The organism is Thiothrix fructosivorans (genome assembly GCF_017349355.1).
Taxonomy (GTDB): Bacteria; Pseudomonadota; Gammaproteobacteria; order Thiotrichales; family Thiotrichaceae; genus Thiothrix; species Thiothrix fructosivorans.
Genome location: NZ_JAFMPM010000006.1, coordinates 1,141,388 through 1,199,058 on the forward strand (window position 1 = coordinate 1,141,388; position 57,671 = coordinate 1,199,058).

At 50.4% G+C, this 57,671-nt stretch carries 51 protein-coding genes, 1 tRNA gene and 1 pseudogene (2 of these 53 running past the window's edge); 31 read left to right on the forward strand and 22 right to left on the reverse strand.

The features are described from left to right. Positions 1–1,883, forward strand: the 3' portion of a protein-coding gene (ileS, locus tag J1836_RS09010; protein WP_207251508.1) for an isoleucine--tRNA ligase. It extends 937 nt beyond the left edge of the window; 1,883 of the gene's 2,820 nt are visible here — the last part of the coding sequence; its start codon lies beyond the left edge, outside the window; it ends in the stop codon at positions 1,881–1,883. After that, positions 1,876–2,400: a signal peptidase II gene (gene lspA, locus J1836_RS09015; protein WP_207250796.1), complete on the forward strand. Its 525-nt coding sequence runs from the start codon at positions 1,876–1,878 to the stop codon at positions 2,398–2,400. Before ileS ends, lspA begins: the two co-directional genes overlap by 8 nt. A 41-nt stretch (positions 2,401–2,441) precedes the next feature. Here the strand turns inward: lspA and argH are convergent, their stop codons facing one another. Beyond that, positions 2,442–3,842, reverse strand: a complete 1,401-nt coding sequence (gene argH / locus J1836_RS09020) for an argininosuccinate lyase (RefSeq protein ID WP_207250797.1) — start codon at positions 3,840–3,842, stop codon at positions 2,442–2,444. A gap of 308 nt (positions 3,843–4,150) precedes the next feature. On the opposite strand from argH, the gene J1836_RS09025 reads away from it, so the two are divergent. Next, positions 4,151–5,134, forward strand: coding sequence for a sensor histidine kinase (locus J1836_RS09025; RefSeq protein WP_242632784.1), 984 nt, complete (start codon positions 4,151–4,153; stop codon positions 5,132–5,134). 7 nt (positions 5,135–5,141) lie between these two features. Beyond that, positions 5,142–5,888: a LytR/AlgR family response regulator transcription factor gene (locus tag J1836_RS09030; RefSeq protein ID WP_207250799.1), complete on the forward strand. Its 747-nt coding sequence runs from the start codon at positions 5,142–5,144 to the stop codon at positions 5,886–5,888. Between the two features lie 45 nt (positions 5,889–5,933). On the opposite strand, the gene J1836_RS09035 is transcribed toward J1836_RS09030, so the two are convergent. Then, positions 5,934–6,365: a thioredoxin family protein gene (locus J1836_RS09035; protein ID WP_207250800.1), complete on the reverse strand. Its 432-nt coding sequence runs from the start codon at positions 6,363–6,365 to the stop codon at positions 5,934–5,936. A 278-nt stretch (positions 6,366–6,643) separates the two neighbouring features. Here J1836_RS09035 and J1836_RS09040 point away from each other — a divergent pair, with 278 nt between their 5' ends. From J1836_RS09040 to J1836_RS09100, 13 genes and pseudogenes are all read left to right on the forward strand, one after another. Continuing rightward, on the forward strand, positions 6,644–6,994 hold the full coding sequence (locus tag J1836_RS09040) for an ATP synthase subunit I (RefSeq protein WP_207250801.1): 351 nt from the start codon (positions 6,644–6,646) through the stop codon (positions 6,992–6,994). 41 nt (positions 6,995–7,035) lie between these two features. After that, positions 7,036–7,890 carry a F0F1 ATP synthase subunit A gene (atpB, locus tag J1836_RS09045; protein ID WP_207250802.1) on the forward strand — a complete coding sequence of 285 codons (855 nt, stop codon included), beginning with the start codon at positions 7,036–7,038 and terminating at the stop codon, positions 7,888–7,890. Between the two features lie 50 nt (positions 7,891–7,940). Further along, a complete protein-coding gene (gene atpE, locus J1836_RS09050) occupies positions 7,941–8,228 on the forward strand; it encodes a F0F1 ATP synthase subunit C (RefSeq protein WP_202716014.1) in 288 nt (95 codons plus the stop codon). Between the two features lie 43 nt (positions 8,229–8,271). Continuing rightward, positions 8,272–8,742, forward strand: a complete 471-nt coding sequence (locus J1836_RS09055; protein WP_207250803.1) for a F0F1 ATP synthase subunit B — start codon at positions 8,272–8,274, stop codon at positions 8,740–8,742. Between the two features lie 11 nt (positions 8,743–8,753). Beyond that, a complete protein-coding gene (locus J1836_RS09060; protein ID WP_207250804.1) occupies positions 8,754–9,290 on the forward strand; it encodes a F0F1 ATP synthase subunit delta in 537 nt (178 codons plus the stop codon). Between the two features lie 27 nt (positions 9,291–9,317). Then, positions 9,318–10,859, forward strand: coding sequence for a F0F1 ATP synthase subunit alpha (atpA, locus tag J1836_RS09065; protein ID WP_207250805.1), 1,542 nt, complete (start codon positions 9,318–9,320; stop codon positions 10,857–10,859). 15 nt (positions 10,860–10,874) lie between these two features. After that, the gene (atpG, locus tag J1836_RS09070) at positions 10,875–11,732 is read left to right on the forward strand and encodes a F0F1 ATP synthase subunit gamma (protein WP_207250806.1); all 858 of its coding nucleotides are present in this window, start codon (positions 10,875–10,877) and stop codon (positions 11,730–11,732) included. 39 nt (positions 11,733–11,771) lie between these two features. Continuing rightward, the gene (atpD, locus tag J1836_RS09075) at positions 11,772–13,148 is read left to right on the forward strand and encodes a F0F1 ATP synthase subunit beta (RefSeq protein WP_207250807.1); all 1,377 of its coding nucleotides are present in this window, start codon (positions 11,772–11,774) and stop codon (positions 13,146–13,148) included. Between the two features lie 9 nt (positions 13,149–13,157). Further along, the gene (locus tag J1836_RS09080; RefSeq protein ID WP_207250808.1) at positions 13,158–13,583 is read left to right on the forward strand and encodes a F0F1 ATP synthase subunit epsilon; all 426 of its coding nucleotides are present in this window, start codon (positions 13,158–13,160) and stop codon (positions 13,581–13,583) included. A 168-nt stretch (positions 13,584–13,751) separates the two neighbouring features. After that, positions 13,752–17,879, forward strand: coding sequence for an RHS repeat-associated core domain-containing protein (locus J1836_RS09085; protein WP_207250809.1), 4,128 nt, complete (start codon positions 13,752–13,754; stop codon positions 17,877–17,879). 23 nt (positions 17,880–17,902) lie between these two features. Beyond that, positions 17,903–18,292, forward strand: coding sequence for a hypothetical protein (locus tag J1836_RS09090; protein ID WP_207250810.1), 390 nt, complete (start codon positions 17,903–17,905; stop codon positions 18,290–18,292). Between the two features lie 195 nt (positions 18,293–18,487). Continuing rightward, a pseudogene (locus J1836_RS09095) lies at positions 18,488–19,151 on the forward strand (ATP synthase beta subunit C-terminal domain-containing protein); the annotation flags it as partial. Positions 19,152–19,160: 9 nt separating this feature from the next. Further along, complete coding sequence (locus J1836_RS09100) at positions 19,161–19,322, forward strand: hypothetical protein (protein ID WP_207251538.1); 162 nt, start codon at positions 19,161–19,163, stop codon at positions 19,320–19,322. A 256-nt stretch (positions 19,323–19,578) separates the two neighbouring features. Here the strand turns inward: J1836_RS09100 and J1836_RS09105 are convergent, their stop codons facing one another. Together J1836_RS09105 and J1836_RS09110 are read right to left on the reverse strand one after the other, a co-directional pair. Next, a complete protein-coding gene (locus J1836_RS09105) occupies positions 19,579–21,414 on the reverse strand; it encodes a C39 family peptidase (protein WP_207250811.1) in 1,836 nt (611 codons plus the stop codon). A gap of 876 nt (positions 21,415–22,290) precedes the next feature. Further along, positions 22,291–23,235: a hypothetical protein gene (locus J1836_RS09110; RefSeq protein ID WP_207250812.1), complete on the reverse strand. Its 945-nt coding sequence runs from the start codon at positions 23,233–23,235 to the stop codon at positions 22,291–22,293. Between the two features lie 253 nt (positions 23,236–23,488). Between J1836_RS09110 and J1836_RS09115 the strand changes: the two genes are divergently transcribed. After that, positions 23,489–27,343 (forward strand): DUF3683 domain-containing protein, encoded by a 3,855-nt coding sequence (locus J1836_RS09115; RefSeq protein WP_207250813.1) that lies wholly within the window; start codon positions 23,489–23,491, stop codon positions 27,341–27,343. Between the two features lie 24 nt (positions 27,344–27,367). Here J1836_RS09115 and J1836_RS21525 read toward each other — a convergent pair whose 3' ends face one another. The 4 genes from J1836_RS21525 to J1836_RS09130 form a co-directional block, all read right to left on the reverse strand. Beyond that, positions 27,368–27,505: a winged helix-turn-helix domain-containing protein gene (locus J1836_RS21525; RefSeq protein WP_242632785.1), complete on the reverse strand. Its 138-nt coding sequence runs from the start codon at positions 27,503–27,505 to the stop codon at positions 27,368–27,370. Then, the gene (locus J1836_RS21530; RefSeq protein ID WP_242632786.1) at positions 27,492–27,719 is read right to left on the reverse strand and encodes a response regulator transcription factor; all 228 of its coding nucleotides are present in this window, start codon (positions 27,717–27,719) and stop codon (positions 27,492–27,494) included. Before J1836_RS21530 ends, J1836_RS21525 begins: the two co-directional genes overlap by 14 nt. Before the next feature lie 29 nt (positions 27,720–27,748). Then, positions 27,749–28,114, reverse strand: coding sequence for a PGPGW domain-containing protein (locus J1836_RS09125; protein WP_242632787.1), 366 nt, complete (start codon positions 28,112–28,114; stop codon positions 27,749–27,751). Positions 28,115–28,189: 75 nt separating this feature from the next. Next, entirely contained in the window at positions 28,190–29,395 is a 1,206-nt protein-coding gene (locus J1836_RS09130) for an ammonium transporter (protein WP_207250815.1), read from the reverse strand. A 301-nt stretch (positions 29,396–29,696) separates the two neighbouring features. On the opposite strand from J1836_RS09130, the gene J1836_RS09135 reads away from it, so the two are divergent. Continuing rightward, entirely contained in the window at positions 29,697–30,146 is a 450-nt protein-coding gene (locus tag J1836_RS09135; RefSeq protein WP_207250816.1) for a hypothetical protein, read from the forward strand. Positions 30,147–30,148: 2 nt separating this feature from the next. On the opposite strand, the gene J1836_RS09140 is transcribed toward J1836_RS09135, so the two are convergent. The 5 genes from J1836_RS09140 to J1836_RS09160 form a co-directional block, all read right to left on the reverse strand. After that, positions 30,149–30,772, reverse strand: a complete 624-nt coding sequence (locus J1836_RS09140) for a DUF302 domain-containing protein (RefSeq protein ID WP_207250817.1) — start codon at positions 30,770–30,772, stop codon at positions 30,149–30,151. A gap of 82 nt (positions 30,773–30,854) precedes the next feature. Next, positions 30,855–31,259, reverse strand: a complete 405-nt coding sequence (locus J1836_RS09145) for an SCP2 sterol-binding domain-containing protein (RefSeq protein ID WP_207250818.1) — start codon at positions 31,257–31,259, stop codon at positions 30,855–30,857. Positions 31,260–31,351: 92 nt separating this feature from the next. Then, the gene (locus J1836_RS09150) at positions 31,352–31,834 is read right to left on the reverse strand and encodes a hypothetical protein (RefSeq protein ID WP_207250819.1); all 483 of its coding nucleotides are present in this window, start codon (positions 31,832–31,834) and stop codon (positions 31,352–31,354) included. 73 nt (positions 31,835–31,907) lie between these two features. After that, positions 31,908–32,402 carry a thiol peroxidase gene (gene tpx, locus J1836_RS09155; RefSeq protein WP_207250820.1) on the reverse strand — a complete coding sequence of 165 codons (495 nt, stop codon included), beginning with the start codon at positions 32,400–32,402 and terminating at the stop codon, positions 31,908–31,910. 9 nt (positions 32,403–32,411) lie between these two features. Then, positions 32,412–33,686 carry an O-acetylhomoserine aminocarboxypropyltransferase/cysteine synthase family protein gene (locus tag J1836_RS09160; protein WP_207250821.1) on the reverse strand — a complete coding sequence of 425 codons (1,275 nt, stop codon included), beginning with the start codon at positions 33,684–33,686 and terminating at the stop codon, positions 32,412–32,414. Between the two features lie 72 nt (positions 33,687–33,758). Between J1836_RS09160 and mutM the strand changes: the two genes are divergently transcribed. Next, positions 33,759–34,571 carry a bifunctional DNA-formamidopyrimidine glycosylase/DNA-(apurinic or apyrimidinic site) lyase gene (mutM, locus tag J1836_RS09165; protein ID WP_207250822.1) on the forward strand — a complete coding sequence of 271 codons (813 nt, stop codon included), beginning with the start codon at positions 33,759–33,761 and terminating at the stop codon, positions 34,569–34,571. Between the two features lie 63 nt (positions 34,572–34,634). On the opposite strand, the gene J1836_RS09170 is transcribed toward mutM, so the two are convergent. Further along, a complete protein-coding gene (locus J1836_RS09170) occupies positions 34,635–34,829 on the reverse strand; it encodes a hypothetical protein (protein WP_207250823.1) in 195 nt (64 codons plus the stop codon). A gap of 85 nt (positions 34,830–34,914) precedes the next feature. On the opposite strand from J1836_RS09170, the gene dusA reads away from it, so the two are divergent. The 4 genes from dusA to J1836_RS09190 all read left to right on the forward strand — a co-directional run bounded on the left by dusA (position 34,915) and on the right by J1836_RS09190 (position 37,574). Next, complete coding sequence (gene dusA, locus J1836_RS09175; protein ID WP_207250824.1) at positions 34,915–35,883, forward strand: tRNA dihydrouridine(20/20a) synthase DusA; 969 nt, start codon at positions 34,915–34,917, stop codon at positions 35,881–35,883. A 44-nt stretch (positions 35,884–35,927) separates the two neighbouring features. After that, a tRNA-Asn gene (locus J1836_RS09180) sits at positions 35,928–36,003 on the forward strand. A 73-nt stretch (positions 36,004–36,076) separates the two neighbouring features. Next, positions 36,077–37,105 carry a chorismate transformation FkbO/Hyg5 family protein gene (locus J1836_RS09185; RefSeq protein ID WP_207250825.1) on the forward strand — a complete coding sequence of 343 codons (1,029 nt, stop codon included), beginning with the start codon at positions 36,077–36,079 and terminating at the stop codon, positions 37,103–37,105. Between the two features lie 76 nt (positions 37,106–37,181). Continuing rightward, positions 37,182–37,574 (forward strand): DUF302 domain-containing protein, encoded by a 393-nt coding sequence (locus J1836_RS09190; RefSeq protein ID WP_207250826.1) that lies wholly within the window; start codon positions 37,182–37,184, stop codon positions 37,572–37,574. Here J1836_RS09190 and J1836_RS09195 read toward each other — a convergent pair. The 5 genes from J1836_RS09195 to J1836_RS09215 form a co-directional block, all read right to left on the reverse strand. After that, positions 37,571–37,921: a hypothetical protein gene (locus tag J1836_RS09195; RefSeq protein ID WP_207250827.1), complete on the reverse strand. Its 351-nt coding sequence runs from the start codon at positions 37,919–37,921 to the stop codon at positions 37,571–37,573. The two genes, J1836_RS09190 and J1836_RS09195, sit on opposite strands and share 4 nt — an antisense overlap. Positions 37,922–37,938: 17 nt before the next feature. Further along, a complete protein-coding gene (locus tag J1836_RS09200) occupies positions 37,939–38,313 on the reverse strand; it encodes a P-II family nitrogen regulator (protein WP_207250828.1) in 375 nt (124 codons plus the stop codon). Next, positions 38,310–40,088 (reverse strand): DUF1538 domain-containing protein, encoded by a 1,779-nt coding sequence (locus J1836_RS09205; protein WP_207250829.1) that lies wholly within the window; start codon positions 40,086–40,088, stop codon positions 38,310–38,312. Before J1836_RS09205 ends, J1836_RS09200 begins: the two co-directional genes overlap by 4 nt. A gap of 112 nt (positions 40,089–40,200) precedes the next feature. After that, on the reverse strand, positions 40,201–40,821 hold the full coding sequence (locus tag J1836_RS09210; RefSeq protein ID WP_207250830.1) for a hypothetical protein: 621 nt from the start codon (positions 40,819–40,821) through the stop codon (positions 40,201–40,203). 372 nt (positions 40,822–41,193) lie between these two features. Continuing rightward, the gene (locus tag J1836_RS09215) at positions 41,194–41,982 is read right to left on the reverse strand and encodes a M48 family metallopeptidase (RefSeq protein ID WP_207250831.1); all 789 of its coding nucleotides are present in this window, start codon (positions 41,980–41,982) and stop codon (positions 41,194–41,196) included. A gap of 158 nt (positions 41,983–42,140) precedes the next feature. Here J1836_RS09215 and J1836_RS09220 point away from each other — a divergent pair, with 158 nt between their 5' ends. The 5 genes from J1836_RS09220 to argS all read left to right on the forward strand — a co-directional run bounded on the left by J1836_RS09220 (position 42,141) and on the right by argS (position 47,535). Then, positions 42,141–43,289, forward strand: a complete 1,149-nt coding sequence (locus tag J1836_RS09220; RefSeq protein WP_242632788.1) for an RNA-guided endonuclease InsQ/TnpB family protein — start codon at positions 42,141–42,143, stop codon at positions 43,287–43,289. 577 nt (positions 43,290–43,866) lie between these two features. Beyond that, entirely contained in the window at positions 43,867–44,442 is a 576-nt protein-coding gene (locus J1836_RS22095; protein WP_504970738.1) for a reverse transcriptase N-terminal domain-containing protein, read from the forward strand. Between the two features lie 60 nt (positions 44,443–44,502). Then, a complete protein-coding gene (locus tag J1836_RS22100; RefSeq protein ID WP_504970739.1) occupies positions 44,503–44,898 on the forward strand; it encodes a reverse transcriptase/maturase family protein in 396 nt (131 codons plus the stop codon). Beyond that, positions 44,867–45,556, forward strand: coding sequence for a group II intron maturase-specific domain-containing protein (locus tag J1836_RS21540; protein ID WP_242632789.1), 690 nt, complete (start codon positions 44,867–44,869; stop codon positions 45,554–45,556). The genes J1836_RS22100 and J1836_RS21540 overlap by 32 nt, the downstream gene beginning before the upstream one ends. A 254-nt stretch (positions 45,557–45,810) precedes the next feature. Further along, a complete protein-coding gene (gene argS / locus J1836_RS09230; RefSeq protein WP_207250832.1) occupies positions 45,811–47,535 on the forward strand; it encodes an arginine--tRNA ligase in 1,725 nt (574 codons plus the stop codon). Here argS and J1836_RS09235 read toward each other — a convergent pair whose 3' ends face one another. Both J1836_RS09235 and J1836_RS09240 read right to left on the reverse strand, forming a co-directional pair. After that, positions 47,536–48,714, reverse strand: coding sequence for a PilT/PilU family type 4a pilus ATPase (locus J1836_RS09235; RefSeq protein WP_207250833.1), 1,179 nt, complete (start codon positions 48,712–48,714; stop codon positions 47,536–47,538). It abuts the gene before it with no gap. A gap of 118 nt (positions 48,715–48,832) precedes the next feature. After that, positions 48,833–52,999 carry a hypothetical protein gene (locus tag J1836_RS09240; RefSeq protein WP_207250834.1) on the reverse strand — a complete coding sequence of 1,389 codons (4,167 nt, stop codon included), beginning with the start codon at positions 52,997–52,999 and terminating at the stop codon, positions 48,833–48,835. A 137-nt stretch (positions 53,000–53,136) separates the two neighbouring features. Between J1836_RS09240 and J1836_RS09245 the strand changes: the two genes are divergently transcribed. Next, positions 53,137–53,820, forward strand: coding sequence for a pseudouridine synthase (locus J1836_RS09245; protein ID WP_207250835.1), 684 nt, complete (start codon positions 53,137–53,139; stop codon positions 53,818–53,820). Positions 53,821–53,966: 146 nt separating this feature from the next. Next, a complete protein-coding gene (locus tag J1836_RS09250; protein ID WP_207250836.1) occupies positions 53,967–56,357 on the forward strand; it encodes a M10 family metallopeptidase C-terminal domain-containing protein in 2,391 nt (796 codons plus the stop codon). 52 nt (positions 56,358–56,409) lie between these two features. Here the strand turns inward: J1836_RS09250 and ilvA are convergent, their stop codons facing one another. Continuing rightward, on the reverse strand, positions 56,410–57,671 hold the 3' portion of the coding sequence (gene ilvA, locus J1836_RS09255; RefSeq protein ID WP_207250837.1) for a threonine ammonia-lyase, biosynthetic. The gene runs 250 nt beyond the window's last position; only the last 1,262 of its 1,512 coding nucleotides appear in the window; the start codon falls outside the window, past its right edge; its stop codon occupies positions 56,410–56,412.

Here is a 57,671-nt window from a genome sequence, read left to right on the forward strand (position 1 = left end):
GGCAAGTCCCCGTGATTCTGGGTGATCACGTCACTACCGAAGCAGGTACAGGTGCGGTGCATACCGCGCCCGGTCACGGTCAGGAAGACTTTGTGGTGGGTTTGAAATACGGCTTGCCGGTGGATAACCCTGTGGGTAACGACGGCTGTTTCTTGCCGAATACCGAATTGTTTGCGGGTGAATCGGTTCACAAAGCCAATCCGCACGTATTGGAAGTGTTGACCGAGCGCGGCACGTTGTTGAAAGCGGATAAATTGCGCCATAGCTATCCGCATTGCTGGCGGCACAAAACCCCGCTGATTTTCCGTGCAACCCCGCAATGGTTTATCAGCCTTGAGCAAAATGGGTTGCGCACCCAAGCAATGGCGGCGATTCAGAGTGTGAAGTGGATTCCCGATTGGGGCAAGGCGCGGATTGAGGGCATGGTGCAAAACCGCCCCGATTGGTGTATTTCACGCCAGCGTACTTGGGGCGTGCCGATTGCGCTGTTTATCCACAAGGAAACTGGCGCATTGCACCCGCAAACGCCTGCCTTAATTGAAGCGGTGGCACAGCGGATTGAGCAACACGGTATTGATGCGTGGTTCAGCCTGACGGCAGAAGAATTGTTGGGTTCGGATGCGCCGCATTACGATAAAGTTGGCGATACGTTGGATGTGTGGTTCGATTCTGGTGTTACCCATGCGTCGGTGCTGGAACGCCGTGCCGATCTGCAATTCCCAGCGGATGTGTATTTGGAAGGCTCTGATCAGCATCGTGGTTGGTTTCAGTCATCCTTGCTGACGGCAATCGGAACACGCGGCACTGCACCTTACCGCACCGTATTGACCCACGGTTTCGTGGTGGATGGTAAGGGCGAGAAAATGTCCAAATCCAAGGGCAATATCGTCGTGCCGCAAAAGGTAACGGATTCTTTGGGCGCGGACATTCTGCGTTTGTGGGTCGCCTCGACCGATTACAGCCGCGAAATGTCGGTTTCCGATGAAATCCTCAAACGCACGGCGGATGCGTATCGGCGTATCCGTAATACCGCGCGTTTCTTGCTGGCAAACTTGAACGACTTTAATCCGGCAACCGATCTTGTGCCCGCAGCCGAGATGCTGCCGTTGGATCGTTGGGCGGTGGATCAAGCGGCGCAAGTACAAGAAAAAGTGCTGGCGGCTTACGACAATTTCCACTTCCACTTGATTGCGCAGGAAGTGTTGAATTTCTGCACCGTCGAGCTGGGCAGTTTGTTCCTTGATATTACCAAAGACCGCCAGTACACCATGCAGGCGGGTAGCCTTGGGCGGCGTTCGGCGCAAACAGCGGCGTGGCATATTTTGAATGCGTTGGTGCGTTGGTTGTATCCGGTGTTGAGTTTTACCGCTGAGGAAATCTGGCAGAGTATGCCGGGTGAAAAAGCCGAAGATTTCGTGCTGTTTACGCAATGGTATGACGGTCTGTTCCGCTTGGATGACACGGATAAGCTGTCCGCGAATGAGTGGAGCTATGTGTTTGTGTTGCGCGAACTCATTAGCAAGCAGTTGGAAGCCGTGCGGGTTGCCGGAAAAATTGGTGCAAGTTTGGATGCGGAAGTCAGTATTTATTACCGTAAATTGGCTAGCGAAGCAGGCACGGATTCGCTGCTGAAACTGGGCGAAGAATTGCGCTTTGTGCTGATTACGTCAGGCGTTCACCTGTACGATCTCGCGGTTGCCCCAGCGGATGCGGTGGAGGTCTTAGAGCATGTCCGCGTGCGCGTCAGCCGTTCGGAACACGCAAAATGTACGCGCTGCTGGCATCACCGCGCCGACGTGGGTAGCCATGCGGAACACCCTGAATTGTGTGGGCGTTGTATCGACAATATCGACGGTGCAGGCGAGGTGCGCAACTATGCGTAGTTTTCGTTCGCTTTCGGCGGATACTGGGATGCTGGGTTGGTTGTGGGTGTCAGCAGTGGTGATTTTCCTTGATCAGTTGACCAAGTGGATGGCGGAATCCAGTTTGGTCGATCCCGGTAATACCTTTCGGGTGCTTCCCCATTTGGATTTTACCTTGAGCTATAATCCCGGCGCGGCGTTTAGCTTTTTGGGAAGTCAAGATGGGTGGCAACGTTGGTTTTTTGCGACGTTGGCTGTGATTGTGTGCGTGTTTATTGTGAATTGGCTGCGTCGCTTAAAGAAGCGTCAAGTCTGGGCGGCAGTTGGCTTGGCATTGGTGCTGGGCGGGGCGATTGGTAATCTGATTGATCGCTTGCTGTACGGCAAAGTCATCGATTTTATTGCGGTCTATTTCGATATTCCGTTTGTGATGGAAAACTACCATTTTGCCATTTTTAATGTCGCAGATATGGCGATTACGGGCGGGGCAATCTTGCTGGTATTTTTGAGCCTGTTTGCGGCGGATGAGATTGAGTAAGAATATTAAGAGGGCGCACACATAGATGCGCCCCTGCGGTGTCAGGCGATGAGTTCGCGGGCAATAATGACTTGCTGTTTCACTTGGGCGGGGGCTGTGCCACCTAGGTGGTTACGCGCAGCCACCGAACCTTCCAACGTCAACACGGCAAACACGTCGTCGGTGATGGTGTTGGAAAATGCTTGCAGTTCTTCCAGACGCATTTCGCTTAAATCACGCTCCGTTTCGACACCCAACGCGACGGCTTTGCCGACGACTTCGTGGGCATCGCGGAACGGTAAGCCTTTGCGCACCAGATAATCCGCTAAATCGGTGGCGGTGGAGAAGCCTTGCATCGCTGCTTTGCGCATTTTTTCTGGCTTGGGTTGGACGTGCGGCATCATGTCAGCAAAAGCACGTAAGCTACCGAACAAGGTATCCACGGTGTCAAACAGCGGTTCTTTGTCTTCCTGATTGTCTTTGTTGTACGCCAATGGTTGACCTTTCATTAGGGTCAACAGGGCAAACAAATGTCCGAAGACGCGTCCACTTTTGCCACGCACTAATTCTGGTACGTCAGGATTTTTCTTCTGCGGCATGATGGAAGAGCCGGTGCAAAAGCGATCCGGTAGGCGGATAAAGTCAAATTGCGCAGATGTCCACAGCACCAATTCTTCGGAGAAGCGTGATAAGTGCATCATGATCAGGGCAGCGGTAGAGGTGAATTCAATCGCGAAATCACGGTCGCTGACAGCATCCAAGGAATTACGGGCAGGGTAGTCAAAGCCGAGTAATTCGGCGGTGTAAATACGGTCGATGGGGTAGGTTGTGCCTGCTAACGCGGCCGCACCTAATGGCATGACATTGATGCGTTTACGGCAATCTTGTAGGCGTTCGAAGTCACGTTGCAGCATTTCAAACCATGCCAGCATATGATGCCCGAACGTGATGGGTTGAGCGACTTGCAGGTGGGTGAAACCGGGGAGGATGGTGTCCGCTTCGCGTTCCGCCACTTCAACTAAGGCGCGTTGCAGGCGGCGCAATTCGTGGCTGATGCCGTCTACTTGATCACGTAACCACAGGCGCACGTCGGTTGCTACTTGGTCATTACGGGAACGTCCGGTGTGAAGTTTTTTGCCAGCAATGCCAATGCGGTCAGTGAGGCGGGCTTCGATGTTCATGTGAACGTCTTCCAGCGAAATTTTCCATTCCAATTCGCCTTTTTCGATGGACAGCTCGATTTCGTCGAGTCCACTCAGGATTTGTTCAACTTCAGTAGTGTTTAATAAGCCCGTCTTACCCAACATGCGAGCATGGGCACGCGAGCCTTGGATGTCGTGCCGATACAGGCGCTTATCGAAGGTGATGGATGCGGTGAATTCTTCAACGAAGGCGTCGGTGGACTCGCTGAAACGTCCGCCCCAAGGTTTATCCTTGGCGCTATCTGGTTGCTGTTGGCTCATGGGTTAATGTTGAATTTTCATCAGGTTGCTAAAAAAAGTTGCCAAACATTATCACATTGTGGAAGAATGAAAAACGCAATTCTTAATGTGGTATTTGTGCAACGTTGGTTGCCAGTAGTATACAAGGAAATGCTCAACCTGCTACGGTGGGTCAAGGAATTATAAAAAATATAAACAATATAACTGGATCAGAATACAACGTTGCAACAGCCTAGTTGTGCGTCATATCGCTGGTTTGAGAGCAAAAAATGCCGTCATTCAATGGAAAAACCTTAAGTTATTTGCCCAATCTCTGTGTGCTGCAGGCGTTGTTACGTGCTGTGTTGGCGGCTGAATTGTTGGCAATGGTCTTGGCGTTGGTTGTGGCAACGGATTTGCGGGATTTTGTGGTGAACCTTGGGTTGCATTCACTGTTTGTGCTGTGGGTGACACTTGCTTCTATGTTTACCCTGTGTTTTGTTGGTCGATTTTTAACCAATCCTTCGGTGTTGCAAGCCTCCAGCATTGTTTTTGCGACGACTGCGACGTTTACGTTGATTGCCTCGGTGCTGGGGTTATTGATGTCGGGCGGTAGTGATGCTGCCAATGATCTCGTCGCTAGTGCCTTGTTCGTGTTCAAGAATTTGGTGATTAGTCTGGTCATTACATTGGTATTGCTGCGCTATTTCTACATTCACGGTCAGTGGGAGGAAACGGTTGAAGCCGATTCCGCTGCTAAATACGATGCTTTGCAAGCGCGGATGCGCCCACACTTCTTGTTCAACAGCCTGAATACCATTGCGCACTTAGTACACATTGATCCGAACAAGGCAGAGGCGGCATTGTTGGACTTAGCCGATATTATGCGCCTTACACTCGATAAGCGGTCGCGAATTGCACTCAAAGAAGAGTTAGAGTTGACACTGGCGTATTTGCGTATGGAAAGTTTGCGCTTGGGTGAGAAACGTTTGCACATTAAGCTCGATATGGATCAAAACAGCTTGCCTTTGGATATGGATATTCCGCCGTTTTTGTTACAGCCATTGGTGGAAAATGCGGTCTATCACGGTGTGCAGCCGCGTCAAGACGGCGGTTTGGTGACGGTCAGTTTGTACGATGCGGGTGATCGGCTGGATGTTTGCGTGACGAATCCCTTGCCCCCATCCGGCATGAGCACTCATACCAAAGGTAACCATATTGCCCAAGAAAACATGGTCAAGCGGTTGCATTTGGCGTATGGCGACCGCGCTAATCTGAAAATCCAAAAGAACGTACAACAATACCGGGTTTCATTTTCCATCCCCAAGGAGTAGAAGAATTATGACATTGAAAATTTTAATCGTTGATGACGAGGAATATGCGCGTGCCCGCATTAAGGGGTTGTTGGCGAGCCAAGTCGATTACGGAGTTTGTGCAGAAGCCGAAAACGGGGTGGATGCAGTGATTATGACCGAACGTTATCAGCCTGACATCGTGCTTATGGATATTTCCATGCCCGGCATGGATGGGTTGGAAGCCGCTCGGCATATTTCGGGCATGGATAGCCCGCCAGCCGTCATATTCACCACAGCGTATGGTGAATATGCTTTAGAAGCCTTTTCAACAAAAGCAACAGGGTATCTTATGAAGCCTATTAGACAAGAACAATTATTACAAAGTCTGGAACAAGCCCGTTCACTGAACCGTGCGCAACGTATGGAAGCGCTGGAAAACCGCGAGGGTCGCAGCATGTTGTCGCGCAAGCATATTTGTGCGCGGATGCGTGGCAATCTCGAACTGATTCCCATCGAAGATGTGGTGTATTTCCAAGCTGACCAAAAATACGTGACTGTGCGTCACAAAAAGGGTGAGGTCATCATTGAAGAGTCACTGAAGTCGCTGGAAACCGATTTGGCGGATCGTTTTATCCGCATTCACCGCAATGCGCTGGTGTCTAAAACCGCGATTGCGGGGTTGTCTAAGTCATCGGTTGGGCGTACTCAAATTGTGTTGGATAACGTCAAAGACCAACTGGAAGTCAGCCGCCGTCATTTGGCGGAAGTACGCCGGTTTGTACGTAACCGTTAATTTCTCCTGTTTAGGGGCGTGAGTGTACACGCCCCTTTTTTTAGCTTACTGCACGGCTTTTTGCGCGGTAGCAATAGCTTCTTCCAAATAAGCACCGTAAAAATCAGGGCTGTTATAGCCTAATAAGCGTTCTGCTACTTCTTTGCCTTCGGCATTCAAAAACACGACGGTTGGTGTTAGCGCCGCATCGTGACGTGCTGCAAATGCTTCAGCATCTATTTTGTTGCCGTTGAAATCAACAATGCTTTCTTCATTATCCAGCGTGAAACGGCGGATCAGAATACGTGTGTCGTATTTGCCACTCGTTAGCATCGGTTGGAGGTATTCAGCTTCGAGTTGTTTGCAGAATCCGCAGTAGTCGGCACGAAATGCTAATAACAACGGCAATCCTTTCGCTTGCATTTCTTGTTGCAGTGCATGAAAATCATGGGCTTCCGCGATATTTCCATCCGCCTGCGCGGGTTGAGCTAGCGCCATTAGTATCAGTATTGCTGTGAGCACGGTGTGAGTAGGTCGTCGATTTACGTACATAATATTCTCCTCCTGAAGTGTAAGCCTTTATCATTCTTCAGTTTATAGACAAAATATAGGGCATTTAGTTGTGGCGGGATATTCCGAAAGGGATATATAATACGCGCCTGTTGCCTTAAGGGTGAGGATAAGCCCGAGTGGTTGACCGTATATTAGTATGTATTTATACTCCACTTGAACTTACGCACGAGAAGGCTATGCTTAGGCCTTCTCCAGAGGAGCAGATGCGAAGCATACTTATAATTCAATTCATCCTGATGCTGGCTGGTGTAGCAGTGTCGTCACATTATCAGGGTGAAGCAGCATTGTTGCCTGCTTTATATGGTGGTGCAATTGCACTCGCGAACACTCTGCTATTGTCCCGTCGCGTTGCGCAAGCGGGGGAGATAGCAAAAACCAGTCCACAGCAAAGCGTGAATGCTTTGTATTTCGGTGTGGTACAACGATTTGTATTTGTGTTGGTTGCGTTAGGGTTAGGGCTGGGCTACTTGAAGTTATCCCCTGTACCTTTGTTAGGCACGTTTATGGTGTCGCAACTGGCCTACATGCTGATGGGAACTCGCCAAGTCGAGTGATGCCAGCACGAGATTTTTTAACTTTGTGTACGGAGTGAATTGTGAGCGAATCAAATGCGCCAGCAATATCAAATCCTGTTGAGTACATCCAGCACCATCTAACCAACTGGAGTGTTGGCGTTGAACACGGTGAGCAAGTCAAGATTGTTGACTTCAGTGTCGTTCACGTCGATGTTCTGTTGTTTAGTGTGTTACTCGCAGGTTTGCTTGCTTTCTTTGCTTGGAAAATCGGCAAAAATCTCAATCCTGATAAGCCTACCGGGGCGCAAAACGTCGCGGAAACCATTGTTGAGTTCGTCAACCAACAAGTAAAAGACATTTTCCCCAATGCTGATGGTCTGATCGGGCCTTTGGCGATCACTATTTTTATGTGGGTTCTGTTCATGAACTCAATGGACTTCTTACCAGCCGATTTACTGCCAGCATTGGCGGGCGGTATTGCAGGTTTGTTTGGTGCTGACCCGCACCATGTCTACTTGAAAGTTGTCCCTACCACCAACTTGGACACCACCTTTGCATTGGCATTGTCCGTGTTTGCGCTGATCATCTTCTACAACATCAAGCACAAAGGTTTGGTGGGTTATATCAAGCAATTCTTGTTCCACCCCTTTGGTCCGTACCTGATGCCAGTCAATATCATCATGACAGCGATTGAGGAAGTGGCAAAGCCTGTCAGTCTCGGCCTTCGTTTGTTCGGAAACATGTTCGCAGGCGAATTGCTGTTCCTGTTGATTGCACTGTTGGCGTTCTCGGTTTGGGCAATGCCTGCACAGATTGCGCTGGGTTCACTCTGGGCGATTTTCCACATGCTGGTCGTACCGTTGCAAGCATTCATCTTTATGCTGCTGACTATCGTGTACTTAGGATTGGCTAGCCAGAGCGGCGAAGACCATTAACGATTTCTAGTTTTATTTTTTGATTTTTAACTTTTCTTGGAGACTTCACAATGGATGCAACTTCAATTGCAATGATCTATTCCTACACTGCGGTAGGCGTTGGCATTATCTTGGCGGCTGCTGGTTTGGGTTCAGCACTGGGCTGGGGTATGATCTGTTCTAAATTTATCGAAGGCATCGCTCGTCAACCTGAAATGCGTGCGCAATTGACCGGTCAAATGCTGTTCACTGGCGGTCTGATGGAAGCATTCCCAATGATCGTTCTGGGTATCTCCATGTGGTTCATCTTTGCTAACCCGTTCATCGGCGCAGCTAAAGCAGCACTGGGCGCTGGTTAATTCCCCGATTGTTAAACGTTGTTACTAACATTCGGAGGTTAACATGAACGTAACTGCAACCCTGATTGGTCAGATGATCGTTTTTTCGATCTTGGTCTGGTTCGTCAAGAGCGTACTGTGGGAACCGATGCTGAAAGTGCTGGAAGATCGTAAGGCGCGTATCGCCGATGGTCTCGCCGCTGCCGAAAAAGGCAAGCACGAAGAAGAATTGGCTCGCAAGCACGCATTGGATGAGCTGAAAAAAGCCAAAGCCGAAGCGGCCGAAATCGTTGCACAAGGCCAAAAGCGTGCAGCGGAAATCGTTGACGAAGCCAAGAATGCTGCTGTCGAAGAAGCAGGTCGCGTGAAAGTCGCAGCCCAAGCAGACATCGAGCAGGAAGTTTCCCGTGCGCGTGAAACGCTACGTACTCAAGTCTCTGCATTAGCAGTGGCAGGTGCGGAGAAAATTCTTGGTAAGGAAATTGATGCCAAAGCTCACGCGAAAGCATTGGATGAACTGGCTGCGCAAATTTAAGGTGGTGAACCATGTCTGATTTGACAACCGCTGCTCGTCCTTACGCCCGTGCGGTGTTTGAGATGGCGCAGGAAGCCGGGAAGCTGCCCCAGTGGTCAGCGCAACTGGCAGCCATGTCTGCGGTGGTCGCGGCTGAAGGTTCATCTGCCTTGTTGGCTCATCCTCGCATGACCAAAGAACAGAAAGCGACAGTATTCGGCGAGATTGCAGGTGATGCACTCGACGACCAAGGTCGCAATCTGCTCAAGGCACTGGCAGAGAATGACCGTTTTTCATTGTTACCTGAAATTTCCACCCTCTTTGAACAAATGAAGGCGGAAGCGGAAGGCGCGATTGAAGCGGAAATTATTTCTGCACAGGAAATGAGCGATGACCAGCAGCAGACCATTGCTGCGGCACTCCAAAAACGCTTGGGACGTGAGATTAAGCTCGTCACTAAAGTTGATCCAGCCCTGATGGGTGGCGCAATTATTCGCGCAGGTGACTTGGTGATTGACGGCTCAATCCAAAGCAGGCTGAAAGATATGAAGGCGGCGTTGGCGCGTTAAGCCCAGCCGATAATTGAGGAATAGCATATGCAACTTAACCCAACTGAAATCAGTGACCTGATCAAAAAGCGCATTAGCAGCTTTGAGTCTGGTGCTGAAGCTCGCACTGAGGGTACGGTTGTCTCCGTTACGGATGGTATCGTCCGCCTTCACGGGCTTGGCGATGTAATGTCCGGCGAGATGATCGAATTCTCCAACGGTTCTTACGGTCTGGCTTTGAACCTAGAACGTGACTCTGTCGGTGCGGTTGTCCTTGGTGATTACAAAAGTATCACCGAAGGCGACACTGTAAAATGTACTGGTCGTATCTTAGAAGTACCACACGGTCGTGGTTTGCTGGGTCGCGTTGTTGACGCACTGGGCAACCCGATTGATGGTAAAGGCCCGGTTGAAAACGACAGTTTCGCGCCAATTGAGCGTGTAGCACCGGGCGTTATCGAACGTAAATCGGTTGACCAACCGCTGCAAACTGGTGTGAAAGCACTCGACGCAATGGTACCCATCGGTCGCGGTCAACGCGAACTGATCATCGGCGACCGCCAAACCGGTAAAACAGCGGTAGCTGTTGATGCAATCATCAACCAAAAAGGCAAAAACGTAAAATGCGTTTACGTCGCGATTGGTCAGAAAGCGTCATCAGTAGCTAACGTAGTACGCAAACTCGAAGAGTACGGCGCACTGGAATACACGGTTGTGGTTGCGGCAACAGCGGCTGATCCAGCGTCCATGCAATACCTTGCGCCTTACGCGGGTTGCACCATGGGTGAATACTTCCGTGACCGTGGCGAAGACGCACTGATCGTATACGACGACTTGACCAAGCAAGCATGGGCTTACCGTCAAGTTTCCCTGTTGCTGCGCCGCCCACCGGGTCGTGAAGCGTATCCAGGGGACGTTTTCTATCTGCATTCCCGTTTGCTGGAACGTGCTTCCCGCGTTAACAAAGAATACGTTGAAGAGTTCACCAAAGGTGAAGTGAAAGGCCAAACCGGTTCATTGACCGCGCTGCCAATCATCGAAACCCAAGGTGGTGACGTTTCTGCCTTCGTTCCGACCAACGTTATCTCGATCACTGATGGTCAGATCTTCTTGGAAAGCGACCTGTTCAACGCGGGCATCCGTCCTGCGATCAACGCAGGTCTGTCAGTATCCCGCGTAGGTGGTGCTGCACAAACCAAGATCATCAAGAAACTCGGTGGTGGTGTGCGTTTGGCGCTTGCTCAGTACCGTGAATTGGCAGCGTTCTCGCAGTTCGCATCGGACCTCGACGAAGGCACTCGTAAGTCTTTGGCACGTGGTCAACGTGTAACTGAACTGATGAAACAGCCGCAATTCTCTCCGCTGTCCGTAGCAGAAATGGCTTTCTCCCTGTACGCCGCCAACGAGGGTTTCCTCGATGACGTGGACGCGAAGAAAATCGTGGATTTTGAAGCAGCAATGCTCAGTTACCTGCGTTCTTCTGAGAAGGCTCTGTTGGATAAGATCAACGAAAAAGGTGATTTCAACGGCGAGATTGAAAGTGCAATGAAAAAAGCACTGGAAACTTTCAAGTCGAAAAACACTTGGTAATGGGAGGTTATTCCTATGGCAGGTGGTAAAGAAATACTAAGCCAGATCAAGAGCATTAGTAATACCAAGAAGATCACGAAAGCAATGGAGATGGTTGCTGCATCCAAAATGCGCCGTGCGCAAGACCGGATGAAAGCTAGCCGCCCCTATGCTGAAAAAATGCGTCAAGTGGTGGGTCACTTGGCACATGGTCATCTTGAATACCAACACCCTTATACCCAGACACGCGAAACCGTGAAACGGGTTGGCTACATCATTATGTCCTCTGATCGGGGCTTGTGTGGTGGTTTGAACGTCAACTTGTTCAAGCAAGCGTTGCGTAGCATTGCCGAGTGGAAAAAGCAGGATGTCGAAGTCGACATCTGCGTCTTCGGTGCTAAGGCTGCTGCGGCGTTTCGGCGTTACGGGATTGTCGCCCAGAAAACCCACATGGGCGATGCCCCAAAAGTGGCGGATATGGTCGGCACGGTCAAGGTGATGCTGGATGCTTACGAGGAAGGCCGGATTGATCGCCTTTTCTTGGTCGAGAATGAATTCGTCAACAGCATGACCCAAAAACCGCAGGTGACTCAGCTCATCCCGCTGGTGGCATCTGCGACGGATTCAATCAAGCACCATTGGGACTACATCTACGAACCTGAGTCGAAAGAAGTCATTGATGCGTTGATGCAGCGTTACATTGAATCACTCATTTACCAAGGCGCGGTTGAAAACGTGGCTTGTGAAATGGCAGCGCGGATGGTCGCAATGAAGAGCGCCTCCGACAATGCTGGCACCATGATTGATGATTTGAAGCTGATCTACAACAAGGCGCGTCAAGCGGCAATCACTCAGGAAATTTCCGAGATTGTTGCGGGTGCTTCAGCGGTCTAAGGCTGTTACGGATTTTAAATTTTAGTGAGGTACTGAATAATGAGTACTGGAAACATCGTTCAAGTCATCGGCGCGGTTGTTGACGTGGAATTCCCACGTTCTGCTGTGCCAGCGGTCTACGATGCGTTAACAGTAGCCGACCAAGGTCTGACCTTGGAAGTCCAGCAGCAGTTGGGCGACGGCATTGTACGCACTATCGCGATGGGTACGTCTGACGGCGTAAAGCGCGGTATGCAAGTGGTGAATACAGGTGCACCGATTTCTGTTCCAGTCGGAACAGGGACATTGGGGCGCGTGATGAACGTATTGGGCGAAGCGATTGATAACGCTGGCGACATCGTTCACGACAAGAAAATGCCAATCCACCGTGCGCCTCCCGCGTATGATGAATTGTCATCCGGTATCGACATTCTGGAAACTGGCATCAAGGTTATCGACCTGATCATGCCAATCGCCAAGGGTGGTAAAATCGGTCTGTTCGGTGGTGCGGGTGTAGGTAAAACCGTAACCCTGATGGAGTTGATCAACAACATCGCAAAACAGCACAGTGGTCTGTCTGTATTCGCGGGCGTTGGTGAACGTACTCGTGAAGGGAACGACTTCTACCACGAAATGACAGAAGGCGGCGTTATCGACAAGGTAGCACTGGTTTACGGTCAGATGAATGAACCACCGGGCAACCGTTTGCGCGTCGCGTTGACGGGTCTGACCATGGCGGAGCATTTCCGTGACGAAGGTCGTGACGTTCTGATGTTCGTTGACAACATCTACCGTTACACACTGGCGGGTACGGAAGTATCCGCACTGTTGGGTCGTATGCCATCAGCGGTAGGTTATCAGCCAACACTGGCGGAAGAAATGGGCGCACTGCAAGAGCGTATCACTTCCACTAAAACTGGCTCGATCACCTCGTTCCAAGCGGTTTACGTTCCTGCGGATGACTTAACTGACCCATCCCCAGCAACTACGTTCGCCCACTTGGATGCGACACTGGTATTGTCACGTAACATCGCAGAACTGGGTATCTACCCTGCGGTTGACCCGTTGGATTCCACCTCCCGCCAGCTTGACCCGCTGGTAGTAGGGTTGGAACACTACAGCATTGCGCGTGGTGTCCAAGGCATCCTGCAACGTTACAAAGAACTCAAGGACATCATCGCGATCTTGGGTATGGACGAACTCTCTGACGAAGACAAACAAGTCGTCGGTCGTGCACGTCGTATCCAACGCTTCCTGTCCCAGCCGTTCTTCGTAGCGGAAGTGTTCACGGGTTCACCGGGTAAATACGTTACCCTGAAAGAAACCTTGAGCAGCTTCAAAGCCATCCTCAACGGTGAATACGACCACCTGCCTGAACAGGCATTCTACATGGTCGGCGGCATCGACGAAGTTGTTGAAAAAGCTACGAAGCTCTAAGGGGGCATCATGGCGATGACATTTCATTTGGACGTAGTGACGGCAGAACAACAATTGTTCTCCGGCATGGTCGAAGAAGTGATTGCACCGGGTGCAATGGGTGACTTAGGCATTATGCCGCGTCACTCGCAGTTGATTTCCAAGCTGCGTGCAGGCGAATTGCAGTACAAAACCTCAGACGGGATGGCATCGCTGTTCGTCTCCGGTGGTGTGCTGGAAGTTCAGCCACACGTGGTGACAGTATTGGCTGACACCGGGATGCGTGCGGAAGACCTCGACGAGGCCGCCGCTCGCGAAGCGATGAAGCAAGCTACCGACGCACTGCAAGGCAAAGACCCAGAAGACCTCGATTATGAGGCGATCCAGACTGAGCTGGAGTCAGCGAAGGCGCAGATCGAAATGCTGCACCGGATTGGTAAGCTACGCGGTCACTGAGTTTCGACGAGTCCGCAACACGAAAAAGCTCCCATCTGGGGGCTTTTTTTATGGGTGTTACTTGCACGTAATAATAAATAATTCAAGATATTGATAATAAAGATTGATTTTTTATAATGTAAATATAATCCGCACCTATCGAAATAACTAATCCATAGGGGCTACACCATGATTTCACGACGACTGCTTGTGACTGCGGTACTGACCGCGCTCGCCACTACTGCCTGTAATGACAATAATAACAATAATTTGAATCAGACTAACGGCAATGCCACTAAGGTTGCCAGCCGTTACTACCTCGCCCCAGAAGCGGCAGGAAACAGCGCATCCATTAATGGTGTTGATGTTTCTACGGGGAAAATAACGTATGACACAAATGACATGGCCACCAGTCAATTGACATTATCCCGCCAATATTCCTCCGCAGGTGTAAGCCCTGACGCAATGGGCGGCTGGCAGCACAACTACAGCAGCAGCCTCGATGCAGGCGGCATTCCCACCACAGAATGGCAAGGCGCAAAAAGCACTGAATACCCCGATGCTGAAACCGCCTGCGAATCCGGTTGGCAACAAATCAGCGGCAGCGCCTACAACGGTCAACTGCAAACCGCTGATGCTGTGTTTAACGCGGGCTTGTGTGAACTCAAACTCAACGGCACAACCGTCGCCCGCCTGCCCGTGCAAGGCAGCGACGGCAACAGTAGCTACCCCGTCCACATCCTCACCCGTGCCGACGGTAGCCGCATCACCTTCTACGAACAAAACGGCGAATGGGCAACCACCACCCGCGAACCCTACCAACTGGCATCCACCGCCAGCGGCTGGAACGTCACCACCCCTGACGGCAGCGTGGAAAGCTACAACCTCGCAGGCAAATTCGACAGCATCACTAACCCACAAGGGCAAACCACCACCCTCAGCTACAATGGCGCGGGGCAACTGGAAACAGTCACCAGCCCTTTCGGACAAGCCCTGACCTTTAGCTACACCGATGGCAAACTCACCCAAGCAAAAAGTGCCGCAGGCACAACCGCCTATGCCTACGGCGCAGATGGCAAACTGTCACAAGTTACCCTCCCCGACGGTGGCACTCAGAGTTACTGCTACACCGCCGACGGCAAGCTCGACAGTATCAGCGACGCAACGGGTGCAGTGGTTGCCCGTTACACCTACGACACCGAAGGGCGAGTCATTCACACCGAAGCCGCAGCAGGCACACAAGCCCGCGCCTTCGCCTACAACGGTGCAGAAACCAGCGTTACCGACGTAGCCAACGCCACCACCGACACCTACGCCCACCGCATCATCCACAGTTTGGCACGGGCAACCCGCAGCACCGACAGCGCAGGTGCAGTGGAAACCACCGAATACGACACCAACGGCTACCCGACTAAAACCGTGGACAAAAACGGTCTTGTCACGCTGACCACATGGAACGCCCGTGGTCTTCCCGAATCCACCACGACAGCCGCAGGCACAGCCCAAGCCCGTACCATCGTAACGGAATGGCATCCCCACTTCCGCAAACCCAGCAAGCAGGTTGCGGCGGGCATGGTCACGCTGTACGAATACGACACTGACGGCAAACTGACCAACACCACCGCAGGCAGCCCCGCAGCCACCGCCAGCCGGATGTCCGCGAGAAGTGCCACTACCCAGCTACAAGCGATGCGCAGCATCAGCAGCCGCGCCGCCCTCAAATCCGCAGGCTACGAAGTCCAAGAAAGCACCATTGCCTACAACGACGCAGGGCAACCCACGGAAACCATCGCCCCGAACGGTGCCTCCACCCACTACGATTACGACACCGCAGGCAACCAAACCGCCGTCACCAACGCGCTCAACCACACCAGCAAAACACTGAAATACGATGCCGCCGGACGCGCCCTCAAAACCCGAGATGAAAACGGTTTGACCACCACCAACGTCTATGATGTTGCCGGACGTTTGACCAATAGCACCACCAACGGGCAAACCACTACCTACGCTTACGACGTGGCAGGTCGCCAAACCAAAACGACTTACCCCGATGGCAGCTATAGCACCACCGCTTACGATGCCGCAGGCAACACCGCCAGCACCACCGACGCGCAAGGCACTGCCACCACCTACACTTACGATAGCAACGGCAACCAGCTAACCGAAAGCCTCACCGATGCGTCAGGCAACACCCGCCAAACCAGCCGCCGCGACTATAACGCCCTAAACCAATTGGAAAAATCCACCGATGCCGACGGCAACGTGACCACTTACGGCTACGACAAGGCAGGCAACCAAACCAGTGTCACCGATGCGTCAGGGCGCGTGACCACCCACGAATACGACCCACAAAACCGCTTGGTCAAAACCACCGATGCAGCAGGTGGTATCACCCAATACGCCTACGATGCCGACGGCAACCGTACTACCGTCATTGCCGCCAACGGCGCAACCACCGCTTATGTCTACGACAACTTCCAGCGTATGACGGGCGAAACCAGCCCTGACCGTGGCAATACCACCAACACTTACGACATCAGCAGCAACCTCAAAACCAGCGCCGATGCCAATGGCAACACTGCTATGCATGAATATGATTTACTCAACCGCAAGGTCAAAACCACGTGGCAGGATGGCAGCATCGCCACTTGGGACTACGACAATTGCACCAACGGCATTGGCAGGCTCTGCACCCTCACCGATGGCAGCGGCAGCACCACTTATACCTACGACAACGAAGGGCGGACTACCCAGAAAACTCAAACCATCGGCAACTCCACCCTGTTCCACCGCTACGCCTACACTGCTGATGGCAAGCTGCAAAGCGAAATTCTCCCCAGTGGTGCAACTATTGGCTACACTTACACCCAAGATAAATTGACTGGGATCAGCATCAATGGGCAAGCGTACATGAGCAACATCCGCTACACCGCAGCAGGGCAGGTGGCAAGTTGGCAATGGGCAGATGGCACGACCTACCAGAAAACCTATGATGCCAACAATAGGCTAAAAACCTTCCCACTCGGCGGCACTGTCCGCACCCTCAACTACGACAGCGTAGGTAATATCACGGGTTGGGACGACAACAACGATGCCGCCAAAGCCAAGCACTTCAGCTACGACCTGCTCGACCGTTTGGATGGATACACCGCAGCGAATGAAGCGCAAGCGTTCCAGTACGACCCCAACGGCAACCGCACCGCCAAAACTGACAACGGCAACACCACGGTTTATGGACTCCAAGCCAACAGCAACCGCCTGACCCAAATTGGCAGTACTGCACAAGCGCAAGACGCTAACGGCAACTTGCTCAACGATGGCACACATGCCTACACCTACAACGCGCAAAACCGCCTTGCCAGTGTTGACGGTACAACAGCCTACACCTATAACGCCGACGACCAACGGGTAAAGAAGACCACCCCAACGGGAACGACCCTGTACGCATGGGATAATGAGCGCATCATCGGCGAATACGATCAAAACGGCGCGGGGCAACAGGCAAGTGAAACGGTTTACTTCGGCAGCACGCCAGTAGCGGTAATTCAGAACGGCAATGTTTACCGTATTTATGCTGACCAGATTGACACCCCGCGCATCATTACCGATGCAGCAGGCAAAACGGTTTGGATGTGGGACAGCAAGCCGTTTGGTGAAACTGCACCCAACGAAGACCCCGACAAAGACGGCTTGGTGCTGCGCCACAACCCGCGATTTCCCGGACAAACCTTTGATGCTGAAACCGGGCTGCATTACAACTTCCACCGTGACTACAACCCCGCAACGGGACGGTATGTGCAGAGTGACCCGATTGGGTTGGATGGGGGGATGAATTCATTTGGGTATGTTGAAGGAAACCCATTAACTTTTTATGATGAAAATGGGCTTAAGTTGAAATATGAAGCAGGAAAAATAGAGAAATACTACAAGCCCTTGGTTGACAAAATAAAGAATATAAATAGCACGGGAAAAAAATTAATAGATTTCATTGTAAATGCCCCCAATACATTTACTATAAAATATATGGAAGGCACTACTGGCTCTCTAAAAACAACCCGGGATTTGTATCTCGATCCTGCTGTTACATATAAAATGTGTGCAAGAGCGGTAAATGATAAAAAGAAAACTGTCGTGACAGCCACTTCAAATCAATTAAGAATATTTACTCATGAACTTGGGCATGTTGCGGGTGCATCAGACAATGGGGCAGGAGAAATGAACAATGTAAATGCTTGGGAAAATCCGATTGCCAAAGACTTTGATAGTTATATTCGCACGCAATATAATAGTCCGCCAAAATATAAATGCGCACCTTGATTGATATTGGAAGGAGATTTTTAATGAAATATTATATGATTGTTCTTTTGTTTTTAGCTGGATGTTCTACTGCGATTGTCAATGATGAGCATATAAAAAATTCCAAATATAGTGAGTTCTTTCAGGTTAAATCTGCTGATCTTATTGAGTGCAGGAGAACTGGACATACTCATGGACTCTTATTAATTGCTGAAAATAATTTTGAAAAGAACACTAAAAATAAAATGCTTTCATTTGTTGGTTCTGATGGATATTCAAAGTGTCACCCATCGGGACTTCCTAATGAATTTGATTATGGGAAATATGATATTAGATGTTTGAACTCTGATGCTGGTCATCCTGATGATGTGTGCCAGTCTGCATATGTCAGTGCTTACAACGCTCTGGTCTTCAAGTATCTCAAGTCTCGATAGATCATAAACTAGCAGAAAACAAAAGGCTTCTTCGGAAGCCTTTTTGCTGCGCCGCATCTGCTCATCAACAAGTCAGATGAAACACTATAGTATTTCTCTGATGTATCACTACAAATGAAAATCCAATTAATTATTGAAAATCAATGCCATGCGTTGATTTTTGCACTGTAGTACTACATCGAAGAAAGACTATACAACACAGCGTTGTCCATGTTTGCGGGTGTTGGTGAACGGACTCGTGAAGGCAACGACTTCTACCACGAAATGACAGAAGGCGGCGTTATCGACAAGGTAGCACTGGTTTACGGTCAGATGAATGAACCACCCGGCAACCGTCTGCGCGTCGCGTTGACTGGTCTGACGAAGGCCGTGACGTGCTGATGTTCGTTGACAACATCTACCGTTACACGCTGGCGGGTACGGAAGTATCCGCACTGTTGGGACGTATGCCATCGGCGGTAGGTTATCAGCCAACACATTCACCCCACTTGACTCCACCTCGCGTCAGCTTGACCCGCTGGTTGTTGGTCAAGAACACTACAGCGTAGCGCGTGGCGTGCAAGGTATCCTGCAACGTTACAAAGAACTCAAGGACATCATCGCGATTTTGGGTATGGACGAACTCTCTGACGAAGACAAACAAGTCGTCGGTCGTGCGCGTCGTATCCAACGCTTCCTGTCCCAGCCGTTCTTCGTAGCGGAAGTGTTCACGGGTTCACCGGGTAAATACGTTACCCTGAAAGAAACCTTGAGCAGCTTCAAAGCCATCCTCAACGGTGAATACGACCACCTGCCTGAACAGGCATTCTACATGGTCGGCGGCATCGACGAAGTTGTTGAAAAAGCTACGAAGCTCTAAGGGGGCATCATGGCGATGACATTTCATTTGGACGTAGTGACGGCAGAACAACAATTGTTCTCCGGCATGGTCGAAGAAGTGATGCGTGCGGAAGACCTCGTCAGGGTGGTGTGTGCATGTGCTCAGGTCATTCAAAGTTGGCGTGCCGGGTTTTCAGGAATGATTCCTTAAGCTGCTGCTGATGGATGATTTCAGCCACGATCAGGTCGAAATAAATCAGGGTGGAGATTTCAAAAAGGCTTTCGATACCGTTTGTGCTGTCCATTGCCTAACAAACAGACCGCCTTAAAGGCGGTCTGCCATGCGTCTTTCCTTTGCGGTGGGCGTCACGAAGCATTGGCTAATTCTGCAACAGAAAGCGTGTAATCCAACAGCGGCCGTATCCTTGAGCGTTAGAATGATTCGGGATTTACCGGATTCTCATTTACTACGGGAATAGCCCAAAGGTGGTGCTTGTGAACTTGGCACTGCCAGAGCCGACTTTCAGGGTGGTTGTCACCGTTTTCTTGAGGGCGGAGGCGGAGGTGTGGCGTACCTGCACGGTGTCACCACTATTGAGTTTTCCGGCAACCGTGGTGTAGGTTCCATTATTGATCCGGTATTCCCCTCCCGTGACACTGACGGGCGTCGGGGTATTGATGCCGGTGATGGTTACTACCCCGGATTCCTGAAGAGTTGATGGGGGCACCTTGGTTTTGGCAGCAAAGCTGAACTTGTCAGGGGTGGTATCCAGTGTCATGGTGGTGCTTGTGAACTTGGCACTGCCTGAGCCGACTTTCAGGGTGGTTGTCACCGTTTTCTTGGAGGCAGAGGCTGAGATGTGGCGTACCTGCACGGTGTCACCACTATTGAGTTTTCCGGCAACCGTGGTGTAGGTTCCATTATTGATCCGGTATTCCCCTCCCGTGACACTGACGGGCGTCGGGGTATTGATGCCAGTGATGGTTACTACCCCGGATTCCTGAAGAGTTGATAGGGGCACCTTGGTTTTGGCAGCAAAGCTGAACTTGTCAGGGGTGGTATCCAGTGTCATGGTGGTGCTTGTGAACTTGGCATTGCCTGAGCCGACTTTCAGGGTGGTTGTCACCGTTTTCTTGGCGGTGGAAGCGGAAGTATGGCGTACCTGTACGTTATTACCACGGTTTAGTGTCCCGGCAACCGTGGTGTAAGCCCCACTGTTGATCCGGTATTCCCCTCCCGTAACACTGACGGGCGTCGGGGCATTGATACCGGTGATGGTCACTACCCCGGATTCCTGAAGAGTTGATAGGGGCGCATTGGTTTTGGCAGCAAAGTTGAATTTGTCAGGTGTAGTGTCGGCTTTTGCAGTTTTGCTGCTGAATGTGCCTGATACCCCCCCAATGGTCAGGGTTGTGGTGGTACTAGCTAGTGCTTGGCTAGAAGACGTATGGCGAACCTTTACGCTGTTACCATTGTTGACCTTGCCTGCGCTGCTAGTGAAGCTGCTACCATTGATGCTGTATTCCCCGCCTGTGGTGCTGATGTTGGCTGCGGTGTTGATGCCGCTGACAGTGATTTCATTGGATGTGATCAGGGCAGATAGATCTACACCACTTGAGTTGATAAAACTAAAGGTGTCAGGCGTAGTATCTGGCGTTCTCCCCGTTAGATGTACAATACTAACGGATTGGAGTGCCATGCCAACATAACTGCTACCCCACGCCATTGGATGGGTGGCATAATCCCACGTATCATGCAAGTATACCGTCTGCGTGGAGTCGTCATACCCGACCCCTACAATGGTATGGCCTGCGAGGTTTAACATCACAGGGTTGCCTGCGTCGATTTCCGACTTATAGTTGGCAAAGGAAAATCCTCCTGCAACTTGATTGTCAGTTTTTTGGTTATAACAGTCTGTGACGGTATAGCCTTTTGCCTCATAAAATAGCTTTCTTCCTAGGGTTCCATCTCTCGTTATGCCCAATCTAGGCATATCCGCACAGTTCAGCTTGGATGCACTGTTGTAACCCCAGAAATTGGTCGAACCATCGATATTACCGTAAGCGGATTGGCTGGTTTTCATGTAGTCTCCAATGGCACTTTTCCATCCCCACATGTGTTGCGACCAGTTATTCGTAATGTAAGGGTCAGGAGCAGTACTGTTATATTGAACCCAATAGTCGTCGATAGAACCTCGACCCATCCGACCATCCACCCCATCTTTGGAGGCGATCAACGGGCAGTTTGAATAAGTCGCGTACCCATCTGACCAAATCGGCCAGACGCTGTTATTTAGAGGCATGACCCCCCCATTGGTGGGACCGGTGTAGATATTTGGGTATCCATTCCTGTCGTAGAATGCGGCAATCATCGCCCCGGAAACTGCGGAACAGCCAAAAACCCAGTCGTACCCAGGAACTGTTAACGTATTGATACCCGCAGCCGTGTCAGGATATGGCAGTGATACCGATTGTTGTTGCTCCAGCACATAACCAGCCGGTGGCGTTGGGGGGCCATTGATAATTTCCTCTAGAAGGACTTCCCCATTTTTAAGAATAATCTGGTTAAGGGTAAAATACTTGGTGCTTTGGATAGTCAGCGCGTCGCCTTCTATGGCGGCGGCTGTGGGGGCTATATTGCCATAATCACCATAAGCCGGATTGATTATCTGAAGACTGATAAGAATCAGTACAATGATCTGCTTAAACAAGTGCATGGCATTCTCCTAAATGTAAGATGTAAGTACAAGAGTTTTGCTCAAGTCCATGATTTTATGTGACAAGATCTTATCGCGCCCATTTTCGATAGACTTGGATGATGTAATATAAGTCGATTTTCGCCGCAGACTTGATTAAGCCATTTAATTTGATGTGTAAGTATTGATATACATCAACTTTATTGATTTTTGTGTGTTTATATAAAACTAATGTATTGCACGGATGGTAATTCAGCGCGTAGTAGTTGGGTGAACTTGCATAAACGACATCAAAGTTCCATAGGATTCTGGGAATGACTTCCACGTTCGTTGGGTTTCTCTGCTTGACATCCTCCCCGTCCTTCAGGGAGGGGAGGATGTCAACTGAAAGCATCCAGTCTGGAAAAGATTAATGGTTATCACAAAAAAAGCCCTTCATCCAGAATAGACAAAGGGCCATCAGAGGGGCGTGGCAAACAGCAATTAATCGAGGAGTTGCTGCTCTTCGTAAACACCGTCACCATTGGCATCGACATTAACCTGGACAACACCATAGCTGATAACCACAATCCTAGCCTTGCTGTTGTTTGCCCCTGACAGAACCATACTACCTGCCATTGGTTCGCTGTAGGTGTCGAATCTGATTGGCGTGGTGGTGCTGATGTTGATACAGCCTTCACTTCCGACACAGGCTTTGCCAGAAATGTTCATTGAGGTAGAAAGATCAGCATTTTCGCTGGCATTGATAGTCATATCGACTAATTCTTCTTTCCCTGTGCTGGTCTTGACGTGTAACTGAGTGGCAAATGTTCCCGTTTTGGTTGCTGGATTGGTATTCAGGCTTACTGTTCCAGTGATCGTTCCTGATTCTTCCCCAGTTTTTACGGTCGAGCCATTGAAAGTTATTTTCACTGCGGTTGGTTCGCTATAAGTGCTGTTGTAGGCAGTGACATTCACGTCAACTGAGCCATCCATCAGGCCATCATTGATAGTACATTGTTTGAACATCATCCTGACGCTACCGGTATGGGTGGTGTCATCGATATTGCCGGAGGTCATGATACTACCCCCTCCAGAACACGGCTTAGATTCGCTGATAGCCCGCGCCTGATAGCGATCAGGTTGAATTTTTTCCATCACCAGAGCAGTTACTGTCTGTTGTACTTGTAGCAGATGACTGTTTGTACCTGACTCTGTTGGGCGGCGTACTGCCGCGCTGAATCCAGCAGCAGCGGTATTGATGCTTGTGGTCCCCAAGATGGTATCGGCAAATGCCTTGGCATTTTGGGCTGTCACTTTTGCAGCAGCTCGGGAACCTGTATAGGCGCTGTCTGCTGCTGAGGACGTGGATGCAGATGAACCACCGCCACCGCAGGCGACCAGTACCCCGGATAACGTGAATGTTGTGAGAACTGTGCTAAACTTCATGAAAAGTACCTCGCCATTGATAAAGTTTTTAAAACGATACTCACATTATTATAGTATTCCGTTGGTTGTTTTTCACATGAATATATTAATAATTTATGGGTGTTATTTTCATAAATTATTTTATGTGTTGAGGGTGCATTCCCTGTTTGTGTACGGGAAACTGACCCACATAATAATTCCACTCGCAAGCACTGGTTTTTTTCAATGCTTCATCGCGTTACACTAGGCATCTTTGCAAAACCGTGTGAACGCGATGACAGCTAGCCACCCGATTCGGGAAATTCCTTATAACTATACCTCCTTTTCCGACAAGGAAATCGTGCAACGCTTATTGGGCGCACGTGCGTGGGACATTCTGCAAGACTTACGTGAAAAACGCACCACGGGTATTTCCTCGCACATGCTCTTGGAAATTCTCGGCGATATGTGGGTCGTGCAACGCAACCCGTACATTCATGACGATTTGCTGGAAAACCGTGAACGCCGTCAATCACTCCTCGATACCCTTAACGGGCGCGTAGAAAAGATTGAAGAACGTGCTAACGGCAATACGCTCACCTTAGAATTGATGGTGATTGCGCGTAATGCCTTGGCACAGTTTGCCGAAGCCTTCCGTGCTGAATATGATTTGCGCGAACAAACCCGCAAACGTCTGCACAAACTCACCCGCAAAGACAATATTCAATTCGATGGGCTGGCGCGTGTTTCCCACGTCACCGATGCGACTGACTGGCGCGTGGAATTACCGTTTGTGGTACTGACCCCCGATACCGAAGAAGAAATGGCGGGGTTGGTCGGGGCGTGTATTGAACTCGGTCTAACCGTGATTCCGCGAGGGGGTGGCACGGGTTACACCGGTGGGGCAGTGCCGCTGGATGCACGTAGTGTGGTCATCAATACTGAAAAGCTCGAATTCATCAGTGAAGTCCAGCACCGCAACAATTTGCCCGGTGTGGATAAAACCGTGGCGGTGGTGCGCACGGGTGCAGGCGTGATTACTCGCCGCGTTTCCGACCTCGCAGGCAAGCACGGTCTGGTGTTCGCGGTCGACCCCACCTCGCAAGATGCCTCCACCATTGGCGGCAATATCGCCATGAATGCGGGCGGCAAAAAAGCGGTGTTGTGGGGTACGACCCTCGACAATCTGCTGTCATGGCGCATGGTCACGCCGGATGCGGATTGGTTGGAAGTCACGCGTTTAAACCACAACCTCGGCAAAATTCACGACCAAAAAGAAGTGTTATTTTCGGTGCAACGCTTTGCACCGGATGGCAAAACGCGTCAGGGTGAGCCGCAGATTCTCACCTTTGAAGGTCGCTATTTCCGCAAGGAAGGGCTGGGCAAAGATGTTACCAACAAATTCCTAGGTGGTTTGCCCGGTATTCAGAAAGAAGGTTGTGATGGTTTAATCACCTCCGGCGAGTTTATTTTGCACCGGATGCCTGAGCAAATTCGTACCGTCTGTCTGGAATTTTACGGCACGGATTTGCACGAAGCCGTCCCCGCGATTGTGGAAGTGAAAGACTACCTCGATGGACGCAATGATGTGCTGCTTTCCGGTTTGGAACACCTCGACGAACGCTACGTCAAAGCGGTGAAATACACCCCGAAAGGTGCACGCGGCATGTTGCCGAAAATGGTGCTGATTGCTGACATTGTGGGCGATGACGAAAAAGCCGTTGCCGAATCTGCCGCTGAAGTGGTGCGTTTAGCCAATGCGCGGAATGCAGAAGGTTTCGTGGCGATCAGCCCCGAAGCACGCCGCCAGTTCTGGGCAGATCGTTCGCGCACCGCTGCGATTGCAGCGCATACCAACGCCTTTAAAGTTAACGAAGACGTGGTAATCCCACTGCACAATTTGGCACGTTATACCGAGGGCATCGAAACCCTTAATATTCGCCAGTCAATGCAAAACAAGCTGCGCATGGTGGATGGTTTGTTGGAATACTTGGCGGGTGATTTGCCGGAATTGCGTGCTGTCGCCGATTACGAAGCCAGTGCCGAACGCAGCTCCATTTGGGCGAACAAGCTGGCGCACGCGGTGGATTACCTTCAGCAACGCAAAGTGCTGTGGGAACAGATTTTGGCGAATTTCGATGCACCCGCAGCGGCACATCAGGATTTGTTGGATGACGCCGCCAAAGTTGCACAACGCCCGCAAGACCGCATGATTGATTTGCTCTTACGGCGCGAATTGCGCATTTCGTACCGCAAGGAAATCATTAAACCGTTGCAGGAAATGTTTGCGGGGCGCGAGTTAGAGCCGTTGATGCAGGCAATGGAGCACATCCACCGCCGCATTCGCACCAGCCGTTTGTTCGTGGCACTGCACATGCACGCGGGCGATGGCAATGTACACACCAATATTCCGGTGAACTCCAACGATTACGGTATGTTGCACGAAGCCGAGCGCATGGTGGATGCGATTATGGTGCTGGCGCGTTCGTTAGATGGGGTGATTTCCGGCGAACACGGCATCGGCATTACCAAGTTCCAGTATTTAGATGCGCGTGAAATCAACGAATTTGCGGGTTATAAGCAGGAAATTGATCCACACGGGCATTTCAACAAAGGTAAGTTGTTACCCGGTTCGGGCTTGCAAAATGCCTATACGCCGTCGTTGCGTTTGGTGGAACGCGAAGCCTTGTTGTTGGAACACAATGAACTCGGTGCGCTGAATAACGACATCAAAGATTGCTTGCGCTGTGGTAAGTGCAAGCCGGTGTGCAATACGCATATTCCGCGTGCCAATTTGTTATATTCGCCGCGCAATAAGATTCTGGCAACTGGCTTGATGATTGAAGCGTTTTTGTACGAAGAACAGACGCGGCGCGGCGTTTCCATTCGCCATTTCGATGAAATGAACGACGTGGCGGATCATTGCACCGTGTGCCACAAGTGCTTTAACCCTTGCCCCGTGAACATCGACTTCGGCGAAGTCAGTGTGCGGATGCGCAGCATTTTGCGGGAACGTGGCAAGAAAAAGACCAGTCCGGTAACGTGGGCATCCATGCAATTCCTGAATATGAAAGACCCGACGCAAATCAATTTGATGCGCACGGGGATGATCAAGTTTGGCTACAAGGCGCAACGTTTTGCCTATTCGTTGGCAAAAAATGCGGGCTTGTTGGGCGGCGATAAGCGACCTGCGGCAACGCTGGGCAAGCCTGCCATTAAGGAACAGGTGATTCAGTTCATCAAAAAGCCGTTACCGAAAGGGCTTCCGGCAAAAACCACGCGTGCCATGCTGGGGTTGGAAGATGATAGCGTGATTCCGATTTTGCGTGACCCTGTGAAAACGGCGGATAAGCGTGGCGATGCGGTATTTTATTTCCCCGGCTGCGGCTCAGAACGGCTGTTTAGTCAGGTGGGTTTGGCGACCTTGGCGATGCTGTATGAAACGGGTGCAACCACGGTATTGCCGCCGGGTTATTTGTGCTGTGGCTACCCGCAAAACGCGGGCGGTGATCTGAAAAAAGGCACGCAAATTTCCACCGAAAACCGCGTTTTGTTCCACCGTGTTGCCAATGCGTTGAGTTACCTCGACATTAAGACGGTGGTGGTATCGTGCGGGACGTGCATGGATCAATTGCTGAAGTATGAGTTCGGCAAGATTTTCCCCGGCTGCCGCCTGCTCGATATTCACGAATATTTGCTAGAAAAAGGTGTGAAAATGAACGGGGTGAGCGGTATTCAATACGTTTACCACGACCCGTGTCACACACCGATGAAGCAGGTTAATCCGCTAAAAGTCGCGCAGGAATTGACAGGTTCTAACGTGGTGTTGAGCGAACGTTGCTGCGGTGAAGCAGGCACATTTGCGGTCAGCCGCCCCGACATTGCTAGCCAATTACGTTTCCGTAAAGCCGAAAGTCTCAAAGAAGGCATTAAGGAATTGACGGGCAGCGACATGGCACACAATGGCAATGTGAAAATCCTCACGTCTTGCCCCGCGTGTCAGCAAGGGTTATCACGCTACGCCGATGATACCGGCATGGAAACCGATTACATTGTGGTGGAAATGGCGAATCACTTGCTGGGTAAGGATTGGCAGCAAGGTTTCGTCGGCAAAGCAACCCACGGCGGGATCGAGAAAGTCTTGCTCTAATGCTGATGCTTAGCGCCATTCTACCTAGGTAGTCAGCATGTAACCCGCGCCGTAGACCGTTTTGATCAGGCGCGGGTTGCTAGGGTCGGCTTCGAGCTTTTTGCGGATGCGTGATATGCGCACGTCAATGCAGCGATCAAAACCGCTGTCACGCTCTTTCAACAATTGTTCCCGCGACAAAATTTGTTTCGGGTTTACTGATGTAATCATCTGCGCCCAGCTCCAATCCCAAGATGCGATCGGGCAGGCTATTACGCTCCGACAAAATAATCACCCCCGTTTGGCAGGTATCTATTAATTGCCGTACCAAGCGCAAACCGTCCATATCTGGCAAACCTAAGTCAATGATCATCAGGTCTGGCTTGTGGCGTTTCATGTGGCGGGTGTTTAACCGGAAAGAAAAGCCTAAAGCTGGAGAGGCGGATGCTTTGTCTTCTGCCGTATCCAGTTAATCGCTGTCAGCACGCCTTTGCGTTCGATAAACCAGCGTTCTAGCGCAAATTTTCCCGGAAAGTTCATAATCCCCAGCCCAATCAGAATGGTCAGAATGCCTTGCCCCGGCAATACCAGCATCGCAACTCCTGCCAATAATACGGGTAAACCCAGCAAATTTCGCACGATGGTATGAGGTTGCAGCATGATATGCCAAGCGTGTGGGTCACGCGGACGGGTGAAGTAATCGACGGGAATGCGGCTCACAAACCACGGCAGTAATAGCAGCGAGAGCACAAAGGTGACAGCCGATAAAATGCCAAGCCAGATAAATAACATGTCCAACAAAAAACCCCAACGTGGTGAACGATGGGGTTGATTGTATGCCTATCGAGTCAACGCTGCGCTTAACCTTTAGCTCTCAGGGTTAGCCTTGATCTTGTGAATGCTCAAGTCTGCACCGTTGTATTCTTCCTCTTGCGAGAGACGCAGACCCAACGTCTTTTTCAGGATGCCATACACCACGAAACCGCTGGCGGTGGCAATGCTAATACCGAGCAGTGTGCCGACCACTTGCGCCCCAAAGCTAACCCCGCCGACACCGCCGAACGCTTCCAGCCCGAAGATGCCCGCCGCAATGCCGCCCCAAGCACCACACAAGCCATGCAGAGGCCAAACACCCAACACGTCGTCAATTTTCAGCTTGTTTTGCGCCAAGGTGAATGCCCATACGAAGAGCGCACCCGCTACGCCACCGACAAACAATGCCGCGAGTGGGTGCATAATATCCGAACCCGCACAGACGGCGACCAGACCCGCCAAGGGACCGTTGTGGACGAAACCGGGGTCATTTCTGCCTGCAATCAATGCGGTGATAATACCGCCGACCATCGCCATTAAGGAGTTGATCGCGACTAGCCCGCTGATGCCGCCGATTTTCTGCGCTGACATGACGTTAAAGCCGAACCAGCCGACTGCCAAAATCCATGCACCAATCGCCAGAAACGGAATGCTGGACGGCGGGTGAGCTGACATCGGTTGCCCGTGTTTATTGTAGCGCCCATGCCGATGCCCCAGCAGAATCACCGCGCCCAGCGCGATCCAACCCCCCATCGCATGAACCACAACCGAACCTGCAAAGTCGTGGAAGGTATAACCAAACATGCCTTTGATCCAACCTTGTACGCCTTGCGGATTGATAGGGTCAATATTCCAGATCATGCCTTCAAAGAAAGGGTAAATGAATGCCACAATTACAAAAGTGGCAATGAGTTGCGGGTAAAATTTCGCACGTTCCGCAATACCGCCCGAAATAATCGCCGGAATCGCCGCCGCAAAGGTGAGTAGGAAGAAGAATTTTACCAGATCGTAGCCATTATTGGCGGCGAGGCTGCTGGCACTGCTGAGGAAGCCGGTTTGGTAAGCCACCCAATAACCGATAAAGAAATACGCTATTGTTGAAACGGCAAAATCCACAATGATTTTAACCAGTGCATTGACCTGATTTTTGTGGCGTACTGTGCCGACCTCCAAAAAAGCGAAGCCTGCGTGCATCGCGAGTACCATGACTGCCCCCATCAATACGAATAGGGTATCTAAGGCAGAAACCAGTTGCTCCATACCGAACCTCTCAACACTTAAGCAAAATAATGAGGCCCAATCATAACCACTTGATAATCAATGCCTAGTAGGCAATGCACGAAATTAGGGATACAGGCAGCATTTTTAATTAAGGGGTGGTTTTTACGGATTGAATAATCACTATTAACGTGCAATGAGCTTTTTAAGCACTATAATGGTGCATTCATTGCACCATGATTGTCGTTAAGGGTGCAGCGGCGTATAGCCTTTGACCAAGCGTTTCGCCTGCGACAGATTTGCGTATATGATTGTCAGGTAAGGATACGTTGGAGAATTTAGGATGAATACAGTGTCACGCATCATCAAGCTCGACGGGTTGTCGTTGCCTAGTTTAAGCCTCTTTTTTGGTGGCTTTCTGTGGGTCATTTCACTCACGCAAGTGGTTTTTTATACCGATCAAGGCGTTGTCATGGGTTATTGGGTGGGGGCAACGGGCTGGTTGGGCTTTGCGTTGTTCCAATTTGCATGGTACGCCAATTTATTGGAATTGCTGGGCGTGTTGTTGATGGCGCGTTATCCGAATCGGGCGATGTTGCTGGCGGTTTTAGGGGTGATTTTGGCGGGGCAAGCCTTTTGGTTTACGGATATTCCGGGGCAGGCAACGAATATGCAGGTGATTGGTTTGGGGGCTGGTTTTTGGTTTTGGTATACCAGTATGGTACTGGTGACGTTAGGGGTGATCTTTGGTTCGGTGGAAGAAGAGCCAGCTTCCTCCACCGCCCAAAAGTGAGCTTAGAAGTCGCCTGCTGCGCCACTCTTCATGATGTCAGTCATGATTTCTTGTACTTTAGTTGCTTCAGCATGGAGTTCGGGAGGCAGCGGTTTGCCGCCGTAGATCATCATATCCATATTGAGTGAGTACAGGTGGTATTTGCCTGCTTTGTCTTGGATCATCGCAATCCGACACGGCAGGTAAGCTGAAAACGCATCGCTGAAATCGACCATTTTCATGGCAGTTTGCGGGTTGCAGAATTGGTAGATTTTTAGGAAACGCTGGTCTTGCCCAGTTTCCAGCTTGACCTGTTCAGACAACGGCAGCTCACCGACTGCTTTGATATTGTGCTTGTTTGCCACAGATTTCATGGCTTCTTCGGCATCTTCTGGAGTAACACCTTCGTCCAAGGTGTACTTAACGACGGTAGCATCCGCCGAGTTGCCGGTTTCTTTGAGCTTTTTCCACATATCCAGATAAATGTCTTTGGCTTTGGGGTCGAAGCTGTCGAGTGCGGCTTTTTCCGCTGCGATGTCCATGCCGCCCATTTGGCTCATCATGGGGGCAAATTTGGTGTAAGCGAATGCGCCGCCGACAATGGCGACTAAGCCGATGAGGGCGAGAATATTACGAATGAAGTTCATGGTGTGTCCTTTTGGTCTAAATACAGAGAAGCCATCACGTAGATGGCTTCTCTTGACTGTTTATTCCATCAATGCTGGAAAATTATTGCGTGTCAATCTTAGCCATTAGGGCGAAAGATTTCACGAATGGGCCAGCCATCGCAGGGTTCTTCAGCATAGCGCCGTAATCACCTGACAGGAATTTCAGTTTACCAAAGGTGTAAGCCGTGCCTAAGCCGACCATACCCATCGGTTCTTTCGTCCACTTCATCCAGTCTTTGCGGTCAGCACGCATATCCCAATCGGGGGTTTCACCGGCATAGTCGCCAGCGCGGACACATTCGCCGTTTTCGACGATGAATACGCCTAATGGCTGCTTTTCACCTTTCAGACCACAGGCGATGACTGAGTTGAAGCCGATAGCAGCCAATTTGTCTTTAACATCGGGGTCTGCGTTCCACAGAGCCTTGAGTTCATTCATCCAATCAGCAGAAAAAAGTTGTGGCATGAGTTCCTCTCCTAGTGCGCGTTGATAATAACTGTTTTTACTCTGGGTGGAGTGTAACAGTAATTTTGCCTTGTTTGAACGGGTTGCTAGGGTCAACGACAATTCAAACGGGCAGCTTGTTGGCGGAGATTGGCAGCATCTTGGAAGCGCCTGACCGAACCTTGGCGATCATTGTGTTTGGCGGCAATGACTGCTTGGCTTTCCAATGCACTGGCTTGCTGGAGGAGCAAGGGGCAATTGCCGCCAACCCGATTGGCTTGTGGCGGACGTGGGATGTTGTTGGGCGGAGTTGCTCTGGTGACAGGCACAGTAACGCGTGCTTGTGGTACAGGTGTGACGGCAGGGCGGGCAATGCGAGGGGTCGGGCGATTGCGTAAGGCGAGTTGCGCTTGCTGGCGTTGTTGTACGACGCGGCGATTCGGGGGGGGAATCGGTGGTGGGCGAGCGGTGATGCGTACCACGCTACTGGCGGTGTTGCCATAGCAATAAAAGGATGAGGTGCATTCAGCCGCGAAAGCGGGTGTACTGCCGATACCCAGCAAAAGGGCAAGCAGCAGAGCAATCTTGGTTTTCATATCAGTTCCTGCAATAAGGGGCTGAAACGAGTTTAGTCAAGATTGCTGGGGTCTGCTGCTATCTGATTGATATTTATGCTGATGCTAAGGCGGCATCGTAGTTAGGCTCTTGTGCAATTTCCGGCACTTGTTCGGTGTAAGCGACCTTGCCATCTTTGATGACCACAATGGCGCGGGACATCAAGCCAGCCAAGACGCCCGTGGTAATAGTCACGCCGTAAGCGCTACCGAAATCTTTGTTACGGAAGTCGGACAGGGAAACCACGTTTTCCAGGCCTTCCGCGCCGCAGAAACGGCTGTGGGCAAACGGCAGATCCGCCGATACGCACAGCACCACGACGTTGGCATTGCTGCTGGCAATTTCGTTGAATTTGCGGGTAGACGCTGCACAAACGCCGGTATCAACGCTGGGGTAAATATTGAGGATGACGGTTTTGCCTGCAAAATCTTGCAAGGTCACGTCCGACAAATCGGTTTTGGTGAGGGTGAACGCGGGGGCAGCGCTGCCAACCGCAGGCAGTTCGCCGCAGGTTTCCAGTGGATTGCCTTGTAGGGTAATAGTTGCCATGTGATCTCCTTAGTTAATGACAGTAAACGCTTGTTCGAGGTCGGCGATAATATCGTCGATGTGTTCGATGCCGACGCTGAGACGAATAGTTTCTGGGCGCACCCCAGCACGTAATTGTTCCGCTTCGGTCAATTGGCGGTGCGTGGTTGACGCAGGGTGACACGCCAGCGATTTCGCATCGCCAATATTCACCAGCCGTTTGATAAGCTGTAACTGATCGTAGAATTTTACCCCAGCATCAAAGCCACCTTTGATGCCAAAGGTCATGAGTGACGCAGGTTTTCCGTTAAAATATTTCAACGCCAGTGCATGATACGGGTCATCCTCCAACGCCGCAAAATTCACCCACTCGACCTTGGCATGATTTTTTAGGTAGTTAGCGACGGCAATGGCGTTGTCACAATGGCGTTCCATGCGCAGTGCCAACGTTTCCAAGCCTTGCAGAATCAGGAAAGCGTTGAATGGGGAGAGTGCTGAACCGGTATTACGTAATGGTACGGTGCGGGCGCGACCGATGTAAGCCGCCGCCCCCAATGCCTCGGTATATACCACGCCGTGGTAGGATGGTTCAGGGTTGTTGAGCACGGGGTAGCGTTCTTTGTGCTCTGCCCACGGAAATTTGCCGGAATCGACAATAATGCCGCCCAGCGATGTGCCATGTCCGCCAATGTATTTAGTCAGCGCGTGCACCACAATGTCCGCGCCGTAATCAATCGGTGTACACAGAATCGGTGTGGCAACCGTGTTATCCACAATTACTGCGACACCGTGTTTGTGTGCTGCCGTGGCAATCGCTTCGATGTCGACGATATTGCCCGCTGGATTGCCGATGGTTTCGCAGAACACCGCTTTGGTTTTGGCGTCGATCAGCTTTTCGATGGCTGCCGCGCTGTCATTTTCGGCAAAGCGCACTTCGATACCTTGCTTGGGGAGCATGTGTGCAAACAGGGTGTACGTGCCGCCGTACAATTGCGGGGTGGCAATAATATTATCACCCGCTTCCGCAATGGTGAGGATGGCGTAATTGATCGCAGCCATACCGGAGCTGACGACTAAACCCGCAATGCCGCCTTCGAGTGCCGCGACGCGTTTTTCCAGCACGTCATTGGTGGGGTTCATCAAGCGCGTGTAAATATTGCCGGGTACGGCGAGATTGAATAAATCGGCGCCGTGTTGGGCATCATCAAATTCATACGCGACGGTCTGGTAGATAGGCACTGCCACCGATTTGGTGGTCGGGTCAGTGGTATAGCCAGCGTGAATGGATAAGGTTTCTTTTTTCATGGTGATCCTCCTTGGTAGAGGCAGAAGGTATAACATAGCGCCCATGATGTTGACCATAGATAAGGAAGCGCGATGCCTGAATTGCCTGAAGTAGAAACTACCCGCCGTGGGATTAAGCCGTGGTTGCAAGGTCATGCGGTCACGCAGGTGATTATTCGCCAACCGAAATTGCGCTGGGTTGTGCCAGAGGCGGTGATGGCATTGCAAGGGCAGGTGGTGCGGGAATTAACACGACGTGGCAAATACATTTTGCTGCATACCGACGCAGGTATCGGGCTGATTCATTTGGGCATGTCGGGCAGTTTGCGGATTGTGGATGCCGATGTGGCTCCGCGTAAACACGACCATTTCGATCTGGTGTTGGCTAGTGGCAAAGTGGTGCGTTATCATGACCCGCGCCGTTTTGGCGCATTTTTGTGGGCGGATGGCGACCCGTTGCAACACGCTTTGTTGCGTGATTTAGGGCCTGAGCCGTTGAGTGATATGTTTGATGGTGATTATTTGTTTGCGCAATCCCGCCAGCGCACGGTGAGCGTGAAAGTGTTCATTATGAATGCGCACATTGTCGTTGGCGTAGGCAATATCTACGCCAACGAGGCGCTGTTTTCAGCGGGAATAGATCCGCGTTGTGCGGCGGGGAGCATATCCCGCGAACGTTACGTGCAATTGGCGCAAGCTATCCGCCAAATTTTGACCTATGCCATTGAGTGCGGGGGAACAACTTTGCGCGATTTTGTACGTGAAGATGGGACGCCGGGGTATTTTAAGCTGGAGCTGAAGGTTTACGGCTGCACTGGGCAAGCGTGTGCTGGCTGCCAGAACCCGATTATCCAGATCACCCAAGGGCAACGTTCCACTTGGTTCTGCCCCGTCTGCCAGACTTGATCCATTGCTACGCTCTGGGTTGCTGAGTGTAGCCGAAGCATTGCCTTGCGGCTTGCCGCTGAGTCAGTTGCGGCGCGTCCCCCGAATCGTCATATCGGCTTCTTCTAGGATGCCGTTTGCCATGAGTTCGCGCACCAATTGGCGTTTAATGCCTTTAGTTACCCCAATATCCATGCCGATGCGGTAGAAAAGAAAGGATGGAATCCCGATAATGACGAGTCCAGCCATAAAATACATAACGATTTCTGAGTCCAACATAACAGCCCCCTGTTTATGTGTTGCTTATTTTTGAGATTGTTTTTTGAGCGAAATAACATAGATCACTTCAAGATAATAATATTATATGAACAAGCTGAACAGGAAATTTACCGTAGCGCCAATGTTGGATTGGACCGACCGCCATTGCCGGTATTTTCACCGTCTTTTGTCGAAACAAGCGGTTTTGTACACTGAAATGGTGACAACTGGCGCACTCTTGCATGGCGACCCTGAGCGGCATTTGCGTTTTAATCCGGCAGAACACCCCGTTGCACTGCAATTGGGTGGCAGCGATCCGCAAGAAATGGCGGAATGCGCCCGTTTAGCGGAAAGTTACGGTTACGATGAAGTCAACATCAATGTCGGTTGCCCTAGCGAGCGGGTGCAAAAAGGCGCATTCGGGGCGTGCTTGATGGCAGAGCCGCAACTGATTGCGGATTGCGTGGCAGCGATGCGTGCAGCCGTGACGATTCCGGTGACGGTTAAAAATCGCATTGGTATTGATGATCAAGACGATTACGGTGGTTTGCACCAATTCATCAGCACAGTGTCACAAGCGGGGTGTGAAACTTTCATTATCCACGCCCGCAAAGCGTGGTTGCAAGGGTTGAGTCCCAAGGAAAATCGTGACATTCCACCTCTGCGTTACGAATTGGTGTATCAGATTAAGCAGGAATTCCCGCAGCTTGAAATCATCATCAATGGCGGTATTACTACGCTGGAACAGTGTCAGCAGCATTTGCAGCATGTTGATGGAGTGATGGTGGGGCGTGAGGCGTACCATAATCCGTGGCTGCTGGCACAGGTTGACCCGCTGATTTACGGCATAGATGCGCCGTTTCTGGATCGCAAAGCCGTTTTGGAGGCATTCCTTGATTACGTACAAGCCCAGCAAGCAGCGGGTGTTGCCTTGAATCACTTGAGTCGTCATATTCTCGGTTTGTTTCAGGGAATGCCGGGGGCGCGGGGCTTTCGGCGATTGATCAGTGAAAACGCGCATAAAGCAGATGCGGGTATAGAATTATTACGTGAAGCTGCTAAAAAAATTGCTTGACGGTATTCAGAACGCTCTATATTATACGCCGCTCAACCGGCAGTTCCTCGATAGCTCAGTCGGTAGAGCAACGGACTGTTAATCCGTGGGTCACTGGTTCGAGTCCAGTTCGAGGAGCCACACATTCTAAAGGGTTGCAACTTGACGGTTGCAGCCCTTTTTCGCATCTGGCTTTAACGCGTATGGGAACGGCATGAACGACGCACTACCCGCAACCCCACCCAACTTGCCGCCTTTTTCTGTCGTCACCTTGTCACACGGTGATGTCGTCGCAGCAGGGCATAGGCAAAATGTTTTGGCAGCCATTGGCTTTACCGAAAAAGCCACGATGCTGGATGCGCAACGCCCCCTCTTCACCATCGGTTTGCCTTTATTAGCCGGAACGCCCCGTACCGAATGTTGGTTAAGCCCGACCCCCGTCCGTTACGGTAAACACGCTAGTATCACCTACAGCGAAAACGGTAGCGTGCTGTTTGGGCATTTATTGCTGGAAGAAGCCGATTTCCCTGATTTTCGCATAGCCAGCCAAACCGCTTACCAGCATGTCTTCCAGTTATTGCAGCGCACAGGCTATGCGTGTTTGCTGCGCATGTGGAATTATTTCCCCGCGATTGTGGCGCAACAGGGGGAATTCAATCGCTACCAAACCTTTTGCCTAGGGCGGCAAGATGCGCTGAATGTCTGGGGCAATTTTGATTACGCCCCACCTGCTGCCACCGCTATCGGTACGCAGCAAGCAGGGTTGCAACTGTATTTCGTCGCGGGTAAATCTGCTGGGATGCAGTTAGAAAACCCACGCCAAACTAGCGCTTTCTTGTATCCGCGCCAATATGGCCCGGTCAGCCCAGCATTTTCTCGTGCCACGGTGAAAGACTGGGGGCAGGGCAAGCATATCTACATTTCCGGCACAACCAGCATTGTGGGGCATGAAACCTTGCATATTGGCAATCCACTGCTGCAATTGGAAGAGTCCTTATGCAATTTGGAAGCCTTGCTAGGTCATGGCGATGCGACGCTGGGCTTGCCTGCCCGCCGTGTGCGTGAGTTGACGCAATTGAAAGTGTATTTGCAAGATGCGGCCATTCTTGCGCCGATTCAGGCAAGACTGGCGGCGTATTTGGCTACAACTCCACTCAGCCAGCGTCAGGTCGAGGTGCTCTATTTACAGGGGGATGTATGCCGTGCTGATCTGATGGTGGAAGTGGAAGGCATTTACGCTTGAGTTGAGATTTTGCATTGTCCGGTCTGGCGTGGCTGCCTACACTGCATCTTTTGTTGTTCACTGAGAAGGAAGTTTCATGTCATACGAATTCAATACCACGCTCCAAGGCAGTTTTGATGAAGCGGTAGAAAAAGTCCGCGCTGTGTTGATGGAAGAACATCTGGGCGTGGTTAGCGAAGTCAATGTTCAAGCGATTTTCAAGAACAAAATGGATAAGGATATTCCACCTTACCGCATCTTCGGTGCGTGTAACCCCAAGCTGGCATCACAAATTTTAGACGTAGAACCTAATGCCGGAACGTTGTTACCGTGCAATTTCATTATGTATGAAACCACACCAGGCAATGTGGTGGTGAGCTTTATGGATCCCGTGACGGTATTGGGTCTGGCAGAAAGTGCGGCTGCGCACGAAGTCGGGCAGGTTGCCAAAGAAAAGCTCTTGCGTGTGGTGGCAAAACTCGCCGCTTAATCTTCTTCCTCTGGCAACGCTGGCAAATGGTACGGCGTTGCGCCCAGCAAGGTGTGCATATACATCAATCCGCCGTGCGGGCGGTTAATATCCGCCAGTTCGTAGATGTATTCAAATACATCATCCGCCTGTGCGGCAGGTACAGCGACGGTCAGCACTTCTTTTTCCAAGGTTTCGCCAATGCCGCGATAGCGCAGTGGGGTCAAACGCCCATTGCCGCGTGCATAGTGAATATCCACCGCCGTTAAACCGTGCTGCTTGGTTAAAGCACGAGCAACCCGTAACGCCCGTCCTTTGGGTAGGATGCAGGTAATCACTTTCTGGGCAATGAGCCGAGGGTGTGGCATGGCGCAAACTCCTGTGCTTATTCGGGGGTATGGTGTTGTGTCAAGCGTTCCACGATTTCGGGCGGAATAAAGGTGGCGGCTTTTTCCAAGGGTGTTACCCACATAAAGCCCATACCGGGGGTATCCATATTGCCCGCAAGGTACATTTTCTCGAATACGCGGTCGAGCTGATCGGTGGAAACCACAATATTGACGACCTCTTTTTCGGCTTCAATTGCCAGCCCCATAATGCCTAAACGTTCGCGTACCCCGCGCCCACGCGCATAGTGGATGCTTGCGCCTTGCGCTCCGGCTTCTTGCGCGGCTTTGACAATATCATCCGCCATGCTGCGCTGGACAACGGCGCTGATCAGGGCAACATCAGTGAGAACGACGATTTCACGTTTGCTCATACACGGCTTACCTTCGGCTTAAGAATGGTTGATGGAGTGGCATAGTAGCGTTGTTTGCGGTTCACCTTCCAGCGTATCCACAAACCCGTCAACATCACCGAGAGGATGGGGCAAATCGATGCCATCGCTAGAATACCGAAACCCTCAATCGCGTGTACCGCATTGCCGAAACCCAGCCCCATTGCCAGCACGAGCGGGACGGTGACAGGGCCGGTAGTGACACCCGCACTGTCCCATGCGATATTGACGAATTCTTCACTCGACAAATGGGTAAGAACCACGGCAAGCGCATAACCCGGCAATAATAACCAGACCAGCGAAAAGCCAAACACGATTTTGGCAACCCCCAGTGCAATGCCGAAGGCCACCCCAAACGATACTGAATACATCAATACCGGCTTGCGGAATGCACCGTTGGTGAGGGTTTCCACCGTCATGCCCAGCGCATTGAGGGCAGGTTCAGCAAGCGTTGCTCCAAACCCCAGCAGCCATGCAAACGCCAGCGCTAACATCAGCCCAATCACAACTTGGTACAGCGGGCTTTGCGTAACCGCTTCAATCGCCATGAAGGCTGCCGGAATCAAGCTGCCCGATTGCCCGCCCAGTTTCGCCAAGCCGTAGCTCAAGCCAAGGTTGAACATGATCATGCCCAACACCGCAAGGGTAATGCCGTAAGTGATATGCCCCGGTTGCTGGATAGTTTCTTTGAGCACGCCCCAGAGAATCAGCAGCAAAAACAACACCAATGGCACAATCGCCCGTAAGCCGCTAATGATTTCCTGCCAGGGCGTTTGGGTGTACCACGCGGGTGTGGTGCTCAGTTGGGCGGCATGAGTGGCAGCAGCAATAATCTCCGCAGGGCTGGTGGTAAACGCGAGGTATAGCGCGAGCAATTGCACGCTGAGAATGGGGAATAACGAGGCAAGCGTGACAATGCCGAAACCAGAGAGTGACGATTGTTCCTTGCCTGCTGAAGCTGAAATACCAATGCCGAGTGCCAGTACTAACGGGACGGTGACAGGGCCAGTGGTAACTGCGCCGCTATCCCACGCCAGCCCCAACGTTTTGCTGAGTTCGGGGTCAAACTCCATGTACAGGGTTAGACCGATAATCGGGATTAGCGAAAAGTAAATCAGCGGTTTTAGACTCCAGCCATTCAGCAGGCGTAGTGTGCCAAGTACGGCGGCTGCGCCAACGCCAATGCCGACCATGAGCACCAACACGCCCGACCAGTCATTTAGTAAGGCGTATAAATACGGCGCTGATTCTACTTGGACAATTTGCCCCGCTGCTTTGAGTGCGCCCATCGCGGGTTCAGCAAAAGTGACACCGATGCCGAGGAGTAGGGCGATGATCAGCACAATGGGGAGTGTAGCTTTGGCAGGTAAGGTATTGCCGAGGATTTCCCCAAAAGGCATCAGACCGACCTTCAATCCTTCGAGAAAAAACATTAAGCCGAGGATAACGGCAAAGAGTCCGCCACTGATAATGCCTGCATCGGTGATGGCTTGCTGAAGGATAAACACTTGGAACAACATCAAATACGCTGCCAGCGGTATCACCGCTTTGAGTTGCTCCATCAGGCGGCTGCTGATGTAGGGCTGAATCAGGCGGTAAGCATCCACCCAGCGCAGCCGGATTTTGGGGGCTTGATAGGGAATTTCTGCGCCATCGGCATCACGCCACACTTTGGGGGTGAGGTTGTTGTACGAAATGCGTTGTTGTTGAAGCGTAATTTCGCGCACAAATGCGCCAAAGCGGATTTCAGTTGGCATGTGTTCCCCTGCTACTGCTCGGTCTGCTTTGACCATACCATAAAGAAACCCGTTGCTTTAATAGCTTTGGCTAATGTTTTTCCCACCTTAACGCTAATGCTTAAAGCTTGTGCTAGCAATCGGTGTCAATCATTTCGCTGGTATAAGTGTGGTACACGCTACTGGATGCGGTGTAAGGCCACGTTGGCCAGTCCGTGCCGCCCGCGAAAAGTACACTACCCGTCAAGCCGGTTTGCGCGGGCAGGTTGGTGAATTTCACCCACAGCCTGAAATTGCCTGCGCCATGCAGCGATTCTGCCGTTTTGAGCATGGCAATCAGGGCAAGTTTGGCGGTGTCTTTGGTTTTTTGGCGACCCGCCACGGTATTGCCATTGAGCGTATTGAACCCCGCCATATTTAACGTGAACGAGTATTCAGTAATACCGCTACTGGTGTAACGGTCAAAGTTGTAGGTGTAGGGAATGGTGGTCGTGCCCTTGACCAGCATATTGATGTTGGCATAGGTATTCGTGCCGCCCAAGTGCTGATGCAGGGTTTTGGTTTCCGAGAAGATGCCCATCATCATGCTGGGCAGGGGAATGCCGAATTCAGCTTCCATGATTTGCTTGTGTAAGCACACAAACTCACTTTGGGTGCGCTGATAGGGGATGAAGAATTCGGTGTATTCGGAAACGGTTGCCTGTAGGTCGGTGGCGGCAATCAGCAGTGCGATAGAAGCCAGTAGAGTTTTCATCTTGCGCCTCGCGGGGGTGAGGGCATAACGCTATGCCTGTGTTCACTATACGCCAATCATCCACTCCGGCAAGCGCCCCATCGCCCGTTATTCTGAACCTATACAAACCTACTCATGATAGATTTATTGTCAGATTTCTGCTTCATCGAGGCTGCCCAGAGGAACGGCTTGGTTATTGCCATTAAAACTCCCACAGTGGGGGGCTTTACGCTGATGAGGCGACCGCTTGCTCCCCCAGGTCTCACGACCTCTCCACAGACTTTACATCCGGCGTAACTCGCCGTAGGTGATTGTGCTAAAGCAACCGGACTTACCTCTCAAAGCAGGTTCGAGAAAACCGTCAATCTCCCCACTAATGTAGTAGATAGTGCGCTATTTCTCCACATTGATAACGACCAAGTTACCCATTTTGATGATATTTGGATAATTAGGTGCAACTTTTATGCTAACTGTTACTAACCCCTTCATTTCGGCATGAATCCGCCGATAGTCCGGCATAAACCCCGCCACCAACGCCCAAAATCGCTTGGAATGGTTCATCTCCACCGTATGGCACAGCTCGTGGATCAGCGTATAGCGCACCCATTCCGGCGGTAGCAAGATCAGCTTTTCGTTGAGGTTGATATTGCCCCGCGAAGAACAACTTCCCCAGCGCGTTTGCTGCCCCTTCACGCGGCAATTGACGTATTGCAAGCCTGTTTCTGCCGCCACTTGTTGCAACTGTTTGCCTAAATGCACCTGCGCATAGCCGCGCAACCACTGGCGTAACGCCTGCTGGCAAGCGGCTGGAGCGTTGATTGCACCGCTAAGTGTCAGGCTGGTGTGTTCAACGTAGTGCAGCGTAATGTTCTTACGGTCGGTAGGTGTGTAAATGACGGGCAGACTTTCGCCCGTTGCCAGCAATGCCAAGTGTTCCGGCAGCGTGGCAAGCGCCGCGACGGGTGGGGGATGTTGCGCCAATTTTTGCAGGGCAGCGGTAATCCACGCTTGTTGGCTGAGTACCCATTGGTGCAAAGCGTGGGTGCTTATGCCCAGCGGTTGTGTGACCACTAACCCCTTGCTGGGGTGTAATTGCATCCGCAAGTATTTTGCCCGCGCAGAGGGGCGGATGGTGTAGCTTAGCGCGTGACCATTAGGGAGTTTCAGGTAGGTGGTGTTCATGGGGGTTTGAAACAGTTACCATAAAATCTATCTAAATCTATGCAAACTTCATCATTTTGGTTAGGTTTATAAAGGCGTAGTGCCGTTTATCCGTAAAGGATAGCAGCAAAAGCACGGATGACTAGACAACTATCACACCGTGCTGCATTCTGTTTGCCATGATTATCAGCCACAAAATCCGCCTCAACCCCAACAATAAGCAAGCCACGTACTTGGCGAAAGCCGCAGGTACAGCGCGGTTTGCCTACAACTGGGCATTGGCGGAATGGCAAATCCAATACGCGGCGTGGAAGGAAGACAACAGCCAGCCAAAGCCCAACCAGATGTTGCTACGTCGCCAACTCAACAGCATCAAGCGCGAACAATTCCCGTGGATGCTGGAAGTCACCAAAAATGCCCCGCAAATGGCAATTATCCAACTCGGCGCAGCCTTCAAAAACTTCTTTGCAGGACGTGCCAAGTACCCGCAATTCAAAAAGAAAGGCAAAAGCCGCGACAGTTTCACTCTTACCAATGACCAGTTTGCCATCGACGGTTGCCGCATCCGCATTCCCAACCTTGGGTTAGTACGGATGCGGGAAACGTTACGCTTTTCCGGTAAAATCCTCTCTGCCACCATTTCCCGCAACGCTGATCAGTGGTTTGCCAGCATCACCGTGGATACGGATCAAAACCACCTCCCGCCTGCCGAAAACCAAGGCACGGTGGGGGTGGATTTGGGCGTATCTGCACTGGCAACCCTGTCAACGGGGGAAAAAGTGGTCGGAGCGAAACCGCATAAAGCCTTGCTTTCCCGCCTACAACGGCTATCCCGCAGCTTGTCACGCAAAGTCAAAGGCAGTGCCAACCGCCACAAGGCGAAACAGAAGTTGGCAAAACTTCACGCACGTATCGCCAACATCCGCCAAAACAGTTTGCACCAACTCACCACGGATTTGACCCGCCGTTTCCACACCGTCGGCATTGAAGATTTGAACGTGTCAGGCATGGTGAAAAACCGACATTTATCCCGAGCGATCAGCGACATGGGGTTTTTCGAGTTTCGGCGGCAACTGGAATACAAAGCCGATAGGCGGGGTGCGGTGGTCGTGGTGGCTGATCGGTTTTTTGCCTCCAGCAAGACGTGTTCTGCTTCTGGCTGTGGGCATAAAGTGGACAAGCTGCCGCTGTCGGTACGTGAATGGACTTGCCCCCTTTGTGGTGTAGTCCATGACCGTGACATCAATGCCGCCAAAAATTTGGAAAAATATGCCGTGAGTTCCACGGTGTCTGCCTGTGGAGGGTGCGACCTGATGCCTCTTAAGTGATTGTTTCATTTGTCAAAAGCAAAAGAGAAACCTGGTGTTTCGCCACCAGTAGCCTACTGACCCATGCGGTGCTGGTAACGGTGCGGTGTGAAGCGGTCAGGACAAAGTAACCTGCCATAAGGCGGCGTAGGTTTCGTGAGGAAACACGCTATCTGTAAGCATCAATGCGGATGGGAGCTAGGCTTGATGGTATGACTAACGAAAGTGAACTGCTGATAAACATCGTAAAGCAGAACGAGCTAAAGATGCTGACAAGCTTGAGCCAAAAGGCAAATGGCTGGTTAATCCCCTCCTCCATGGGATTACGCGGACACAACAGCCATCGGTGAACAGGCAGGGTCTACCCCATCATTGTCACTCAAGTGGAACAGGATAAGCCCGTATCCCCGCCAGCAATGGCAAGCCGACCGTAAGGGAAGCCGATGGGAATGCGGGTATGGGATGCCAGAAAAAGCGAATGCCACTCTGTAATGGGGTGGACAGGGGTTGAAACATCACCCTGCCCAAAAGGGTGCAGACTTCTGGCGGGTCTCTCTTTGCAGGAGAGTTTGTAGGACTTTTACAGGAGGTTGGACAAATGAACGAAGCGCAAGCCAAGTGTGCCACCCCCGATGGCGTGGTGGATTGGCACGGAATTGACCGGGCAAAAGCACATCAGGCCACCCAAAAGCTGCAAGTGCGTATTGCAAAGGCAATCCGGGAAGGGAAGCACCGCAAGGCAAAATCCTTGCAATGGCTACTGACCCACTCGTTTTACGCCAAATGCATGGCGGTCAAACGTGTCACGGAAAACAGCGGCAAAAAGACTGCCGGGGTGGACAATGAAACTTGGGACACTCCACCGGCCAAAGCCAAAGCAATAGTGGGTCTCAAACGCAGGGGCTACAAGCCCCAGCCACTGAGACGGGTATATATTCCCAAAGCAAACGGCAAGCAACGCCCGTTAGGCATCCCGACGATGAAAGACAGGGCTATGCAAGCACTTCACTTGCTTGCCCTTGAACCCATCTCGGAAACCACAGCCGACCCGAACTCATACGGGTTCAGGCCAAAACGGGGTTGCAAGGACGCCAGCGGAACAGATATTCATCAGCATGGCGCAAAAAACGCAGGCAAAGTGGGTATTGGAGGCAGACATCGCCGGGTGCTTTGATAACATTAGCCATGAATGGTTGCTCGCCAACATCCCTACGGATACGGCGATACTCAGGAAATGGCTGAAGGCAGGGTTCGTGTGGAAGGGGTGCGCTCCGATACGGAAGCAGGCACTCCACAGGGCGGTATCATATCCCCCGTACTGGCAAACATGGCACTGGACGGATTGGCGGGTAAACTGGCTAAAGCCTTCCCAAAAATCACTGGACGTGGCAGGGCGACCAAGGTCAATTATATCCGATATGCCGATGACTTCATCATCACGGGCACAAGCCCGGAAGTGCTGGAAGAAGCCAAAACCATCACTGAACGGTTTCTGGAGGCAAGGGGACTAATCCTCTCACCGGAAAAGACCAAGGTGGTGAACATCTCAGAAGGTTTCGACTTTCTGGGCTGGAATTTCCGGCAAGTACAACGGGAAGATGATGATCAAACCTGCCAAGAAGAACGTTAAAAACTTCTTGGCAGGCATCAGGCAACTGATAGACAGTAATAAGACCGCCACACAGGAAAACCTGATCCGCCTCCTCAACCCCAAAATACGGGGATGGACGGAGTACCACAAAAACCAAGTGGCAAAGGAAACATTTTCCGATGTTGATCATGCCATCTGGAAAAAGCTATGGAAATGGGCAAGACGGCGACACCCCAACAAACCCAAAATGTGGGTCAAGGCTAAGTATTGGCCTCACCACAATGGGTGTAACTGGACGTTTAGGGTAAAGGTGCTGGACAGGAAAGGGAATGGGGTGTGGCTTGACCTGTTCAAGGCATCCTCTGTTCCCATTGTCCGGCATGTCAAGATTAAGGCAGATGCGAACCCCTATGACCCGGCGCAGGAAGAATACTTTGAGGAGCGGTTTCAACGCCACTTCAAGGAGGAAGCCCACGGCGCTAGGATCAAATACCTCTGGCACTCACAGGACGGCAAGTGTACCGCTTGTGGGCAAAACCTGACCAAGCAAACAGGGTGGCACGTCCACCATGTTATATGGCGGGTAAAAGGGGGTACGGATGACTCGCGGAACTTGGTCTTAATGCACCCGGACTGTCACCGACAATTACACAGCCGTGTAAACCGTGGGTTGCCGACCACCCTGAAAAGTGGCTGAAGAGAGGCTTGAGCCGTATGTGGTGAAAATCACAAGTACGGTTCTTAGGGGAGGATGGTGCAGTAATGTACTGTTCTTACCCGACGGAAGGCGCTGGCTCTCGGTGCAAACCGAAGGTGAAACCAGCCCCAATGAAGCAGGAATTTAACCGCAAACTTGACCTTGGTTAAGTTTGTATAAGTTTAAAGGAACGGTGGATTCTACTGCCTAAGCCGCCTAAAATCCCCCTTTTGCCCAAACCCGAAAAGAGTCTGATGAATATTCGCCAACTGCTTGATGACCGTATTACCGCCGCGCTGCACACGCTGGGCGCACCTGACACCGTGACCGCCATTGTGAAACCCTCCGCCCGCCCTGAATTCGGCGACTACCAAGCTAACGGCGTGATGGCAGCCGCCAAGCAGTTGAAAACCAACCCGCGAGAACTGGCAACGCGCTTGCTGGAAGTGCTGGATTTGTCCGATCTCGCCGACAAACTCGAAGTCGCAGGCCCCGGTTTCATCAATATCCACCTAAAGAATACGTGGTTGAGCGAAACCGTAGGTCGGGCTTCAGCCCGACAACTCACCCCCAACTCTCAAACCATCGTCGTCGATTATTCCGGCCCTAACCTCGCCAAAGAAATGCACGTCGGGCATTTGCGTTCCACCATCATCGGTGATGCCGTCGCCCGCGTCCTCGAATTCCAGGGACACAAGGTTATTCGCCAAAACCACGTTGGCGATTGGGGCACGCAATTCGGAATGCTGATTGCGCACATGGTCAGCTTGAAAGCGCATAGCGGCGAATTGTCGATGCAGCTTGCCGACCTTGAAACCTTCTACCGCGAAGCCAAAAAGCGTTTCGACGACGAACCTGATTTTGCTGATGCGGCGCGTGATTATGTGGTGAAACTGCAATCGGGTGATGCGGAATGCCTCGGCTTGTGGCAGCAATTCATCGACACCTCCTTGCGCCATTGCGAGGAAGTTTATGCGCGGTTGGGTGTCCATTTGACCCGGGCGGATGTGATGCCGGAAAGTGCCTACAACGCTGATTTAGCCAACATTGTCAGCGAGTTGCAGGAGAAAGGCTTGCTAGTGGAGGATCAGGGCGCACAATGCGCGTTCCTTGACGAATTCAAAAACAAAGATGGCAGCATTACGCCAATTATTGTGCAGAAAACCGGCGGTGGTTATCTGTATGCGACCACTGACCTTGCGGCTTTACGTTATCGCAGTGGCGTGTTGAACATCGACCGTGCGTTGTATTTCACCGATGCCCGCCAAGCGTTGCATTTCCAACAGGTGTTCTTGCTGGCGCGTAAAGCGGGGTTTGTGCGCGAGGATATTTCGCTTGAACACATGCCCTTCGGCAACATGCTCGGCGCAGATGGCAAGCCGTTTAAAACCCGTTCCGGCGGCACGGTCAAGCTGGTCGATTTGTTGGTCGAAGCGGAAGAACGCGCTTTCATCCTCGTTACCGACAAGAACCCAGAATTGGGCGAGGCAGAACGCCACGACATTGCCCGCACGGTCGGCATCGGTGCGGTCAAATACGCCGACCTGTCTAAAAACCGCAATTCGGATTACATCTTCAATTGGGAAACCATGCTGAGTTTCGAGGGCAATACAGCCCCGTATTTGCAGTATGCATATGCGCGGATTAAGAGCATTTTCCGTCGCTCAGGTGTGGATGCGGAGGCGATTAGCTCCCCCATTTCGCTGCAAGAATCTGCTGAACGTACCCTTGCGATGAAGTTGCTGCAATTCACCGAAGCGACGGATAGCGTGGTGAAAGAAGGCTTGCCGAACCACCTTTGTACGTATTTGTATGAGTTGGCGGGCAACTTCATGAGCTTCTATGAAGCTTGCCCGATCTTGAAAGAGGGTGTGGCGGAAGAGGTGCGTAGCAGCCGTTTGCAATTGGCGAATCTGACCGCGCAAACCCTGCAAACTGGCTTGGGCTTGCTGGGGATTGGGGTGTTGGAGCGGATGTAATTACGTCAATTCCGCTTCCGGTTTCGGCTGTAACGCTAGTTTCGCCATGAAATCGTCATCTGCCGCCTTGGGGTTTGCCTCTGGCGCAGGTGCAGCAGCCGTCGGACGTGGCTTATTCAAATTCCCCGACAGATTAATCTTCAGCTTCAAATTGCTAGGCGAATCGGCATTGCGCAATGTCTCCGCCAGCGAAATTTGCCCTGCCAAATACAGCTTGTAGAGGTGGCTGTCGAAGGTTTGCATCCCCTGTTCTTCGGATTTTTCCATGATTTCTTTGATGGCGTGTACGTCGCCTTTCATGATTAAGTCGCGCACCATGGGTGTGCCGAGCAGGATTTCGATGGCGGCGACACGTTTGCCATCCACGGTGGGAATCAGGCGTTGCGAAACGAAGGCTTTGAGGTTGAGAGATAAATCCATCAGTAATTGGTGGCGGCGTTCTTCGGGGAAGAAGTTGATAATGCGGTCGAGGGCTTGGTTGGCGTTATTGGCGTGCAGGGTAGAAAGGCACAGATGCCCGGTTTCGGCAAAGGCGAGGGCGTGTTCCATCGTTTCTTGGGCGCGGATTTCGCCGATTAAAATCACGTCGGGGGCTTGGCGCAGGGTGTTTTTGAGTGCGTCTTCGTAGCTGTCGGTGTCGACACCGACTTCGCGCTGGTTAATGATGCATTTCTTGTGCGGATGCACGTATTCCACCGGGTCTTCGATGGTGATGATATGCCCGTCTGCACTGGCGTTGCGGTGGTCGATCAGGGCGGCGAGTGAGGTGGATTTGCCCGAACCTGTGCCGCCGACGAACAGGATCAAGCCGCGCTTTTCCATGATCACGTCTTTTAAGACTTGCGGTAAACCGAGTTTGTCGGCGTTGGGGATGTCGGTTTTGATGTTACGGATCACCATCGCAATTTTGTGACGTTGTTTGAAGATATTGACACGGAAACGTCCGATGCCTTCTTCGCTGATGGCGAGGTTCATTTCGGGTTTCTTTTCAAACTGTTGCTGCTGTTCGGGGTTCATTAGTTCGTAAGCCATTGCTTTGAGCATGTCGGGGGTCATGATGACTTTATCGACGGCTTTGAGCTTGCCTTGGAATTTGGCTTTGGGTTCGAGATCGGCGGTTAAATACAGGTCGGAACCGTCGTAATGGGCGAGGATGCGTAGATAGTCTTTGAGTTTCATGGTGGGCTTTTCCCGTGTTGTTATTAGTAATGGCTTACTACTCTAACGGGGAAGGAGCTGTTCGCCAAGCGTGTGGCGAACAGCGGTTGTGACTGAATCGTAATTTATGCTATGTGCATTATGCGCTGATCCAAATATCGAAATATTGACCGACGTAGTTTCCAGCTACGTCGCCATGACTGAAGAGTATGTTGACTAATTCGTCGTCGCCGCTATCTGTTGCTGTCACTTCTACAGCATACTGCCATTCATTATCTGACACTTGCGTTTCCTGAATGTCAGTGACAAATGCTGAATCTGACTGATCGTCATATATTCTGAAATTATTCAGCGCTAAGTCTACTAATTGTTCATTACTGGTGAATTGTAATAAGCCCGTTTCGCCTCTTGCAATGGTTGAGATTGACGTTTCCAGTTCCGTGATTTGAGTGGCAATAGGATCATACATGACCGTTACGCTAGATGTGGTGTTATCACCCTGTTGGCGGAACTCCCAAATATCTGTCAGACCATCCACGGGTATTGTTTCCCAGTTCAAGTATTCGTTATTGTTTAAGAGGCGATACAGCTCTGAACCAGCAACTGATTTGGAAAAACCTTGATTATAAATGAAAAAATCTGCTGGAATACTAAACCAATCAGTACCATTCGGTGCAAATTCAGAACCCGATTTTAAACGCACTTCTTGAGTCTTACTGTGATCGATAGCATCTAATCTGAATACAACATCACGAGTAATATTGTCTGAATCAGACTCTCCAGAGTCATAGCTCAATGTGGCGGTCATATCGGGTGGGTTTGAACCCGCCCACAATGTAAATTCAGTGTAGGGGTGATTACCCGCTAAGTCAGTAGCAACCTCACCATTATTATTAGACCAAAGTAAACCACCTCTGACTATACCGTTTCCATTAGTTCCTACTTGCACAGTGATGTCGTAAGCCCACTGTCCGTTTGTCATTGATACTTCGTTGACACTCACTACTGAAGCCAAATCTTGTGGATTATCTAACCAAACAGCACTTTCATCGACATTTATTAAGCGTTCCGTGCTGAGAAGACGCACAACAGCACTGCCAGCATTTGGAATGACGGGATTATCCATGATGACATCAATTTCGGGCGCAGTTCGATCAAAGGTAAACATGAATTCATCAGAAACAGCAGAAATATTGCCATCAGCGTCGACTTTACGAAATTCGTAGGCTTGAGTAAAACCGGCAGGGTATTCATTAGACCAATACTCCAGCCCTTGCCGATCCATTACTGATTCTACAAGTGCAACATTGCCGGAAATATGGCGAATATCATTAACGCTGCGCCAATCTTGTCTTTCTTCTTCATTCAAAAGCGGATATATAGTTGAATTTTCTTTGAAGCGGAATTCTAGTGTATCGGTGGAAGTGATACCGTAGATTCTCAATTGGTTGTTGTTGGTGATATTGTCACCTTTTACGCCTGCATCGTTGACTAAACTTGCTACGGGAGCATCTGGATTCTCACCTACCCAAATAGCATAGTTATAATCGTCACGCATCAGTGTTGCCTGATTTCCTGCGGCATCTGTAGCATGGCTTGTTGGCGGTAATGATAATATTAATTCGCCTTGACCATTTGTTGTTGCCTTCACGGAAATATCATAAGCCCACTGACCATCATCTAGTTGATATTCCTGAATATCAGTAATAGATGCTAGTGCGCTATTGTTAATTTGAATCGTGTCTTTAGTCAGACCAAAAATCTGTTCTTCCGTTAAAAATTGAATGGTGCGTGTTTGTCCATTTTGAATTGGTTCTAATACGTCACTATTGATCAGGGTAGGATGCCATGTGTCAATCGTCACTGTTAAGGGTTCGGCGGTTTCGAGTACTTGCCCGTCCGCATCCACTTGCCGGAATTCCCAAATATCTTCTAAGCCATCAACTTCATCCCAATAGTTTACTCCTATTAGATCATATAATTGCCAGTAATAAGCATAAACGTCTGTATCGTCTGAATAGTAATCTAAGAGTTCATTTGGAATGGTTGACCAATCTTGCCCATACCCGTTTTCGCTGCTTTCTGAGCCTTCTTTTAGGCGGAATTCAATACTAGTATTGGCTATAACCCCCGTAAATTTAAAGGCAGCAAAGTCAGTGATATTGTCTTGATCTGATACGCCATAATCGCCGTCTAGTGTGGCGGTAAATGACATGATAACGTCGCCAACGGGTATATCATAACCCTCAAACCCAAATTCATTACCCGCTACGTCAGTAACCGAAGCATTTTCACTTAACTGTAGTGTTGTAATTCCCCCTAGTTCTTCGCTTGTACTGGATACAGCGACATCATATACCCATTGCTGGAGGTCATTATCAAGTGCTCCAGTAACACTCTTTATAGATGCCAGTGATGGATCGCTCAACGTGAAGTCGTTCTTATCCAGCCCTTGTAGTTTTTCGCTGCTATACAAATGAATGATGGTTGTTTCACCATTGGGTAAGGAATCGCCGCTATCCATCTCAATATAGTCAATGTATGCTGCCACTGAATCATAAGTGAAAGTGATGGGTGTGGCTTCAGACATTTTCCCTGTTGTTTGATTGACTTGATGGAACTCGAATGTGTCTTTCCAGCCTGTTGGTGGCATCTCATCTAGTGATACACCTGCCAATTCGTACAAGTAAACACTATCCAGTGTGGCAGATATGCCGGTTTCATCTAAATCAATCGTTATCCATTCATCACCCGAGCCATCGGGTAAACTTGCAGAGTCAGGTTTGATACGAAATTCGATGACAGTATCAGATTTTATGCCATTCAGCTTAATCATGCCGTTGTAAGTGATGCCATCTTTGTTGGAATTAACGGCACTAGAGCTGGTATCTTCAACGAGACTGACCGATAGTTTGTCATCGTATTTGCCGATCCAGAAGTCAGCTAATCCTTCAGAAAAGTTACTTGCATCAGCCGCATTACCTGCTAAATCGGTAATAGAGGCATTATCAGCCAGTTTAAGGGTGGTTGCCCCGCTGACGCTTCCCTTACTGGCTAAGACAGTAACATCGTAGACCCACTGTTCAGTGGTTGTATCGAATTTGCCTTTACTGACACTTTTGATGGAAGCAAGGGTGGTATCACTGAAAGCGAAGTCAGCTTTGTCGATGCCTTGTAATTGTTCATCACTGTACAGATGCACAACAGTCGTTTTGCCGTTCAGCAGGGTATCGGCATCCGTCATGCTGTCGGTAATCGTGGGGGCGATAACATCATAGGTAAATGCCAGTGTGCTGATCATAGAGGCTTTATCTGTTTCCACGTTTACTTGGTGGAATTCGAAGGTGTCTTTCCAACCACCCATTGGCATGTCGTCGAGTGATAAACCAGCTAACTCGTAGAGATAAGCAAGATCCACAGTCGCCGATGAGCCATCCATACTTAAATCATCAATCGTCAACCATTCATCTAAACCGTCGGGGATACTGGCCGAGCCTGCCTTGATACGGAACTCTACTAGTGCATCAGGTTTGATTGCGTCCAGTTTGATTTCGCCGTTATGGGTAATGCCATCTTTGTTGGCTTTTTTAACAAAACTGGGTCCTGTATCTTCAACAAGGCTAACCAACAAGCTATCGTTGCCGATCCAGAAGTTTGCTAGTGGTGTTTCAATAAACGCACTGAAATCGATGGCATTACCTGCAATATCGGTTGCCGCTGCGGTGCTGGCGAACATCAAGGATACGTCACCATTGCCTTTGCTGGCGGCACTGATGGTGACGTTGTAAGCCCATTCTTCATCAGAAATTTTTGTTTCTTTAACACTTTTGATACTAGCGAGTGTCGAGCTGAGGCTGAAGTCTTTAGCGTCTAAACCCGTTAATTTTTCATTACTGGTGATACGTACCACGCTTGTACCCTTGTTGAGAAGAGTGTCAACGTCGGGTGGGATGATTTCGATGAGTTCTGGTGCTGTGGTGTCGTAAGTGAATGTGAGGCTAGTCGCATCTGATGCTGTGCCGGTGGTATTGACTTGCCGGAATTCCAAGGTTTGGTTGGCAAAGTCCTCACCTAGCAGATCAGCAATATTTAGCAATGCTGTTTTCTTGTTTGCATCGACTGAACTTAATAAGAGTGTGTCGACGGATTCCCACGTCTCGGTAGTGCTGTCGAACCATTCAAGGGTATTGCTGGCATCGAGTTTGCTTAACTTTACGGTGGCGTCGTAAGTAATCTTGTCTTTTTTGCTTGAGCCTGTATCCGCGTTCAATGTTACAGTCAGTTTGGCAGGTTTTTTGATAGCCATAGTGGTCACACTCCAGTGAGGGGTTGTTGATTCAATAGAATCTATTTATAAGCAAGTCCTTTGTTGACTATATTTTATTTTTACACCCGTATCAATAAGTTTACATAAGTTCCATCTATGATACATGAGAGCAAAATATGCGTTTAGATCAGTTCGTTAGCCAGTCCACTGGAATGCCACGTTCCGAAGCCGTCAAAGTGATCCGCTGGGGGCAGGTGAGGGTGAATGGGGAGAACATTACCAAGACATCGACTCATATTGATCCTGCATCGGAGGTATTGTTGGATGAGGAGAAAATTGTATTGCCGGGAGCAATCTATTTGATGTTGCACAAACCAGCGGGCGTGGTGAGTGCTACTGAAGATACGGAACATCGCACGGTGCTAGATTTGATTGATCATCCGCACCGCCATACGCTGCATGTGGTGGGGCGCTTGGATAAGGATACGACGGGTTTGTTGTTGCTCACTAATGACGGTGATTGGTCACATCGTATTTCTGCACCGAAACATCATGTGCCAAAAACCTATCTGGCAACGTTGGCGTGGGAATTGTCGGAGGCGGGGGCGCAAGCGTTGCGTGCTGGGGTGCAATTGCACGGTGAAAAGGGGCTAACGAAACCCGCTGAGGTGGAAATTTTGCCGGAGAAACAGGCACGCGTAACGATTTCGGAAGGCAAGTACCATCAGGTAAAACGCATGTTTGCAGCGGTAGGGAATCGAGTAGAGGCGTTGCATCGTGAGCGAATTGGCGGCTTGGTGCTAGATGCGGAGCTTTCGTCCGGTGAGTGGCGGGCGTTGCTTACGCAAGAACATGTTTAGTGCGTTGCTGTGACGGTGAAGTGTGTGAGTCAGTCATATTGAAGTGACATAATTATTTGTTCATTGATTTTTTTTATGATAAAGTTTGCAACAAATAATTTCTATTCTTCATTTGTCAAGGGCTAGCTAACTTCGGAGATTTTCTCATGTACATGAATGACCCAAATGATGGCAAACTAGCCCCTACTAACAACTTAATTGATGATGGTGGCATGGGGGGGAAACCGGGGAGTGCCACGAATGTGCTTGACCCGTATGAAGTCTATACGCACATAGAAGACAGTGGTCTACAAAGTATCCAAGACTTTCGGGGATTGTTAACAGGGGTTAAATGGTCTGCACATAACCTAAATTACAGTTTTCCTACCTCTGCCAATCAGTATGGTACAGGGTATTATGACCAGAATAGTATTACCGATGGTTTTGCAGCCTTAACGAGTGGACAACAGGCTATTGCTAAACGGGTATTTGACAGTGTCGCAGGTTTTACCCAATTGACGTTTACACAAACCACTGCCAGTGCCACCAATATCGCTCAGTTACGCTTTGCTCAATCAGACTACCCATCCACGGCTTATGCTTATTACCCATCAAGTAGTTCTGCGGGTGGCGACATATTCCTGGGACCTGATGTTGCAGATACACCTACGGCTGGTAACTGGTCATGGTTCACGATTGCTCATGAAATTGGTCATGCATTAGGCTTAAAACACGGGCATGATAGTGATGGTGGGATTTTTGACGTATTGCCATACGATAAAGATACTAACGAATATTCCATTATGACGTACCGTACTGCCTTAGGTGGTATTACGGATTATACGACTTTTGCCGACGGTAGTGCGGCTCTTTCATTTATGGCATCAGATATATTAGCATTACAATATATGTATGGTGCAAATTATCAATACCATGCTGAAGATACCGTTTATCATTGGTCACCCGATTCCAGTACCATTACCATTAATGGCGTAGGGCGTACTGGTAGCAATACCAATGTTATTTTTGAAACGGTTTGGGATGGTGCTGGTAATGATACCTATGATTTTTCGGATTACTCCGATGATTTAATGATTAACCTTGCACCAGGTGCTTGGACAGTATTGTCGTCAGAACAACAAGCATTATTGGCTGAATATTCAAGTTCAGGGGAAAATGCACGCGGTAATGTTTACAATGCTTTTTTGTTTGCAGGTAATACTTCTTCATTAATTGAAAATGCATTGGGTGGTTCAGGTAATGATCAGTTTGTCGGCAATGTTGCCAATAACCGCTTTGAAGGCGGTATGGGTGATGATTTATTTACAACAACCGCTGGGGATGATTATTTTTCAGGTGGCACGGGTGTCGATACGTTAAATATTGCTGGTTTTACCGTTGATCATGTCGTGAATAGTGTTAATACGGGAGAAACCACTATTTTCTTTGACGATGGCAATACATTGACGGTGGTAGATGTCGAGCAGGTTCAATTTGATAACGGCGAGGTGCAAGACATTTCCGTTTTAGGTGGAACTGTCGATACGGATGTTACTTTGACATTGTTCAATGATACGGGTATTGCGTCAGACGATAATATTACCAATGATAAACGTTTCCAATTATCAGGTTATGACTTGGATGCGGGTGATATTACTTATACACTTAAATCTATTTCTAAAACAGGCGTAGAAAAAATAGTCGGGAAAGCAGACTCTCTTTTAGCAGGTATTGATGAGGAGGGTGTTTTTGTTGTACCTACTAAAGCCAAGACTGGGCTTGGTGATGGAACGTATACATTGTCTGTTAACCAAGATGGTACAATAGCTACTTTAGAGTCATTTACTATCGATACCAAAGTGCCAGCCAATTTATCGGTGAGTTTGCTTAATGATACCGGAAAAAAAGGCGATAAGGTTACTGCGGATGCTACATTAAAAGTAACGGGTCTCGAAAAAGACGCGGTTATTGAATATCGTCTTAAAGCAGATTCTGAATCTGATCCAATAGGTTCAGATTGGATGGTCGTTTCCGATGATTGGTTGTCTGTGGGTAAATCAACTTTAATCGATCTTAATCAGTTTTATATCGAATTGGAAAATGTCGGTTTTGAAAATGATGGTAGTGGTTGGCAAGATAAATTTGAATTCCGCCAAATGGATGTTGCTGGCAATGTTTCAAAAAAGACTACATCTCTTGATATAACCTATGATGCATTAGATCCATCATATTCTTTAATTGAAATAGGTGGAGATGAAGTAATCAAAAATGGTGCGAAAGGCAGCATTCGAGTCATGACTATTGAGAAATTGGTTGGCTTCGACAAACAAGACTTTATTTTGAGTAATAAGTTGGCAAGTATTACTGGTGTCACCGAAAAGAAGCTTGGTGATGACTTGTGGGCTTATGACATTGGCATTAAAGCTGCTTCAAAAGGTTCAGGTGACATTGATTTATCGTTTTCCACTAAATTAGCCGCAACAGATTTAGCGGGTAATGCAGTAGACTTCTCTGATTGGAGTGATACAACTTATTCCATGTGGATTGGTAGTCTGTAAGTACGGCAAAAAATAACCTGCACCCATGGTTAGTGAGTGCAGGTTTTTTAATTTATCCCAAAAACCGCTGATAAGCCGGATTCTCCGTCTCATCCCAATACTCATACCCCAGCTTCTCCAAGAACTCGCAGAACTCGCCGCGTTCCTGTTCTGGCACTTGCATTCCCACCAACACACGCCCGAAATCCGAGCCATGATTGCGGTAATGGAACAAGCTAATATTCCACCCCGCACTCATGCTGGTGAGGAAATGCAGCAACGCACCGGGGCGTTCGGGGAAGGTGAAACGGTACAGCACCTCATGCTCCGCGCCATTGGAATGCCCGCCCACCATGTAACGCAGGTGAATCTTCGCCACCTCGTTATCGGTCAAATCGGTGACAGAATAGCCTTTTGCTTGCAAATTCCCCAGCAAGGTAGCGCGTTCCTGCTTACCCGCAATCTTCACCCCGGCGAACACTTGCGCGTCCCGCGCATCCGCATAGCGGTAATTGAATTCGGTGATTGGGCGGTTGCTGATGTCGTGGCAGAATTCGCGGAAACTGCCTGGACGTTCAGGAATCGTCACTGCCAGCAACATTTCACGCCCCTCGCCCAACTCGGCACGTTCGGCAACGTGGCGCAAGCGGTCGAAGTTGATGTTCGCACCACTGGCAATCGCAATCAGGTGTTTGCCTTGCAGCTTGTGTTCAGCGACATATTTTTTCATCCCCGCCACGGCTAATGCGCCAGCGGGTTCGAGCAGGGTGCGGGTGTCTTCAAACACATCCTTGATGGCGGCGCAGGTTTCGTCGGTGCTGACTAACAACACTTCATCGACGATGTTTTTGGCAATCTCGAAGGTCTTTTCGCCAATCAGCTTGACTGCCGCGCCATCGGCAAATGTACCGACTTGCGCCAATTGCACCCGTTCGCCCGCCGCGAGGGAGGTGGAAAGTGTCGGGGCTTCTTCGTGTTCCACGCCGATAATTTTGATGTTGGGGTACAAATATTTGAGGTAACTGCCCACCCCTGCAATCAAGCCGCCGCCGCCGACGCACAAAAACACTGCTTCAATCGGGTCGGAATGTTGGCGCAGGATTTCCATGCCAATCGTGCCTTGCCCCGCAATCACATCCAGATCGTCGAACGGATGCACGAACGTCATGTGATGTTCGCGTTCTAATTCGCGGGCGTAAGCATAGGCTTCGTCGTAAGAATTGCCATGCAATACCGCATTGCCGCCAAACGCTTTCACCGCATTTACCTTGATGTCGGGCGTGGTGACGGGCATGACGATGGTGGTTTTAATGCCAAGTTTTGCACCCGACAACG

Bases quoted from the DNA above. Each gene is read 5' to 3' on its own strand.
- J1836_RS09040 (WP_207250801.1), top strand. From the start codon at position 6,644: ATGCGAAGCATACTTATAATTCAATTCATCCTGATGCTGGCTGGTGTA.
- J1836_RS21540 (WP_242632789.1), top strand. From the start codon at position 44,867: ATGATGATCAAACCTGCCAAGAAGAACGTTAAAAACTTCTTGGCAGGC.
- J1836_RS09240 (WP_207250834.1), bottom strand. From the start codon at position 52,999: ATGGCTATCAAAAAACCTGCCAAACTGACTGTAACATTGAACGCGGAT.
- J1836_RS09030 (WP_207250799.1), top strand. From the start codon at position 5,142: ATGACATTGAAAATTTTAATCGTTGATGACGAGGAATATGCGCGTGCC.
- atpE (WP_202716014.1), top strand. From the start codon at position 7,941: ATGGATGCAACTTCAATTGCAATGATCTATTCCTACACTGCGGTAGGC.
- J1836_RS09105 (WP_207250811.1), bottom strand. From the start codon at position 21,414: ATGCCTCTAAATAACAGCGTCTGGCCGATTTGGTCAGATGGGTACGCG.
- J1836_RS09130 (WP_207250815.1), bottom strand. From the start codon at position 29,395: ATGGAGCAACTGGTTTCTGCCTTAGATACCCTATTCGTATTGATGGGG.
- argS (WP_207250832.1), top strand. From the start codon at position 45,811: ATGAATATTCGCCAACTGCTTGATGACCGTATTACCGCCGCGCTGCAC.
- atpG (WP_207250806.1), top strand. From the start codon at position 10,875: ATGGCAGGTGGTAAAGAAATACTAAGCCAGATCAAGAGCATTAGTAAT.
- J1836_RS09215 (WP_207250831.1), bottom strand. From the start codon at position 41,982: ATGAACACCACCTACCTGAAACTCCCTAATGGTCACGCGCTAAGCTAC.
- J1836_RS09210 (WP_207250830.1), bottom strand. From the start codon at position 40,821: ATGAAAACTCTACTGGCTTCTATCGCACTGCTGATTGCCGCCACCGAC.
- J1836_RS09190 (WP_207250826.1), top strand. From the start codon at position 37,182: ATGTCATACGAATTCAATACCACGCTCCAAGGCAGTTTTGATGAAGCG.
- J1836_RS22100 (WP_504970739.1), top strand. From the start codon at position 44,503: ATGGCTGAAGGCAGGGTTCGTGTGGAAGGGGTGCGCTCCGATACGGAA.
- J1836_RS09235 (WP_207250833.1), bottom strand. From the start codon at position 48,714: ATGAAACTCAAAGACTATCTACGCATCCTCGCCCATTACGACGGTTCC.
- J1836_RS09035 (WP_207250800.1), bottom strand. From the start codon at position 6,365: ATGGCGCTAGCTCAACCCGCGCAGGCGGATGGAAATATCGCGGAAGCC.
- J1836_RS09140 (WP_207250817.1), bottom strand. From the start codon at position 30,772: ATGAACTTCATTCGTAATATTCTCGCCCTCATCGGCTTAGTCGCCATT.
- atpA (WP_207250805.1), top strand. From the start codon at position 9,318: ATGCAACTTAACCCAACTGAAATCAGTGACCTGATCAAAAAGCGCATT.
- J1836_RS09195 (WP_207250827.1), bottom strand. From the start codon at position 37,921: ATGCCACACCCTCGGCTCATTGCCCAGAAAGTGATTACCTGCATCCTA.
- tpx (WP_207250820.1), bottom strand. From the start codon at position 32,402: ATGGCAACTATTACCCTACAAGGCAATCCACTGGAAACCTGCGGCGAA.
- J1836_RS21530 (WP_242632786.1), bottom strand. From the start codon at position 27,719: ATGAAACGCCACAAGCCAGACCTGATGATCATTGACTTAGGTTTGCCA.
- J1836_RS09135 (WP_207250816.1), top strand. From the start codon at position 29,697: ATGAATACAGTGTCACGCATCATCAAGCTCGACGGGTTGTCGTTGCCT.
- J1836_RS09090 (WP_207250810.1), top strand. From the start codon at position 17,903: ATGAAATATTATATGATTGTTCTTTTGTTTTTAGCTGGATGTTCTACT.
- J1836_RS09245 (WP_207250835.1), top strand. From the start codon at position 53,137: ATGCGTTTAGATCAGTTCGTTAGCCAGTCCACTGGAATGCCACGTTCC.
- J1836_RS09080 (WP_207250808.1), top strand. From the start codon at position 13,158: ATGGCGATGACATTTCATTTGGACGTAGTGACGGCAGAACAACAATTG.
- J1836_RS09125 (WP_242632787.1), bottom strand. From the start codon at position 28,114: ATGTTATTTATCTGGCTTGGCATTTTATCGGCTGTCACCTTTGTGCTC.
- J1836_RS09145 (WP_207250818.1), bottom strand. From the start codon at position 31,259: ATGCCACAACTTTTTTCTGCTGATTGGATGAATGAACTCAAGGCTCTG.
- J1836_RS09250 (WP_207250836.1), top strand. From the start codon at position 53,967: ATGTACATGAATGACCCAAATGATGGCAAACTAGCCCCTACTAACAAC.
- J1836_RS22095 (WP_504970738.1), top strand. From the start codon at position 43,867: ATGAACGAAGCGCAAGCCAAGTGTGCCACCCCCGATGGCGTGGTGGAT.
- lspA (WP_207250796.1), top strand. From the start codon at position 1,876: ATGCGTAGTTTTCGTTCGCTTTCGGCGGATACTGGGATGCTGGGTTGG.
- J1836_RS09200 (WP_207250828.1), bottom strand. From the start codon at position 38,313: ATGAGCAAACGTGAAATCGTCGTTCTCACTGATGTTGCCCTGATCAGC.
- J1836_RS09100 (WP_207251538.1), top strand. From the start codon at position 19,161: ATGGCGATGACATTTCATTTGGACGTAGTGACGGCAGAACAACAATTG.
- J1836_RS09205 (WP_207250829.1), bottom strand. From the start codon at position 40,088: ATGCCAACTGAAATCCGCTTTGGCGCATTTGTGCGCGAAATTACGCTT.
- dusA (WP_207250824.1), top strand. From the start codon at position 34,915: ATGAACAAGCTGAACAGGAAATTTACCGTAGCGCCAATGTTGGATTGG.
- J1836_RS09160 (WP_207250821.1), bottom strand. From the start codon at position 33,686: ATGAAAAAAGAAACCTTATCCATTCACGCTGGCTATACCACTGACCCG.
- argH (WP_207250797.1), bottom strand. From the start codon at position 3,842: ATGAGCCAACAGCAACCAGATAGCGCCAAGGATAAACCTTGGGGCGGA.
- atpD (WP_207250807.1), top strand. From the start codon at position 11,772: ATGAGTACTGGAAACATCGTTCAAGTCATCGGCGCGGTTGTTGACGTG.
- J1836_RS09055 (WP_207250803.1), top strand. From the start codon at position 8,272: ATGAACGTAACTGCAACCCTGATTGGTCAGATGATCGTTTTTTCGATC.
- J1836_RS09220 (WP_242632788.1), top strand. From the start codon at position 42,141: ATGATTATCAGCCACAAAATCCGCCTCAACCCCAACAATAAGCAAGCC.
- J1836_RS09085 (WP_207250809.1), top strand. From the start codon at position 13,752: ATGATTTCACGACGACTGCTTGTGACTGCGGTACTGACCGCGCTCGCC.
- J1836_RS09115 (WP_207250813.1), top strand. From the start codon at position 23,489: ATGACAGCTAGCCACCCGATTCGGGAAATTCCTTATAACTATACCTCC.
- J1836_RS09170 (WP_207250823.1), bottom strand. From the start codon at position 34,829: ATGTTGGACTCAGAAATCGTTATGTATTTTATGGCTGGACTCGTCATT.
- mutM (WP_207250822.1), top strand. From the start codon at position 33,759: ATGCCTGAATTGCCTGAAGTAGAAACTACCCGCCGTGGGATTAAGCCG.
- J1836_RS09110 (WP_207250812.1), bottom strand. From the start codon at position 23,235: ATGAAGTTTAGCACAGTTCTCACAACATTCACGTTATCCGGGGTACTG.
- J1836_RS09060 (WP_207250804.1), top strand. From the start codon at position 8,754: ATGTCTGATTTGACAACCGCTGCTCGTCCTTACGCCCGTGCGGTGTTT.
- J1836_RS09185 (WP_207250825.1), top strand. From the start codon at position 36,077: ATGAACGACGCACTACCCGCAACCCCACCCAACTTGCCGCCTTTTTCT.
- J1836_RS09150 (WP_207250819.1), bottom strand. From the start codon at position 31,834: ATGAAAACCAAGATTGCTCTGCTGCTTGCCCTTTTGCTGGGTATCGGC.